Origin of the sequence: Paenibacillus antibioticophila, from assembly GCF_000455265.1 — a bacterium.
Lineage (GTDB): Bacteria > Bacillota > Bacilli > Paenibacillales > Paenibacillaceae > Fontibacillus > Fontibacillus antibioticophila.
Genome location: NZ_HG005142.1, coordinates 148,739 through 190,226, shown reverse-complemented (window position 1 = coordinate 190,226; position 41,488 = coordinate 148,739). Strand labels below are relative to the sequence as shown.

The 41,488-nt window shown below is 50.5% G+C and carries 38 protein-coding genes and 1 pseudogene; 30 read left to right on the top strand and 9 right to left on the bottom strand.

What is annotated here, in order from left to right:
• Positions 1 to 1,674, bottom strand: a 1,674-nt coding sequence (locus TX85_RS21265; RefSeq protein WP_071784236.1) for a CPBP family intramembrane glutamic endopeptidase, incomplete at its 3' end; no start/stop codon positions are given.
• Between the two features lie 320 nt (positions 1,675 to 1,994).
• On the opposite strand from TX85_RS21265, the gene TX85_RS21260 reads away from it, so the two are divergent.
• Complete coding sequence (locus TX85_RS21260) at positions 1,995 to 3,338, top strand: TrkH family potassium uptake protein (RefSeq protein ID WP_044481883.1); 1,344 nt, start codon at positions 1,995 to 1,997, stop codon at positions 3,336 to 3,338.
• A gap of 12 nt (positions 3,339 to 3,350) precedes the next feature.
• Positions 3,351 to 4,016: a potassium channel family protein gene (locus TX85_RS21255; protein WP_044481882.1), complete on the top strand. Its 666-nt coding sequence runs from the start codon at positions 3,351 to 3,353 to the stop codon at positions 4,014 to 4,016.
• Between the two features lie 67 nt (positions 4,017 to 4,083).
• Here the strand turns inward: TX85_RS21255 and TX85_RS21250 are convergent, their stop codons facing one another.
• The 4 genes from TX85_RS21250 to TX85_RS21235 all read right to left on the bottom strand — a co-directional run bounded on the left by TX85_RS21250 (position 4,084) and on the right by TX85_RS21235 (position 8,367).
• The gene (locus tag TX85_RS21250) at positions 4,084 to 4,770 is read right to left on the bottom strand and encodes a hypothetical protein (protein ID WP_044481881.1); all 687 of its coding nucleotides are present in this window, start codon (positions 4,768 to 4,770) and stop codon (positions 4,084 to 4,086) included.
• A 2-nt stretch (positions 4,771 to 4,772) separates the two neighbouring features.
• Positions 4,773 to 5,663, bottom strand: a complete 891-nt coding sequence (locus tag TX85_RS21245) for an ATP-binding cassette domain-containing protein (RefSeq protein WP_049895148.1) — start codon at positions 5,661 to 5,663, stop codon at positions 4,773 to 4,775.
• Between the two features lie 17 nt (positions 5,664 to 5,680).
• Positions 5,681 to 6,055 carry a GntR family transcriptional regulator gene (locus TX85_RS21240; RefSeq protein ID WP_044481880.1) on the bottom strand — a complete coding sequence of 125 codons (375 nt, stop codon included), beginning with the start codon at positions 6,053 to 6,055 and terminating at the stop codon, positions 5,681 to 5,683.
• Between the two features lie 1,412 nt (positions 6,056 to 7,467).
• Positions 7,468 to 8,367 (bottom strand): LysR family transcriptional regulator, encoded by a 900-nt coding sequence (locus TX85_RS21235; protein ID WP_044481879.1) that lies wholly within the window; start codon positions 8,365 to 8,367, stop codon positions 7,468 to 7,470.
• Positions 8,368 to 8,606: 239 nt separating this feature from the next.
• On the opposite strand from TX85_RS21235, the gene TX85_RS21230 reads away from it, so the two are divergent.
• The 11 genes from TX85_RS21230 (at position 8,607) to nagZ (ending at position 21,262) form a co-directional block, all read left to right on the top strand.
• Positions 8,607 to 9,281, top strand: coding sequence for a succinate dehydrogenase cytochrome b558 subunit (locus tag TX85_RS21230; protein ID WP_044482154.1), 675 nt, complete (start codon positions 8,607 to 8,609; stop codon positions 9,279 to 9,281).
• 91 nt (positions 9,282 to 9,372) lie between these two features.
• On the top strand, positions 9,373 to 11,118 hold the full coding sequence (gene sdhA / locus TX85_RS21225; protein ID WP_044481878.1) for a succinate dehydrogenase flavoprotein subunit: 1,746 nt from the start codon (positions 9,373 to 9,375) through the stop codon (positions 11,116 to 11,118).
• A 13-nt stretch (positions 11,119 to 11,131) separates the two neighbouring features.
• A complete protein-coding gene (sdhB, locus tag TX85_RS21220) occupies positions 11,132 to 11,899 on the top strand; it encodes a succinate dehydrogenase iron-sulfur subunit (protein WP_044481877.1) in 768 nt (255 codons plus the stop codon).
• A gap of 466 nt (positions 11,900 to 12,365) precedes the next feature.
• A complete protein-coding gene (locus tag TX85_RS21215) occupies positions 12,366 to 13,742 on the top strand; it encodes an ABC transporter substrate-binding protein (protein WP_044481876.1) in 1,377 nt (458 codons plus the stop codon).
• A 124-nt stretch (positions 13,743 to 13,866) separates the two neighbouring features.
• Positions 13,867 to 14,709 (top strand): carbohydrate ABC transporter permease, encoded by an 843-nt coding sequence (locus TX85_RS21210; RefSeq protein ID WP_044481875.1) that lies wholly within the window; start codon positions 13,867 to 13,869, stop codon positions 14,707 to 14,709.
• Positions 14,709 to 15,542: a carbohydrate ABC transporter permease gene (locus tag TX85_RS21205; protein ID WP_044481874.1), complete on the top strand. Its 834-nt coding sequence runs from the start codon at positions 14,709 to 14,711 to the stop codon at positions 15,540 to 15,542. The genes TX85_RS21210 and TX85_RS21205 overlap by 1 nt, the downstream gene beginning before the upstream one ends.
• An 86-nt stretch (positions 15,543 to 15,628) precedes the next feature.
• Positions 15,629 to 16,657, top strand: a complete 1,029-nt coding sequence (locus TX85_RS21200; protein ID WP_044481873.1) for a LacI family DNA-binding transcriptional regulator — start codon at positions 15,629 to 15,631, stop codon at positions 16,655 to 16,657.
• Between the two features lie 630 nt (positions 16,658 to 17,287).
• Positions 17,288 to 18,337 carry a selenide, water dikinase SelD gene (gene selD / locus TX85_RS21195; RefSeq protein WP_044481872.1) on the top strand — a complete coding sequence of 350 codons (1,050 nt, stop codon included), beginning with the start codon at positions 17,288 to 17,290 and terminating at the stop codon, positions 18,335 to 18,337.
• Positions 18,338 to 18,368: 31 nt separating this feature from the next.
• The gene (gene mnmH, locus TX85_RS21190) at positions 18,369 to 19,418 is read left to right on the top strand and encodes a tRNA 2-selenouridine(34) synthase MnmH (protein WP_044481871.1); all 1,050 of its coding nucleotides are present in this window, start codon (positions 18,369 to 18,371) and stop codon (positions 19,416 to 19,418) included.
• Positions 19,408 to 19,941 carry a hypothetical protein gene (locus TX85_RS21185; RefSeq protein ID WP_044481870.1) on the top strand — a complete coding sequence of 178 codons (534 nt, stop codon included), beginning with the start codon at positions 19,408 to 19,410 and terminating at the stop codon, positions 19,939 to 19,941. The genes mnmH and TX85_RS21185 overlap by 11 nt, the downstream gene beginning before the upstream one ends.
• Positions 19,942 to 19,960: 19 nt before the next feature.
• Positions 19,961 to 21,262: a beta-N-acetylhexosaminidase gene (nagZ, locus tag TX85_RS21180; protein WP_044481869.1), complete on the top strand. Its 1,302-nt coding sequence runs from the start codon at positions 19,961 to 19,963 to the stop codon at positions 21,260 to 21,262.
• Here the strand turns inward: nagZ and TX85_RS21175 are convergent.
• Positions 21,225 to 21,542 carry an MGMT family protein gene (locus tag TX85_RS21175; protein ID WP_044481868.1) on the bottom strand — a complete coding sequence of 106 codons (318 nt, stop codon included), beginning with the start codon at positions 21,540 to 21,542 and terminating at the stop codon, positions 21,225 to 21,227. The genes nagZ and TX85_RS21175 overlap by 38 nt on opposite strands.
• A gap of 75 nt (positions 21,543 to 21,617) precedes the next feature.
• Between TX85_RS21175 and TX85_RS21170 the strand changes: the two genes are divergently transcribed.
• The 3 genes from TX85_RS21170 (at position 21,618) to TX85_RS21160 (ending at position 23,538) form a co-directional block, all read left to right on the top strand.
• Positions 21,618 to 22,172: a GNAT family N-acetyltransferase gene (locus tag TX85_RS21170; protein ID WP_044481867.1), complete on the top strand. Its 555-nt coding sequence runs from the start codon at positions 21,618 to 21,620 to the stop codon at positions 22,170 to 22,172.
• A 75-nt stretch (positions 22,173 to 22,247) separates the two neighbouring features.
• Entirely contained in the window at positions 22,248 to 22,985 is a 738-nt protein-coding gene (locus tag TX85_RS21165; RefSeq protein WP_044481866.1) for a DUF1361 domain-containing protein, read from the top strand.
• Between the two features lie 4 nt (positions 22,986 to 22,989).
• Entirely contained in the window at positions 22,990 to 23,538 is a 549-nt protein-coding gene (locus TX85_RS21160; RefSeq protein WP_044481865.1) for a GNAT family N-acetyltransferase, read from the top strand.
• Between the two features lie 99 nt (positions 23,539 to 23,637).
• On the opposite strand, the gene TX85_RS21155 is transcribed toward TX85_RS21160, so the two are convergent.
• The gene (locus TX85_RS21155) at positions 23,638 to 24,447 is read right to left on the bottom strand and encodes a histidinol-phosphatase (protein WP_044481864.1); all 810 of its coding nucleotides are present in this window, start codon (positions 24,445 to 24,447) and stop codon (positions 23,638 to 23,640) included.
• Positions 24,448 to 24,490: 43 nt separating this feature from the next.
• Positions 24,491 to 25,393 (bottom strand): LysR family transcriptional regulator, encoded by a 903-nt coding sequence (locus tag TX85_RS21150; RefSeq protein WP_044481863.1) that lies wholly within the window; start codon positions 25,391 to 25,393, stop codon positions 24,491 to 24,493.
• A 244-nt stretch (positions 25,394 to 25,637) separates the two neighbouring features.
• On the opposite strand from TX85_RS21150, the gene TX85_RS21145 reads away from it, so the two are divergent.
• Together TX85_RS21145 and TX85_RS21140 are read left to right on the top strand one after the other, a co-directional pair.
• A complete protein-coding gene (locus tag TX85_RS21145) occupies positions 25,638 to 26,099 on the top strand; it encodes a chemotaxis protein CheX (RefSeq protein WP_044481862.1) in 462 nt (153 codons plus the stop codon).
• A gap of 29 nt (positions 26,100 to 26,128) precedes the next feature.
• The gene (locus TX85_RS21140) at positions 26,129 to 26,905 is read left to right on the top strand and encodes an SDR family NAD(P)-dependent oxidoreductase (RefSeq protein WP_044481861.1); all 777 of its coding nucleotides are present in this window, start codon (positions 26,129 to 26,131) and stop codon (positions 26,903 to 26,905) included.
• Between the two features lie 1,215 nt (positions 26,906 to 28,120).
• Here TX85_RS21140 and TX85_RS21135 read toward each other — a convergent pair.
• On the bottom strand, positions 28,121 to 29,044 hold the full coding sequence (locus tag TX85_RS21135; RefSeq protein WP_044481860.1) for a helix-turn-helix transcriptional regulator: 924 nt from the start codon (positions 29,042 to 29,044) through the stop codon (positions 28,121 to 28,123).
• 171 nt (positions 29,045 to 29,215) lie between these two features.
• On the opposite strand from TX85_RS21135, the gene TX85_RS21130 reads away from it, so the two are divergent.
• The 12 genes and pseudogenes from TX85_RS21130 to TX85_RS27760 all read left to right on the top strand — a co-directional run.
• On the top strand, positions 29,216 to 30,592 hold the full coding sequence (locus TX85_RS21130; RefSeq protein WP_044482153.1) for a DEAD/DEAH box helicase: 1,377 nt from the start codon (positions 29,216 to 29,218) through the stop codon (positions 30,590 to 30,592).
• A gap of 12 nt (positions 30,593 to 30,604) precedes the next feature.
• Positions 30,605 to 31,351: an ABC transporter ATP-binding protein gene (locus tag TX85_RS21125; RefSeq protein WP_044481859.1), complete on the top strand. Its 747-nt coding sequence runs from the start codon at positions 30,605 to 30,607 to the stop codon at positions 31,349 to 31,351.
• 3 nt (positions 31,352 to 31,354) lie between these two features.
• Positions 31,355 to 32,569, top strand: a complete 1,215-nt coding sequence (locus TX85_RS21120) for an ABC transporter permease (RefSeq protein ID WP_044481858.1) — start codon at positions 31,355 to 31,357, stop codon at positions 32,567 to 32,569.
• 218 nt (positions 32,570 to 32,787) lie between these two features.
• Positions 32,788 to 33,006: pseudogene (locus TX85_RS21115) on the top strand (glutaminase); the annotation flags it as partial.
• Positions 33,007 to 33,143: 137 nt separating this feature from the next.
• A complete protein-coding gene (locus TX85_RS21110; RefSeq protein WP_044481856.1) occupies positions 33,144 to 34,460 on the top strand; it encodes an ABC transporter substrate-binding protein in 1,317 nt (438 codons plus the stop codon).
• Between the two features lie 81 nt (positions 34,461 to 34,541).
• The gene (locus tag TX85_RS21105; RefSeq protein WP_044481855.1) at positions 34,542 to 35,336 is read left to right on the top strand and encodes a Nif3-like dinuclear metal center hexameric protein; all 795 of its coding nucleotides are present in this window, start codon (positions 34,542 to 34,544) and stop codon (positions 35,334 to 35,336) included.
• An 18-nt stretch (positions 35,337 to 35,354) separates the two neighbouring features.
• Complete coding sequence (locus tag TX85_RS21100; RefSeq protein ID WP_044481854.1) at positions 35,355 to 37,421, top strand: alpha-glucuronidase family glycosyl hydrolase; 2,067 nt, start codon at positions 35,355 to 35,357, stop codon at positions 37,419 to 37,421.
• Positions 37,422 to 37,672: 251 nt separating this feature from the next.
• Positions 37,673 to 38,224, top strand: a complete 552-nt coding sequence (locus tag TX85_RS21095) for a TetR/AcrR family transcriptional regulator (RefSeq protein WP_044481853.1) — start codon at positions 37,673 to 37,675, stop codon at positions 38,222 to 38,224.
• Positions 38,221 to 38,598 carry a DMT family transporter gene (locus TX85_RS21090; protein ID WP_392391858.1) on the top strand — a complete coding sequence of 126 codons (378 nt, stop codon included), beginning with the start codon at positions 38,221 to 38,223 and terminating at the stop codon, positions 38,596 to 38,598. Before TX85_RS21095 ends, TX85_RS21090 begins: the two co-directional genes overlap by 4 nt.
• Before the next feature lie 132 nt (positions 38,599 to 38,730).
• The gene (locus tag TX85_RS21085; protein WP_044481851.1) at positions 38,731 to 39,699 is read left to right on the top strand and encodes a carbohydrate ABC transporter permease; all 969 of its coding nucleotides are present in this window, start codon (positions 38,731 to 38,733) and stop codon (positions 39,697 to 39,699) included.
• A gap of 8 nt (positions 39,700 to 39,707) precedes the next feature.
• Positions 39,708 to 40,538 carry a carbohydrate ABC transporter permease gene (locus TX85_RS21080; RefSeq protein WP_044482151.1) on the top strand — a complete coding sequence of 277 codons (831 nt, stop codon included), beginning with the start codon at positions 39,708 to 39,710 and terminating at the stop codon, positions 40,536 to 40,538.
• 105 nt (positions 40,539 to 40,643) lie between these two features.
• On the top strand, positions 40,644 to 41,488 hold an 845-nt coding region (locus TX85_RS27760; protein WP_044481850.1), incomplete at its 3' end, for a cache domain-containing protein.

The following is a 41,488-nucleotide window of genomic DNA, read 5'->3' as shown; positions in this document are numbered from 1 at the left end:
CCCTCCGAGATGAGGAGTCGTAAACAGCGGCTCCTCTTCTTTTTTCTTCAGGACCGGCGGCCTTTCCTTGCCGGAAGGATTGAACAAGTAGATCAGGTAAGCGACAAGTAATGGCAGCACGATAAAGAACAGGCCTGATACAATATTAAGGGTTCCGCCCATGAATATAATGCTGATCGACATGAGCAGGCTGTCGAAGATCACGTGCGCGAATACAGCCGTAATGAAGCCATGTCTCAGGAAGATATAACTGAAGATCAAGCCGATAAACAGCAATTCAATGGGACGTGAAATGACAGGGTAGATCGGATAGAGCGTATGGCCAAAAGCCCAGATCAGCGTAGTAATGATGCTCGCTGCGATCGTGCTCTTGAACATCTTCTTCAGCATGGGAATCCCGAATAGCCGATACACGGCTTCTTCCCCGATTCCGGCTACCCATGCCAGTGCCGGCAGCAGTGCCGGATACAGCATATTGTAAGTCGATTGGGAAGCATCCGTCGTTGACCAGGTGTGAATCGTCTTCTCAAGAAGGAAGAAGAGGACGGATTGGACGCCCATAATGATCAACGCCCAAGCGTATCCCTCCGAAACGGAGCGAAGAACATGGCGCCCATATCCGGTTTCCCGGGAACGGGACCATAGAATCGTTCCTTGCTGGCGCCACAGGCCGTCTCCTCCTACCAGGGAGAAGTAGACCGAGGCAGCTAGCACGAGGGTGATTACGCCCTGGAATACGAGCGCGAAAACCAAGAGCTCACCGGTCATGCCTTCTTTTTCAAAGTAAGGAAGCATATTCAGCGCAGAGCCCATGGAAAGCACAAAATAAACGGAAGCCAATACGATGCCTCTCTTGAAGGAGGTATGCGCTTTTGTTAATGCGCTGTAGACGATGGCAAGAATACCGAGTACAAAGGTCAGAAGCGCATATCCGAGATAGGTCATCCAGTTAGCCAGGGTCTGTTGCTTCTTTACATAATTTGTAAAGCTGTCCGGAAGGGCGAATCCCTTGTGGATGCCGGTAACGATGTGTTGGTCCAGGGAAACCTCAATTTCAGGATAGGCCTCTCCAATTTGCTGCTGTGGATCAGAGAGCAGGAACCCTCCGGGAATCTCTTGTACTACCCATTGCTGGTCAGCGGAGTAGCCTACAGCCTCCAGCATCGGAGTAACCTGAGCCTTTACCCCCTCCCAGTCGGCTACATCCTCTTCTGCCGGCATCATACTAAACAGAGAGGATAGCAACTCAAAGCCAACAACCTTCCCTGATGTCATATGCACATCTACTGCTAGTGTTTCATAAGCTTCGGCGACCAGATCAAATCGAACCTGGAATTTGTCATAAGGGAACTGTGCCTCATATTCATTTAAGTAAGGCTCTAATAATGAATCACGGGTAAGATAGCCGTAAAGATTGGAATCCGTATCATAGACAACCAGACCTTGATCTGATTGGACCTGTAATCCCAATGCCGAGCCAGCAAATTCCGCCGCTGCTTCCGCTGCCTCCTGCTTGGTTATGATCTTGGCCGCCAGCTCGACTTGCTTGGCCTCCTCAGGCGAAGTAGGAAGAATTTGCAGAACCACGAATAATACCAGCCCGACCGCAGCCATGATCCAGAGTGTTTTAAGCCCAAGCCTTCGCGGTTGGACTTTACGGACTTCAGAATTCATGTGATAACTCCTTTTTCAGTATTTTGTAGTAAAACCGGTATTGATGCATGAGTTTCGGTTTAGAATGTCACAGTAAAGATAACATAAGGTTAGGAAGCCGCGCCAGATCAATTCATATATTAGCGAAAAGTGATCATAAACGAGGCAAATGACAGCCAGGCTTAGAACGGTGAAGAAATATCCCCTCATTTCACCTAATTCAAAGGATTTTCAGACTTTTCCGAAGATACAAATCATTGTGATGGAGGGGAATAAAGCTTATAATCCATTTGCATTGGATTTCCAGTGCTTTTTTCTTTTGGCAAAATGTAATGAGGTGAATGGGCTTGCGTATAAAGTGGGTTAACTTTTCTCCGCCACAGGTGATCGTGCTCGGCTTTGCTCTCATTATTTTATTCGGAGCCGTAGTGTTGATGCTTCCGGTATCCAATAATAATAGTGAGTTCCTGCCGTTCATAGATGCTTTCTTCACCTCGGTCTCGGCTACCACAGCGACCGGGCTTGAGGTCGTAGATACGGGAACCTCCTTCTCATGGTTTGGACAGGTAGTTATCATGCTGCTGATTCAAGTCGGAGGACTGGGCTTTATGACGATGGCGACCTTGATTGCCCTGGTATTCAAACGAAAAATCTCGCTCAAAGAACGGCTTCTGCTGCAAGAGGCGATGAATCAGGGCTCCATGGAGGGAATCGTCCGGCTGATCCGGCGGGTCCTATTCTATGCCTTGGCGATCGAAAGTGCTGCGGCTGTGCTGTATGCGATCCGTTTTGCCTTCGATATGCCCTTCCGGAGGGCATTGTACTTTGGAGTCTTCCATGCTGTGTCCTTGTTCAACAACTCGGGGTTTGACCTGTTCGGCAATTACCGCAGTATGATGATGTATACTACCGATCCGGCGGTCAACCTGATTACGATGTTTTTAATTGTTACGGGCGGTCTGGGCTTTATTGTGCTCTCAGACCTGGCAGATTATCGAAATCGGCGGAGACTCACACTGCACTCGAAAGTGGTTCTGACCATGTCAGGTCTTTTGATTATATCCGGGGCCTTGGTCATTCTGGTCTTTGAATTTACCAATAAGCATACACTAGGCTCGCTGGATTGGAGCGGCAAGCTGTGGAGCGCCTTCTTCCAATCGGTGGCTCCGAGAACAGCGGGTGCGCACACACTGGATATTAGTTCCCTTCGGCAGGCCACCCAATTCTTCATCCTGATCCTGATGTTTATTGGGGCCTCACCAAGCTCAACGGGCGGCGGGATCAAGACAACCACCTTTATGATCCTGCTTGGTGCGGTGGCCTCAATGATCCGGGGGCGCAGCGAACTGGTTCTGTTCCGATACCGGCTTGCTCAGGAGCGCATCTTCAAGGCGGTAACGATCACGATGCTGGCTTTGTTCCTGGTTATCAGTGTTGCGCTGATCCTGTCGACAACGGAGCGTGGCACCTCCTTTCTGAGCATTCTGTTCGAGACGACCTCCGCCTTCGGAACTGTGGGGCTGTCGATGGGGATTACAGGTGAACTGTCGACCGCCGGCAAGCTGATTCTCAGCTTTACAATGTTTACGGGACGGCTTGGTCTTCTGACGCTTGCCTATGCACTAGGCCCGAAAAAGGGTAAACAGTTGTACAGACATCCGGAAGGCAAGATGATTTTAGGATAAGGGGAAATTGAAATGAAACAGCAACAGTTTGTCGTTATCGGGCTGGGGCGGTTTGGAGCCAGTCTGGCGCTTGAGCTAATGGATCTTGGCTACGAGGTGCTTGGCATCGATCGCGATGAAGAGGTTGTGGATGAACTGAGCAGCCAACTGACCCATGCGGTAACGGCAGACGCCACAGATGAAGAAGTATTAAAATCGTTAGGCATCCGCAACTTCGATTGCGGGGTCGTAGCGATCGGCAACGATATCCAGATGAGTATTCTTTCGACGATTCTGTTGAAGGAGCTGGGGTTAAAGACGGTCGTATCCAAAGCGATTTCGGTTCTGCATGGACGTGCCTTGGAGAAGCTGGGTGTGGACCGGGTGATTTTTCCGGAGCGGGATATGGGAGTTCGTGTAGCTCATCAGCTGGTATCTCCAAACCTTCTGGATTATATTGAAATTTCCAAGGAATACAGCATTGTGGAGCTGAAGGCCCCCTCTTGCCTTGAAGGAAAGAGCCTCAGCGAGCTGAATCCTCGCGCCCGGTACGGATGCAGCATTGTGGCTTTGCAGCGGAAGCAGGGAATCATAATTGCACCTACAGCTATGGATCGTCTGGAACAGGGAGATATTATGGTTGTCATTGGGGCGAAGAAGAATCTGGAGGAATTTGAAGAAATGATCTCCGAAGAATAGAAGCGGGTGTCTCACCGGGCTTGCATACCCGGGAGACACCCTTAATTTTTTTGAACAACAATTTCAATTAATAAGTTCGTACTGCGGCTTTACGAATGATGAGCCAGAGCAGGGCGGCGACCAGCACGCAGAGCGCCAGTAGATAGTGTGCCGCCAGAAGAAAGCCCCAGCTGGAAACATCCTTATCCGTGTAGTCGGTTCCGCCGGGAGCATTAGCGGTGAAGAACAGAATGAATAGGAACCCTGCGATCGTGATCAATCCCGGCACGGTGCCATACCTGTAAAAAATGGTGCCCAGCAACGTGAACAAGAGGAAAATCAGCAGATAAATAGTGAATTGTGTGTACCAAAGCGTCAGGAAAGGTGTTGGCGCACTCTCACTCAGCTTTCCCCATAGTTCAAGAAGCGCCGTACCGCCATGTGCAACCAGGGTCTGGAACAGGGCCAATCCTGCGGAGGAGATGACTCCATAAGATAAGGCGCCTGCAATATAGTTCTTTCGGGTAGAGCCAAGGCTGAGCATCAGCGGAAAAGTGACCGTAGCAGTAAGCAGCCCGGTGACCAGCGTGAAAATCCCGATCGCTCCGTAATTGGAGGAATAGAAATTATTTGAATGATTGTCAACCAAATGGGGCCAATTCACCTGGAATACAAGCAGGCCGATGTCAACTAACAACAGCACAGCAAGAAAGATACGCAAGGCCTTGTAGGAGTCCTTCCACATAAATCGCATAGTGTTACGATAGGATGCCATGATTACATCACCTCCTCGTTGTTAAATCTTCCTTTGCGGGTTAAATATACAAACAGCTTTTGAAGAGGGAGGGGGCTGATTCGGATGCCTTGTTGTTCCAGCTCTGCCCGTTCCTTTGACAAATCTCCGTACCAAGCCAGTATTGTAGTTCCTGCGAGGGATTCGGCATGCAGCACACGAGGATCTCCCGAGAACTGTTCCAAAGTGACACTGTTTCCTTGCAGATAATAGGCATGCTCCAGAAAGGAATCGGTGTCCTGATGCTTTGTAATGACGCCCTCTTCAAGCAGTGCGATGTACTCAAACAGATTGGCTGATTCATCAATCAGATGGGTTGAGATGATGATTGTTCGGTCGCTTCCGCTGCATTCCTGAATGAGCAGCTCATAAAAGGCTTCACGCATGTCTGCGTCCAGGCCAAGCGTAGGCTCATCAAAAAGTGTTATGGGCGCCTGATTGGCCAAGCCCTTCACAATCCCTAGCTGCGACTGCATTCCTCGGGACAATTGTTTGTAGCGCTTGTTCGCAGGCAGGTTGAATCTTTGCAGCAGGGAAAGCGCCTTGCGTTCGTCCCACCCCGGCAAGAGCAAGGAGCAAAACTTCATGATATCCTTCACCTTGTAATCCGCCCAGGAGCGTTCATCGGATTTGACCAGACAAATGCTCGACATAGCCAGCGTGTTCTCATGCACTTGCTGACCGTCAAAGGTGACGACTCCCTGAGTAGGATAGATCATTCCGGACAGGATATGGAGCAATGTTGTCTTACCTGCTCCGTTTGCGCCAAGCAAGCCATGGACGGTTCCCGGCTCAAAGGATACAGTTGCATCCAGGATGGCATGGCTCTTGCCGAATCTCTTGCTAACTTGTCTGCATTCCAGTATCGAACTCAATGGTTTCATCTCCCTCACTAATCATTATTCTTGGTTGTAGCCGTGATCATCTCAGCGATCTGGCCAGTTGTAATGCCGAGCCGAGCTGCTTCCCGAAGCATGGTGACCACGTACTGCTCATAAAATTCATGTCTTCGTTTCTCTAACAGCATCTCTTTGGCTCCTTCCGCAACAAACATCCCGATCCCTCTCTTCTTGTACAAAATGTTTTGCTCCACCAGTAGATTGACCCCTTTAGCCGCCGTAGCAGGGTTGATCTTGTAAAAGGCTGCAAATTGATTGGTGGATGGAACCTGGCTCTCCTCAGACAGGCGTCCTTCGATAATGTCGTCTTCAATCTTCTCAGCGATTTGTTGAAAAATCGGCCGGGAATCCTCGTGAATCCCATTCATTTGCTCACCACCACTTTGGTTAATTACTTATGTAACTAACCATATAACTAACGAACGTAGAAGTCAAGTGCAGATTGCCTAAGCGCAGAAAAAAAGCCGCTCAATGAATGATTCTGCGTTCCGGGGGCAACGTGTGAAGGTTGCTTTCGATCGCTGTTGTTCGCGGATTTCTCTTATTGTAATAAGTTCTGACAAGGAAGAAATCCACTCGCAAAGGCGACCACTCCGTTTCTGCAGCAACCTTCACACTTATGCCCTTATTACGCAGGCTCTTCAGCTTTATAGGTGCCGAATGCATGACAGTAGCCCACATGCTCGAATCCCTCGATATGTACCTACAGGCTCGTTCGTCCGGCATTTGAGAGGCCGGATAACGCCGATGCCGATGCAATACAAACAGCAACTGCGCGTCATTGCACCTTCGGGGTAGATGGATGGACAACTACGCTACAGAACTATCCCCAGCATATTCTGCAAAAGCCGACGAAGTATGTATACGCACATGCACATCTCGCATTAGCATCATGCAGTTCTCGCACTGCGCGGACTCCGAACGCGCGGTGCTTCACAGAATGACGACGGACGGTTGAACGACCGCATGAAAATATGGATCGTACGCATGTAGTGAAAAAAGTTACTCTAAATTTAGGTAAAATGGTGGAAATACGGATATAGTGAAATTCTTTCGCTTAAAGTCGGGCACTACGTAAATTTGGCTAGTTTCTGGAGATCTAAGGTAAATTTTTTCACTAAAATTGGGTTCGAGCGTTAAATGAAGATTTTAAGGTAAGAAATTTCACTGGAGCGCGACCGTAATGAAGCTGATCAAGTAGGCGAGTAAAGTTTCAGAGCAAGACTGGAATACCTAGTCGAATAACGAAGTTCCGCGTTCTGTGTAAGGCCGAAGCAACGTGCGACTGGGCGCAACTCCAGGCGCTCAGTGTTCCATTTGGCTGTGCGTAAAGTCAATTGCGCAGGCTTCCTTCGTGATGCCTAACCTAAGGCGAGCCTGGCAGCAAGGGGAGGTTGGGAGGAGGCTTGCGCGGAATATCCTGCTTGCGTGCCACAGGTGACCTGCTTACTGTAATGAAACTGTGGCACAGCCATGGTGCAATAATGCATTTCAGTTGAACAGCAAAGTCGAAGTAGTTAGGGCATAAGTGTGAAGTGTGCTGAAGAAGCGTTAGCGTTCGCCTTTGTGAACGGATTTCTCCCCTGTTAGAACTTAGTCCAATCATAGAAATCCGCGAACAACAGCGATCGAAAGTACACTTCACACGTTGCCCCTCCAACTCGCCCTCCGAAGATGTTTCACTGTCTTCCCGCTACTGCACATTTTCCTGCTTGCATGCCGTAGGCGACAAGCTTAATGCAAAGTCCCTCAGTAAATGAACAGCTTCGGACACGGCTAATCAAGATAGCTCGCGAGGCAGGCTTTCCTTGATCTCCTTCATCCATTCTTTGAGCTCAGGGCTCAGGAGGGTGTGCTCCCCATAGATCAGACAGGTTTCCCGCCGGGTCTGTGCCAACTCCTTCATAGGCACGGTTACAAGGTCGTTGTCTCTTAACAGCTGGCTTCGTAGATAGGACTTGGGAAGAAGCGCTGCGGTCTTGCAGGTAGGGAGCAGTCTCACGATCGCCTCAAAGGAGTCGATTTCCATTCTAATGTCCGGCACCACGCCATATCTTCCGAACAGCTCGTCAATCAGCCGGCGATACCAGGTTCCTTTGGAGAAGACGATCATCGGCTGTCCCCGCAGCGAATCCATTTCCGCTCGGACCTGTCCTGCCAATTCATGATTCTTTGCAACGACCAGTTCTAGGTGATCATCAAACATGGGAATACAGATCAAGCCGGTTTCTTGAATAGACGAGGCAATGATGCCGACATCGACCCTTCGTTCCCTTACAGAGGCAACAATCTCATGGGTTTTCCCGGTAATCAGCTTCATCTCGATATCAGGATATTTGTGCATCAGAGCCGTGACAAGCGGAGGCAAGGTGGTCTGGATCGTGGTCAGACTTGCACCTATCGTCACCAGTCTGCGTTCTGTTCCTTTGAACCGGGATACGGATTGCAGAAATTTCTGATGGCGCTTGAGCTGAGCCAAGGCATAGACATAAGCCTCTTGTCCGACCTGGGTCAGCTCCAGCCGCTTTCCTTTACGCAAAAATAGAGAGACGCCCCATTCTTCCTCCAGCTTGGCGATTTTACGTGAAAGGGCCGGTTGTGATAAATTGAGCAGCTTGGAGGCTTTATTCAGACTGGATTGCTCCACGACAGTAGTGAAGACCAGTAATTCCTCGTTCATTGTTATCCTCCTGTCTCTTATGCATAAATGTAATAAGTATTAATAAATATATTGCAATTCCATTATAAGATAAAAAGGAGTAACATGAAAAGTGACACAAGTTGTTCACAAGTAACATTTTTTTAGTGGGGAACAGTCTTGTTTTTGTGTAATTTTTCATATACGTCAACGAATTGCAAATTTATTTAGGGCCTTGAAGAGTTGGAGTATCTATGACATGGAAAGGGGTTCATGAACTTATGAAAGGGTTTTATTCCAGGAAACTGCACTCGCTTCTGGGCGTCATTCCGCTTGGCTTCTTCCTGTTAGAGCATATGCTCACGAATTTTTCGGCGGTTGAAGGCGGGAGCGAAGGGTTTAAGGAAAGCGTCGCCTTCCTGAACAGCTTGCCGATGGTGCTGGCTCTGGAGATGTTCGGTATATGGCTGCCGTTGCTCTATCACGGTGTCTATGGCATGTACATTGCGTTCCAGGCAAAGCCGAACAATAATCGGTTCCGGAATGAGCGGAACTTGCGTTACTTGCTGCAGCGTATCTCGGGCGTGCTGGTATTCGCTTTCGTGATCTGGCATGTCTATGAGACCCGTGTGCAGGTAGCATTAGGCAATGTCACCCATGAGGAGCTGGGTGGAGTGATGCACGGGATAGTGACCCATCCGGTCTATTTCATATTGTATCTGATCGGGGTTATCTCGGCAGCATTTCACTTTGCGAATGGTTTGTGGTCCTTTCTGGTTAGCTGGGGGATTACGGTCGGTCCCCGCGCGCAGCGGGTTTCGTCGAACATTTGCATGGGGCTGTTTGTTATCGTGGCTATTTTATTCACCTGGTCCCTGTTTGCTTTCAGAGGGGCAGAGTTTCAGGCCGAAGGAACGGCTTGGCTGGAGATGACATTCCGGACATTAGCCGGATAGAGGCGGATGAAGCGAAAGCTTACGAAGCAAGTTTTGTACGAAGTAACTCAAGAAGCTTATGCTATACAAAACTTTTAGGAGATGAGCTTACATGGCAAAACAAAGCATCATCATCGTCGGCGGAGGCTTGGCCGGGCTCATGGCAACGATCAAGGCCGCAGAGACGGGAGTTCCGGTACAGCTATTCTCGCTGGTTCCGGTCAAGCGCTCGCATTCCGTGTGTGCCCAGGGCGGGATAAACGGCGCAGTGAATACGAAAGGGGAAGGCGATTCTCCTTGGGAGCATTTTGATGACACCGTTTACGGCGGGGACTTTCTTGCTAATCAGCCGCCTGCCAAGGCGATGTGTGAGGCAGCCCCGGGAATTATTCACTTAATGGACCGGATGGGCGTTATGTTCAACCGCACCCCGGAAGGCTTGCTGGATTTCCGCCGCTTCGGCGGCACCAAGCACCACCGGACTGCATTTGCGGGGGCGACAACCGGCCAACAGCTTCTATATGCGCTGGATGAACAGGTGCGCAGATATGAAGCGGAAGGGCTTGTGACCAAATACGAGAATTGGGAGTTTCTCTCCGCGGTGATCGACGATGAGGGAGTGTGCCGGGGAATTTGCGCGCAGAATCTTCGATCCATGGAGATTGTTACATTTGCGGCAGATGCAGTCATTTTGGCGACCGGCGGGCCGGGGATTATTTTCGGAAAAACAACGAATTCAGTTATTAACACGGGGGCCGCTGCAGGGGCGGTATATCAGCAAGGGGTTCACTATGCAAACGGAGAGTTTATCCAGATTCATCCTACCGCAATTCCGGGTGACGACAAGCTGCGGTTGATGTCCGAATCCGCCCGCGGGGAAGGGGGAAGAATCTGGACCTATAAGGATGGCAAGCCATGGTACTTCCTGGAGGAGAAATATCCGGCTTACGGGAACCTGGTGCCTCGGGATATCGCGACTCGGGAGATTTTCCACGTCTGTGTAGATCTGAAGCTGGGCGTAAATGGAGAGAACATGGTCTATCTGGACCTGTCTCATAAGGACCCGAAGGTGCTTGACGTGAAGCTGGGCGGAATTATTGAGATTTATGAGAAATTCATGGGCGATGATCCCCGGAAGATTCCGATGAAGATTTTCCCGGCGGTTCACTACTCCATGGGCGGGATGTGGGTCGATTATAATCAGATGACCAATATTCCGGGGCTATTCGCTGCCGGGGAATGTGAATATCAGTATCATGGTGCGAATCGCCTCGGTGCGAATTCGCTTGTCTCGGCCATCTATGGCGGGATGGTTGCCGGGCCGAAGGCGGTGGAGTACATTCGCGGGCTCAAGACCTCGGCCGAGGACATCAGTCCGGCTGTATTCGAGCGTTATACGAAGCAGCAAGAGGCGAAGTTTGATCGCTTGCTCTCCATGGATGGCACGGAAAATCCGTATGTGCTGCACAAGGAGCTGGGCGAGTGGATGACCGACAATATGACGGTTGTGCGTTACAATGATCGGCTGGAGGCGACGATCGGCAAGATCAAGGAGCTGAAGCAGCGGTACCAGAATATCAATATTAACGACACCTCACGCTGGAATAATGCCAGTGCCGCATTTACCAGACAGCTGTGGAATATGCTGGAGCTTGCGGAAGCAATGACACTCGGGGCGCTCCTTCGCAATGAGAGCCGCGGCGCACATTACAAGCCGGACTTCCCGGACCGCAACGATGAAGAGTTCCTGAAGACAACCAAGGCGACGTGGACGCCTGACGGGCCGCAAATCTCTTATGATCCGGTCGACGTCTCTCTGATCCCGCCGCGGATTCGCGACTATTCCAAGGATAAATAGGAGGGAGAGAATCATGACTACGGATACGAAGCTCGCTGTTAAAAAAGTGAAGTTCATTATTACTCGTCAGGATGATCCCGAGTCCAAGCCATATATCGAGCAATTCGAGCTGGATTACCGTCCAGGCATGAATGTGATCAGCGCCTTGATGGAAATTCAGCGGAACCCGGTCAAGCAGGATGGAGCTCAGACCACAGCTGTATGCTGGGAATCCAATTGTCTTGAGGAGGTGTGCGGCGCTTGCTCGATGGTGATCAATGGCAAGCCCCGGCAGGCATGTGCGGCGCTGATCGACCAATTGGAGCAGCCGATTCGGATCGAGCCCATGCGTACTTTTCCGGTGGTCAGGGATCTGGTCATTGACCGGGCCCGGATGTTCAATGCCCTGAAAAAGGTTAAAGCATGGATCCCGATCGATGGTACGTATGATCTTGGTCCGGGCCCAAGAATGCCGGAGAAGAAGCGGCAGTGGGCCTATGAGCTTTCTAAATGTATGACCTGTGGGGTGTGCCTTGAGGCTTGCCCGAATGTGAACGAGAAAACCGACTTCATGGGGCCGGCGGCAATCTCCCAGGTTCGCTTGTTCAATGCGCATCCAACGGGAGAGATGTACGAGGATGAACGCTTGGATGCCTTGATGGAGGATGGCGGGATTGAGGGCTGCGGAAATTCCCAAAACTGTGTACGGGCTTGTCCGAAGGGAATTCCACTGACGACCTCCATTGCCGAAATGAACAAAGCCACCACAAAGCATATGTTCAAGCGTTGGTTGAATGTATAGCCATATTTTATATATTAGTTGAACTACTGAATATTACGTTCTGGGGCAACGTGTGAAGTGTTCTTACGATCGCTGTTGTTCGCAGATTTCTCTAATTGGACTAAGTTATTATAAGGTAGAAATCCACTCACAAAGGCGAACGCTTACGCTTCTTCAGCACACTTCACACTTATGCCCTTTCTACGTAGCTTTGTAGTTCAACTTATATAGCAACATACTCATAGCAACGTCTCAAGCAGATTCTCTGACAGGTGCAGGGAGTCTGCTTTTTTATATTTTTTGAAAGCGCAAACAAATTTTATATTGATCTAAAAAATGGAATGTGATACGATGTTTGGGAAATCGAAAACGTTACCGAAAAGGATGCCGATAAGGTTTTCGGAAACGATACCGAGTTGATTCGACATTTTATTTGGAAACGGATTCATTATGGTTTATAAAAAAAATTCAGGAGGGTTATTAGAGAATGAAGCGTACAAAATGGTTGGGTTTGATCCTTGCATTAACTTTGTTTGCAGGAATTGCTGCGGGCTGCGGCAAGGACAACAGCGGGGCTTCTGGTTCGAATGGCGCAAGCGGCAAGGCCGGAGATATTTACTTCCTGAATTTCAAGCCGGAGATTGCAGAGGTGTACGAGAAGATTGCCAAGGATTATGAGGCGGAGACTGGCGTTAAGGTGAAGGTAGTTACAGCTGCTGCGGGTACCTATGAGACCACACTGAAGTCGGAAATTGCCAAGTCCGAGGCTCCGACGATTTTTCAAATTAACGGACCTGTAGGGTATCAGAACTGGAAGGATTACACATTGGATCTCAAGGACACTAAGCTGTACAGCTACTTGTCCGATCAAAGCCTGGCAGTAACGAGCGAAGGCGGCGTTTACGGGATCCCTTATGTTGTAGAAGGGTATGGCATTATTTATAACGATGCGTTAATGAAGCAATATTTTGGGCTATCGGATAAGGCGGTATCGGTATCCTCGATGGAAGAAGTCAATAACTTTGACACCCTGAAGGCCGTAGTCGAGGATATGACAGCGAAGAGTGAGCAGTTGGGCATCAAGGGAGTGTTCGCTTCCACCTCGCTGGCTGCGGGCGAGCAGTGGAGATGGCAGACTCACTTGGCAAACATGCCGCTGTATTATGAGTTCAAGGACAATAAGGATTATGACAATACCGTGCTAGCCGGTCTTGCAACAAACGAGGCAGAGTTCAAGTATGATGCGAACTTCAAAAATATTTTTGACCTCTATATCCATAATTCGGTCACGAAGCCTACGCTGCTTGGCAGCAAGTCCGTATCGGATTCCATGGCCGAGTTTGCTTTGGGTCAAGCGGCAATGGTGCAGAACGGCAACTGGGCATGGTCGCAAATTAATGAAGTGGACGGCAACGTAGTGAAATCCGGGGACATCAAGTTCCTGCCAATATACACTGGCGTAGACGGAGAAGAAAGCCAAGGGCTGGCGATCGGAACCGAGAACTACCTGGCGATCAACAGCAAGGTATCTGCCGAGAAGCAGGAAGCCTCCATCGCGTTCTTGGAGTGGCTGTTCTCCAGTGACAAGGGTAAATCCTATGTGGCGAACGACCTGGGCTTCATCGCTCCTTTCAATACCTTCAATGATGATGAGAAGCCTGCTGACCCGCTTGCAAAAGAAGTAACGAACTGGATGGAAAAGGACGGCATCGTCTCGGTTCCGTGGACCTTCGCAGCATTTCCGAGTGAGGAATTCAAGAATCAGTTCGGGGATGGCCTGCTGCAATATGCCCAAGGCAATAAGTCGTGGGATGAAGTGGTGAAAATCTTCAAGGACAGCTGGAAAGCGGAAAAGGCAAAGTAAGCCTCAGTACTCGAATTTGTTTAAAGCCACGGTGTACCGGCCGGTATGCCGTGGTCTTCCTTTTATGCAATTTGGCATACCAAGCTGATCTATCATGTCAGGTAAGGTGAGGAGCAGAAATCTCATGCAAAAATCGATAAGAAGATATTTCGCCCTATTTGCATTGCCGACGATCCTGGTGTTCGCCGTCATTTTTATTATCCCGTTTATTCTGGGCGTCTACTTGTCCTTCACGGAATTCAGGACGGTGACCGATGCTTCTTGGATTGGGCTGGGCAACTATATCAAGGCATTCTCGAATCAGGATTTCATAAATGCACTGTGGTTTACGGTAAAATTCACAGTGGTTTCTGTAATTACTATCAATGTATTGGCATTTCTTCTGGCGGTACTGCTGACCCGGGGCGCCCGGGGAACCGATGTGTTCCGGACCGTATTCTTCATGCCGAATCTGATCGGCGGTATTGTACTGGGTTATATCTGGCTGCTCATCCTCAACGGAATCCTGATGAAGTTCGATGTAACGCTAACCTTCAGCGCTACCTATGGATTCTGGGGCCTAGTTATTCTGATGAACTGGCAATTGATCGGATATATGATGATTATCTACATTGCAGGCATTCAGAACGTATCCAAGGAAGTTATCGAAGCTGCGCAAATTGACGGAAGCACCCGTTTTGGCATATTACGCAATGTTACGATTCCGCTGGTCATGCCCTCCATTACAATCTGCTTGTTCCTGACCCTGTCGAATTCGTTCAAGCTGTTTGATCAGAATCTGGCGCTAACCGCGGGCGCACCCTCCAAGGAGACCTCGATGCTGGCGCTCGATATCTATAATACGTTCTATGGAAGTGTAGGCTGGGAAGGGGTTGGCCAAGCAAAAGCCGTGGTATTCTTCGTGCTGGTTGCCCTGATTGCTTTGATTCAGCTGGCAGCTACACGAAGCAAGGAGGTAGAGAGCTGATGAAAAAGACCACAATCCGCGATACAACTCTGTCTATTCTGCTGTTCCTGCTGGCCTGTCTGTTCCTGGCCCCTGTGCTGATCGTATTGATGAACTCGTTCAAAGGGAAGTTTTATATCAGTGATACCCCGTTTCGGTTTCCGGATCAGACGACGTTCATTGGGTTGAAAAACTACACAGAAGGTGTGGCAAAGACCGGTTTTTTCAACGCCTTTGGGATGTCACTCTTTATTACCGTTGGTTCGGTTCTCATTATCGTACTGCTGACAGCGATGACGGCCTGGTATATTACCCGCGTGAAAAGCGGTTTTACGAAGATGATCTACTATGTTTTCGTATTCTCAATGATTGTTCCGTTCCAGATGGTAATGTTCACCATGACCAAGACCGTTAATATGCTGCACCTGGATAATCCGGTTGGCATTCTGCTGATCTATCTTGGGTTCGGCGCGGGATTGTCTGTGTTTCTGTATAGCGGCTTTGTCAAATCTATCCCGCTTGAGATCGAGGAAGCGGACCTTATCGATGGCTGCACCCCGGTTCAGTCCTTCTTCCTGGTCGTCCTGCCGATCCTGAAGCCGATTGCTATTACAGTGGCTATTCTGAACGTAATGTGGGTATGGAACGACTATCTGCTTCCGCTGCTGGTCATCGGGTCCGAATACAGAACGATCCCGATTGCGATCCAGTATTTGAAGGGCGGGTACGGTTCTATTGATATGGGCGCGATGATGGCGATGCTAGTGCTAGCGATAATCCCGATTATCATTTTCTATCTATTCTGCCAAAAGTACATCATCGAGGGAGTGGTGGCGGGCGCTGTTAAAGGGTAGAGCCTCAGGTCTTGTATTCCATAAATTTAATTGCTATATTCAACATGAGAATGACGAGACCAAGAATATGAGGGAAGATCGTAAAAATGGCATCGATTACAATTATAGATATTGCAAAAATGTGCGGTGTTGGGGTAACGACGGTATCCCGTGCCATCAATAATCATCCGGATATCAGTGAAGAGACAAAAGCGATGATTATGAAGGTCATCAAGGAGAACCATTATGTTCCGAACAACAGCGCCAGAAATTTGAAGCGCTCCGCGTCCAAGACGATTGCTGTGCTGATCAAGGGGATTACGAATCCGTTCTTCAACCGGATGATCCAGGTGTTCGAGAAGGAAATCAAGCGCAAAAAATATTCCTTCATCCTGCAAAGGGTGGATGAGCATCAGGACGAGATCGAGGTGGCCATTGAGCTTGAAAAGGAGAAGCGGCTGAAGGGGATTGTATTCCTCGGCGGATACTTCTCTCATTCCAAGGAGAAGCTTGAGCAGTTAACCGTGCCATTTGTCCTCAGCACGATCGGGATGGCGCCAGAATTCGATCCGACAGAGTTCTCCTCCGTCTCAGTGGATGATTTTAAGGAAAGCTATAAAATCGTCGATTTTCTGTGCAGCCTCGGGCATCGCAAAATTGCGATCATCACGGCTCCTATGGACGACGTCAGTATCGGGAAGCTGAGATACGAAGGATACAAGAAGGCGCTAGAGGACCACGGCCTGCAGGTTGACAGCAGGCTGGTCTGCAGTATGAAGGACCATCTGGAGAGCTACTCCATGGAGAATGGCTATGTGGTCACCAAGGACTTGCTGGAGTCAGGCGAACCGTTCACGGCGCTGTTTGCTGTCTCGGACAGCTTGGCTGTGGGAGCGTGCAAGGCCATTTTTGAAAGCGGTAAACATGTGCCGGGCGATTACTCGGTTGCGGGCTTTGATGGCCTGGATATCGCTTATTACTATAATCCTTCGATTACTACGATCCGGCAGCCTGTCGAGGAAATTGCGGAGGAGACGCTGCGGATTCTGTTTGATTTGATCAATAAGAAGCAGTCCCATTCCCACAAAATTTTCCCCGGTGAGCTGATGATCCGTGAATCCACTGCCCGGATATGAAAGAACCCGGCTGCGCAGAGCAATCTGCATGGTCGGGTTCTTTTTGTTATGAACTGAAGCTATAGCAGAATTGAACCTGCGAGTCCGCCGACAATACCGATCAGTACGACCGAGCCAAAGACAAAGAGCAGGGTACAACCACTTTGACGGCAGAAGCACCTGAACGAGAGAGCCGAGCAGAATACCCAGCAGGGCTGCCTTCCATACGGACTTGAAATAGGCGGTGGCATATCCGGCAGCCAGTTCCCAGGAAGGAGAGGCCGCGGTATCGGAATTCAGAATAGAAGCTCCGATGGAGCGGGTCAATGCGGCATTGATTGCTTTGTTGTAATAGGGCCACCATTTGACATAGGTTAGGCCTGCAATGGCAATGATGAGGAATATTGCTATAAGCGCAGCGGTCCTGAAATTATGCTTGCCAGAGGGCTGAGGTGATTGGACATGATGTTTGACTGCCATGTTAAGACGCTCCTTGAATGGTTTAAATAAAACACACGAATTATAGTATAACATACGCTGATATTCATTTGCTTAAGGAAGGCGGATTGGAGTACGATTTGGATTGAAGGTTGATTCTGGGCAGGATGAAGGATTGAACGAAAATCCATATTGATGAAAGGACGATTATATATGTCAGCTTCTGAAAAGGTTAAATTAACATCTCTATCCAGCAAAGGGGGGTGCGGCTGCAAGATCGGGCCGGCCGATCTGATGCAGGTGATCCGCAGTCTTCCTGCGGCAGTTCCGAACCCGGATTTGCTTGTCGGGCTGGATACGAGTGATGATGCCGGCGTCTACCGCCTTACGGACGATTTGGCACTGGTTCAGACGGTTGATTTCTTCACACCGATTGTCGATGATCCGTATTCATTCGGACAAATAGCCGCTGCAAATGCAATCAGTGATATTTACGCTATGGGCGGCAAGCCGTTGACAGTGCTTAATATTGTAGCATTTCCTATCTCGACGCTGGATAAAAGCATTTTGGCCGATATTTTGCGGGGAGCTGCGGATAAAGTGCGTGAGGCCGGTGCCACACTGGTGGGAGGACACTCTATCGATGACAAAGAGCCGAAATTCGGTATGGCGGTAACAGGCCTTATTCATCCGGACAAAGTGAGAACCAATGCCGGCGCCCGGGCGGGGGACAGGCTGATTTTGACCAAGCCGATTGGGGTGGGCATCATGACCACTTCTATAAAAAAAGAGGCTTTGTCCTCACAGGAGATCGAACGAGTGACGACGGTGATGGCGACGCTCAACAAGACTGCTGCTGAGACCATGGCGGATTATGCCGTGCATGCCGTGACAGATGTGACAGGCTTTGGCTTGATGGGGCATGCGCTTGAGATGGCCAAAGGCAGCAATATGGGAATCCGGATTGTTGAAAGGGATGTACCGGTGCTGCCAAGAGTACGCGAACTGGCTGAACAAGGCTTTGTGCCGGGCGGAACTAAAAACAATTTTGCCCATGTCGAGGCGGATATTGATTTTCCGGCAGAGCTGGATCAGATCGGGCGCTGGATACTCTGTGATGCTGTAACCTCGGGAGGCTTGCTTATCTCGGTGGAAGCGGAGCAAGGTGAAGCCTTGCTTAAGGCATTGCTGGAAGCAGGAGTCGAGGCCTCAATCATCGGCGAGGTGACTGAAGATCATCCAGGCCGCATTGCAGTTATGTAACAACCTAGTTAGCAGAGGAGCCGAATGAAGGATGTTTACAGATATCACCATCGAGGAACTGACAGACAGAAGCAAGGAAAGACCGGTAGTGATCGATGTCCGGTCACCTTCCGAGTATGCGGAAGCAACAATTCCGGGGAGCCGGAATGTCCCTATATTTAATGATGAGGAGCGCGCCGAGATTGGCACGCTGTACAAGCAGGTCAGCGAGCAGGCGGCGCGAGATCGGGCGCTTGAGGTTGTGTCGGCCAAGCTCCCGGCCTTTATCCGGGAAATTGCCGGAATATCCGGTAAAAAGGTCGTGTTCTGCTGGCGTGGAGGCATGCGCAGCAGAACGACCGCTACCTTGCTGTCCCTGATGAATGTGCATGTATCCCGGCTGGAGGGCGGTTATCGGGCCTACCGGCAATGGGTTGTGCACATGCTTGAGAACATGACCTTTGATCCCCGGGCCGTCATGATCCATGGATTGACCGGCAGCGGGAAGACGGCCTTGCTGCACAGACTCAGGCAAACAGGCTATCCGGTTATTGATCTGGAAGGGATGGCCGGGCATCGAGGCTCAGTATTCGGCGAAATCGGAATGAGTCCCAGCAATCAGAAGACCTTTGATTCGCTATTGCTGGAGGATTTGCTGAGATTCCAGCAGTCCCCCTATGTGATTATGGAGGCGGAGAGCAAGCGGATCGGAAGGATCGTGGTTCCTGAGGTGCTCATGACGAAGAGGGACGAAGCCATTCATTTGCGAATCGAGCTGCCCTTAGAGGCGCGCGTGGAGACGATTCTTGAGGATTACCGGCCCTGGGAGCACCACGAAGCTTGCACAGCCGCATTTCGCAAAATTGCTTCCCGTATCCATCGTCCTATTGCTGAAGAGATTTCCGGGTCCCTCCTGGACGGCCAATATGACCGTGCTGTTGAACTGCTGCTGATTCATTATTACGACCCGAGGTATATTTTCACTGAAGAACAATATGCTTCCTCGGATATTCAACGGGTTCAGGCTGCTACGGTGGACGAGGCTGCATGTAAAGTAAAGGAACTGTTAAGTCACAAATTCGGAGGACAATATGCGGAATAATATACAAGTCCCCTTCGGATATGAACCGCCCGCAGAGCGGGAAAAAGGGACATTGTTGTTCTACGATTCATTTGAAGAGATCACGGAGGAGGAGCTGGATCAGGCATTGGCTCTGCTGGAGCGGCGCTCTTTCGCCCAGCTGGTCCTGTATCCCCTGCACGAAGAGACTGTGCGCAGAATGAGCCGCAAGCCGGTAACTCCGTACTACAAGCGGGAGGATGCTCTTCATGACTGGAGACGCAGCAGGGGCAGCAGCCAGGTTACCGTAGAGGGCTGGGATGGCAAAAGGAAGAAATACACACCGATGGATTCCGCCTTGCGATTCTTGGCCGAGAAATATCCTGCTCCTTATTTCTTATATCTCACCCCGGAGATGGCGAATGCCTTCGCCTCCTTCTCCTCCTTTGAGGAATGGATTACCCGGGTTCGTCTGATTTTGACGGAGGAGCCGGTCCAGCCTCATTCGAGGCTGACCCAATTCAGTCATCGCTGGGAAACCGCGGCGGCCGAAGGCAGCCGCTAGAGAGGAGGTTGATGAATCGATGAATCGAGCAAAGCGTCATTACTTCGCTTTATGGATTGTGATGCTGGCAGCATTTCTCGTGCTGTCGGGCTGCCGATCCGGGACAATCGCTCAACCGTCAGAGTCGGATCATAATACACCGAATCAGGTTGAGACCGGGCCGGATTCTGCGTTGCCGGATGAGCATGGAAAGCAGGAGGAGTCCGAGCCGCCGGCTGATCTCATTGCGAGCCAATTAGAGCAGCTAACAACGGCAGAGAAGATCGGCCAGCTCGTCCTCGTTGGAATGGATGGAACCAAGCCTGACAAGTATACCCGGCAATTGCTGGACGATTATCAGGTAGGCGGATTTATTTTTTACAAGGACAATATTTCCGATAGCGGCCAAGCGCTGAGCTTGTTCAATCAATTAAAAGAGGATAATGCCTCCAATCCGGTGCCGCTATTCTTAAGTGTGGATGAAGAGGGAGGCCGGGTATCCCGATTGCCAGGCGAATTCAGCAAGATGCCGACCGCAGCCAAAATAGGCGGGACCGGCGAGGGGGAGGCCGCAGCGGAGGCTTACCGGATCATCGGACAGGCCCTTTTCGGCTTCGGATTGAACCTGGATTTCGCTCCGGTGCTCGACGTTCATAGCAACCCGGATAATCCGGTCATTGGAGACCGAGCTTTTGGCACGACTCCTGAAGAGGTTAGTCTGATGGGATTAGCGGCGATGAAGGGCTTGTCGGATACCGGCGTCATTCCGGTTGTAAAGCACTTCCCTGGCCATGGCGATACCTCGGTCGATTCCCATCTGGGACTTCCAGTAGTCGAGCATGATCTCGACCGGCTGCGGGAATTCGAGTTGAAGCCATTCGCCGATGCGATAGAAGCCGGAGCAGACATGGTTATGATCGCCCATATTTTGCTGCCCAAATTGGACGCCGAGCATCCTGCCTCGTTCTCCCCTGCGGTCATTAATGACTTGTTACGGCAGGAAATGGGGTATGAAGGAGTCATTATTTCTGACGATATGACGATGGGGGCAATTACTGAAAATTACAAAATTGAACAAGCGGCGGTTGATTTCATTACGGCAGGCGGGAACATCGTGCTTGTCGGTCATAACTATGATCAGGAGATCGCAGTGATCGAGGCGCTAACCCTTGCTGTTGAGGAAGGAAAGATTAGCGGAGATATGCTCGATCAGCGGGTCTACCAGATCCTTAAGCTGAAGCAGAAGTATGCCCTGACCAACGCGCCTGCCGAAGGAGCGGATGCAAAGGCAATCAATGCGGAGATTAGCCGGTATGTGATGGAATATATTGGTACACTTTAAGATCAATATGACCGTCTTCATGTACCTGGACGCCTTCGTGCTCCAGGTACATTTTTTGCAAAAAGCGAGACTCATCATCTTGAAGCGCGATTTCTCCCCGGACATTGACGACTCTGTGCCAGGGAAGTCCGTGCTTTTCACTTGAGGAGTGCAGAATCCGGACGACCTGTCTCGCGGCTCTCGGGCTGCCTGCTTCGCGGGCAACTTGTCCATATGTCATCACCTTTCCGGGAGGAATGGAGTGAATGATAGAAATGACCATTGCGGTAAAGGGCTGCATGTGCGTGCTCCTTTCTGGAAAGTAATCTCGCCATAAAATTCATTAGTTCAACTTGTACAGAAAGGCGGAGGAATGATGAAATCTATTTTACACTCGGAGCGGCTGATTTTGAAGCGGCTGGATGAAATTGATGCGGAGCTGGTGCTTACCTATTTGCTGCGGAACAAGGAGTTCCTGCAGCCCTGGGAGCCTGAGCGATTTGACGAATTTTACAGGCTTGATACTCAGAAAAGGTTATTGGCCACAGAGGCTGAGCAGCACCGTTCCGGTGAGCTTCACAAGCTATGGATCTTTCGGAAGGAGCAGCCTGAAGTCGTCATCGGCTCGGTAACGCTCAGCAACATTGTGTATGGCGTGTTCCAGTCTTGCCACCTGGGGTATCGGCTGGATGCGGAGCAAGTCAACCGCGGATACATGACAGAAGCCGTTCGATCAATGATCGACTACGCCTTCAACGGGCTGGGCCTGCATCGAGTTGAGGCTAACATTATGCCAAGAAATGAGGCATCCCTGCAGGTGGTCCGGAAGCTGGGCTTCTACGAAGAAGGCAAGGCCATAAAGTATCTGAAAATCAACGGGATCTGGGAAGATCACCTTCACATGGTGATTCGAAATTCGGCGATGGAATAATACCCTCCGTTAGCTGCAGCGTAACCTATTCCGATCCTCATTCGTAAAATTAGCGGAAGCGGAAGGAGGACGACGATGGGCAAGCAATTGAAGCAACTGGGATATCCGGAGAAAATATATCTTTATATCGTAATATTTGTGGGGTCGTTAGTAGCCATGCTGTTCGTCACAGGCACGCAGCTGCCTGAAGGGGGAAGACCGCCCTACCTGTTCCTGGTTTGGAACACCTTTCTGGCATGGGTGCCGGCGGGACTCGCTCTGGTGTTGGACGGGATAAGCCTGCTCCGGACGAAGAGCTTGAGATGGATGCTCTATTTGATCGCCGGCGGACTGTGGCTCTTTTTTTATCCCAATGCGGCTTACTTGATTACCGATCTGTTGCATCCATTTGCGCGGTTAACTATTGAGGACAGCTACTTGTTTTGGCAGGATATGCTGTTTTGGAATCATTTATTTACCGTATTGCTGACGGCATTGTTAGGTCTTGTGCTCGGGGCAATCTCCCTTGCCTCTGTACATCGGCTGGTAGAGCGTGCACTTGGAAGAATTATCGGAATCATCTTTGCGGCGGCAGTTCTTCTGCTGAGCAGCTTTGGTGTGTATCTGGGCCGGTTTTTCCGGTTTAACAGCTGGGATGTGCTGCATCAGCCTGTCGGATTACTGAGACAAATCCTGTCCTATTTTACAAACATGGAACATGTGCTTCATGCATATGCGTATTGTAAGTGGATTTTCTTGATCACCGGCTTCGGATACATGGTATTCTGTCTGTTCGGAGCGATGAATCGCAGGATGACACAAGGAGGTGACTAGGTGATTGGATCATAAAGAAAGACTTCGGTTGCAGTTTCCTGTCTTGGAAAGTGAGCGCCTCAGATTGCGGAGATTGGAGCATAAGGATTCAGAAATATTATATGCTTGCATTATGGCCCCTCAGGTTCGAGTGTATACCGCTTTTAAGCCGCACACCCTGTTGTTTCCTGATCGGCTGATGCGTTATCTTATGGACAGCTACCGGCATTTGCGGGATGTGCATTTTGCGGTGGAATGGAAGGAGACAGGAGATTGCATCGGGCTATGCTCGCTCCAGCGCTGGGATCCCGGGAGCGGGAGCGCCAGACTGGGCTATTTGCTGGCCCCTGAGTGGTGGAATCGAGGAATTGCCACAGAGGCGGTAAAGCTGATTACCGGCTTCGGGTTTGAACAATTGGAGCTTCGGCAGATTGAAGCCTTTTGCGGAGAAGCGAATCTCGCTTCGCGCCGTGTCCTTGAAAAATGCGGATATTCAGAGCAAGGAAGTGTCGGTGCTGCATTTGTTACACAACTGAAATATACTTGTGACAGAACCCTAACAGTAAGGGGGTAAACTTAGTGCATGACCCCCTTTTGAATATATTTGTTATTTGGAATCCGGCGAGGAAACGTACGGGTTCCCTTTTTTTTGTCTTGATGAAAATCGGTAAGACTACAGAGGGACTGCTATACGAGTCTTATTCTTGTAGTAGACCCATTCGTTATATCCGATTTCCTTCAGTTTCCGGGCAACCTCGTCCCATTCATCCGCAACACGGCTAGGGATATGAGCGTCGGAGCCGAAGGTAATATCTACGCCGAAGTAACGGGCGCGCTCCAGAATGGCATCGGACGGATACCAGCCTCCGGAGAGCTTCGTCTTTCCCGACGTATTTACTTCGATAGCCACCCGAGCCCCGGCAATGATCCGCAGCGTCTCATCGACGGCCTCTGTGGCAGGAATATCCGAGAAGGCTGGATAATTTCCCTTCATCGCGTCTATATGCCCAAGAATTTGAAACAGCCCGCTGCGGGCGGAGTCCTGTATTAATGCGTAATAGGCGGTCTTGTCCGCAATTCGTCTCTGCTCGTCCAGTCCCTTCCAGCGCCGTTTGTTGAAGATGCTTACCTCATTTACACTATGTACGGAGCCGATAATGTAATCGAAGGGATATTGAGACAGCACCTTCCTGTATTGCTCGATATGATCTGGAAAATAGTCGGACTCAATGCCGAGCAGCACGTCGATACGGCCGGCGTACTCCTGTTTTAACTGCAGGACCTCATCGACATAGCCGGCAAAATCACGCTGGGCCATGGCGATATGCGGGAATGGATGCTCCTCGTCATGCCCGAAGTAAGGCGTATGATCGCTAATGCCGATGACAGACAAGCCGGCTGCAATTCCGGCTTCGATATAGTCGCGGATGGTTCCGTCGGCATGACCGCAGCGAAAATGATGAGTATGAAGATCAAATTTCATATGGATGCTCCTTTCCGGGTTATTTTTCGATAGATTGAGGAATTTATTCTGAGCTGATAAAACTTGTTTCAGGCATCCCCTTTAGATCGCCTAGAAATTGCTGCATTGCAGAATTGATGTATCTGCTGGACTTATAGATCACGCCCACGGGATGGGTGACTTCCAGTTCCGGGATCGGTACAACGACAAGGGAGCCTTGCTTGAGCTCGCGGAGAATGGATTGTCTGGAGATGATCGCGGCCCCAAGGTTGATTTCCACCATTCGCTTTACTTCCTCGCTGCTGGGCAGCTCCATGACAATATGCGGTTCGATATCATGGGATTTGAACAAATCGTCGGCGAATCTTCGGCCTACCGTATCCGGGGACAGCATAATGAGCGGAACGTCGCGCAGCATATCCATACGGGGGATTTTCTCACTGGCGAGCGGGTGATGCGGAGATACCGCCAACCCGAAGGTATCATAGTACAGCACAGATGAATGCACCTGGGGATTGTTCTCGATCAGGTAACCGATCCCGATATCGACCAAACCTTGCTCGACACTTTGATAAATGAGGGAAGAGGGCATGGACTGAATGGTGGTCTTGATCAGCGGGAATTGATCCTGGAAATAGGACAAGATCCGCGGCAGGATCTGGATGGCGATAGAGGTTGTCGTCCCCAGCACAATATGTCCTTGCGGTGTGTGCTCAAGATCGGTGAGCTTTTGCTTGAGTTCTTCCACCACGTCCAGAATTTGCTCTGCCTTATCCAAGAATACTTGTCCTCTGTCTGTAAGGGCTACAGGCTGGTTTCGGTCGACGAGGACAACTCCGAATTCATCCTCCAGGCTTTTGATCTGGGCAGATACTGCAGGCTGTGTCAAATTCAGCAGTTCGCCCGCCTTGCGGAAGCTCTTAGTCTTGGAAATGGTGATCAGTGTCTCCAATTGACTGATATTCATGGCGATCCCCCTCTCTGATTCATTTGATATCTAATAATTATAGAAGATTTTTCTGGGCTAAATCAATGACACGTATTTGACAAGAGGAGTTAGAGGGATTGCGAAAATTTTCTCTAATATTACAGATTTCGATTTTTAATGACTTATAGATGGGAATAAAGTATAATATCAACATAAAAAAGCAGGACTTTTGTAGCGGTATTTTAGTAAGATAACTACTTCATATGTGAAAAGGGGCGTAATAGTGAAAGCAGAAGTGATCAATCCTTTTCTGGAATCTGCGCGTTCGGTCATAGAACAGGTGGTACAAGTCTCTCCTTCAACCGGCAATCCGGGTCTAAAGGATGTCGCTTTAATTCAGGATCATATCTGGATTCAAATCGGTATGACCGGGTATTTCAGCGGAATGGTCGTGTTTGGTCTGGAGGAGACAGTTGCTTTAAGACTTGTCTCGGCGATGATGGGCGGTTTTGTTATCACGGAAATGGATGAGATGGGCCAAAGTGCTATTTCTGAGCTGGGCAATATGATTAGCGGAAATGCAAGCATGATTCTGGCCAATCAAGGTTACAGCGTTGATATTACCCCTCCGCAAGTGATTAAGTCTAGCGTAGGCGGTAGTGAGCAGGCGCCGCGCAAGGCCTTGTGCATTCCACTCGTCATGGATGGAATCGGGGAGTTGGACATTCAGGTGATGGTTTCTTAAGGGAAATGAGTTGAACCGGAGGAATACGGATGCAGCTTAACGATAAAGTGATTGTCATTACCGGAGCCTCAAGTGGAATTGGGGCTCTTGCTGCGCAGATGCTGTCCCGGGAAGGAGCTACGGTTGTACTTGCCGCTAGGTCGGCCGATAAGCTCCAAGCCGTTGGCAGAGGCATGATGGGGCCTTATCATGTGGTCGAGATGGACGTGGCAAGCGATGCATCGGTAGCCGCAGGCTTTGCTGAGATTTACAAGCGGTACGGCAGGGTGGATGTGCTTGTGAACAATGCGGGCTATGGAAAATTCACAGCCCTGGACGAGACGCCGTTGCAGGACTATTCCGAAATGATGAATGTGAACTACATGGGGATCGTTCGCTGTACAAAGGAAGTCCTTCCGGCGATGAAAGCGGCAGGAAGAGGAAGGATCGTCAATGTTGCTTCGATTGCGGGAAAGATCGGCACAGCGAAGTCCACGGCTTATACAGCTACCAAGCATGCCGTTATTGGCTTCAGCAGCGCATTGAGACAAGAACTGTCGGGCAGCGGGATTACGGTATCGACGATCAATCCCGGGCCGATCGATACGCCATTTTTCCAGATCGCTGATCCGGACGGTCATTATGTAAACAATGTAAAGTGGTTTATGATGAAGCCCGAACGGGTGGCCGGCGCGGTCGTGAAGGCGGTCCGGACAGGCAAGACGGAGATGAATCTTCCCTGGGTAGCAGGGGCGGGCGCAAAGCTTTATCAGCTATTTCCCGCTGCGGTAGGCCGCATAACGTCCGGAATGCTGAATAAAAAATAATCGTTATAACCTGCTTGCTGTGCCGTGATAAATGAATAGCAAAGACGCCAAAAGGCCGCATAAACACATTATGTTTATATGCGGTCTTGTTGAAGTTGAGTAGCTGCACAATGATGCGATGCGGGCATATTAGCGGGAAATGTGTATTAGTGGCAAAATCTGCAATAGCAGGAAGACAGTTAAACATCGGAGGGTGAGTTGGAGGGGCAACGTGTGAAGGGTTACTACGATCGCTGTTGTTTGCGGATTTCTTGGACTAAGTTCTAGCAAAGGGGAAATCCGCTCACAAAGGCGACTGCTTCGAGCATATGCCTCCCGAAGTAGCTTTCTTACAGAAAGCTTTTACTACAGTACACTTCACACTTATGCCCTAACTACTTCGCCTTTGCAGTTTAACTGCAATGCAGTTTGCACATAGCTATCCTAAGCTGCATAGCAATAACTTCACTGCTATTAACTTACCTCCCTGCGGCATGCAAGCAGGAGACTATGCATAGCCTTGGGCTAAGCGCGAATGGCTGCTTGCGCGATAGCTTATGCACGACGTCAATGACCTGCCGCGCCTAAAGTTGCACCTCCGCCTCACGATGCTCCGGTCTTGCACCGAAGCTTTGCATGTCCTACCAATACGGAAGTTTTTCTCCGAAATTAACTTGCCCCATCGGAATTCCACGCTTGCTCTGAAATTTACTGGCCCTATTTGATCAACTTCTTGACGCCACCTGATCAGCCTCATCTGGTCGCTCTCCAGTGAAATTTCTTACCTTAAATTCTTCATTTGACGCTCGAACCCACTTTTAGTGAAAAAAATTACCTTAGATCGCCAGTATCTAGTTAAACCCACGGTATAGCCAACTTTAAGCGAAAGAATTTCACTATATCCGTATTTCCACCATCTCATCTAAATTTAGAGTAACTTTTTTCACTACATGCGTGTGACCAGTATTTGCATGGGGCCGATCAATCATCGTCATGCTGTGGAGCACCGTGCGTTGGGAGTTTCGCGCAGTGTGAGATCTGCATGATGCTGATGCAAGGTGTGCGTATACGTACTTCGTCGGCATTTTGCAGAATCTGCTGGGGATAGTCCCTGTGTGGGTAGTTGTCCATGCATCTACCCCGCTGAAGGTGCAATGATGCGCAGTAGCACGTTACATGAATACCTGAGCGCCTCTGCCGGCCCCATCATAACAGACCTAATATGACAATGGCGTGTCATACTACTGGAGGATGATTTTGATACTTTTCGGCAATCCGTCTTGCACGGTCAGCGACCTCCCGGCGAAGATGATCAGGCTCGATGACCTCAACAGCACTTCCGAAGGACAGAATATGGCTAATTACCCAATCGTCATAAGGGTAAGTGGCCGTTGCGGTAATGGACCCGTCCTCATGGGCTTCAATACCGCTGTCGTCGTACATGTCGTATACTCGAAAGGCGATTTCCGGTGCAAATCTGAGCTTGAGGGTAACGGTATGCTCGGGATTCAGCCGGTCCACGTCAAATCCGAGATTGTCCGGCAGGTTTCGGTCAAAGCTTATGTCGCACATCTTCAGATTTCGGATGCGGGAAATTTTGTAGATGCGGTAATCCTGCTTTTGTCTGCAGAAGGCTTGCAAGTACCAGGAATGCCCCTTGAATACCACTCTCAGCGGCTCCACCTGCCTGTGCGTCCGCTGCCCGTAGGAGTTGAGATAATCAAATTCCAAGATTTGCCGCGATATTACGGCTTGTTTGATGCGAGCAAACTTTTCCTTCTCCGAAGCGGGGCTTCCCCAATTGGAAAAGTCAATTTCAATCCAATCGGTTCGGCTCTTTTTGAAGAGCAATTGAAGCCTTGTGAGCGTATCGGCTGTGTCGATCGTATTCACTGCGGCCATGCTTTTAAGCCCAAATAGAATCTGGTTCTGCTCTTCCTCGGAGATCAAGGTTTTATTCAGAACGAAATGTTCGAGAATAGAAATGCCGCCGCCTTTGCCCCTTGAAGTATAAATAGGAATACCGGCTGTAGTGAGTGCCTCTATATCGCGGAGGATTGTTCGCGTAGACACCTCAAAATGCTCCGCCAGTTCTTTTGCGGTGGTGCTCTTTTTATCCAGGAGGAGATATACGATTTCAAAGAGTCTGGCAATTTGCATGGGAACCTGAACCCCTTCGTATAAGGATCAATTTGTACTTAAGTGTACCACAGTAACATGACAAGCATATGTCATATTTGGATCAAGACAGCGTTGTATTTGGTCAAGCCTGCATTTTCGCATATAATGGAAATAATGAACCTTGTAAAGGATGAAATCACTTTGAAAAGTATGACTTTTACGGGCCTTGGCGTGTCTGAGGCTCTTGCGGCAAAGCTTGCCGATTATGGAATTCTGGAGCCGACTGCCGTTCAGGCAGAGTGTATTCCGGCTGCGCTGGAGGGCAAGGATATCCTGGCCGAATCGCAGACAGGTACAGGGAAGACGCTGGCTTATTTGCTTCCGCTGCTGCAAAGAATCGAGCCCGAGGATAAGACGCTGCAGGCGCTGGTGCTTGCTCCAACGCAGGAGCTGGCCATGCAGATCGTTCGGGAAGCGGAAAAATACGGAGAATCACTAGGAATATCCGCGCAGGCACTGATCGGCGGGGCCGCCATCAAGCGGCAGCTAGAGAGGCTCCGTCTGCATCCGCAGCTCGTTGTCGGCACACCGGGCCGGATTCGGGAAGTGCTGGCACTGCGTAAGCTGAAGCTGCACACGGTACGGACGGTGGTTGTAGACGAGGTGGATCAAATGTTCCAGCTTGGCGGCACCGCCGATTTGGAGCAAATTTTGCGTGGAACTCTGCGAGACCGCCAGTTGATGTTCTTGTCAGCGACATTAAATCCGGAGATTCGCGCACTCGCTGCGCGTGAGATGAAGGATCCGCAGTGGGTGGGAATTACGCCGGAGCAGCGCACCTCGCAATCGCTGGAGCATGTCTTTTTCGAATGCGAGCAGCGCGACAAGATGGATAATCTGCGGCGGATATTGCGCCATTATAATCCTGCAAGATCTATTGTATTTATTAATAATACGCAGGATATCGCCGAGGTGGAGGGCAAGCTGAATTTCCTGGGCTTCCGTGCAGGGGCTTTATATGGAGATGCTGACAAATCCGTTCGCAGCCATACCTTGCGCAAATTTAGAGAAGGCAAAATCCAGGTGCTGGTTGCCACGGACATTGCCGCCCGCGGGTTGGATATTGAAGAGCTGTCATTGGTTGTTAATCTGGATCCTCCGATCGATTCGGAGCACTATGTGCACCGTGCTGGCCGGACAGGACGGATGGGGCGCCACGGTCTTGCGGTATCCATCATTAACCCGAAGGAACGCTTTATTATTCGGAAATTTGCCCGGGAGCTGAGCATTGAGATATCCGAGCAACGCCTTTTTGGCGGAAGGGTCATCGAAGCGGGTGTGGAGACGGAAAGAGCTGGGTCAACTGGTCATCGCAAGACTTCAGCAGGTTCAATTTTGCAGGCTGAGCAGCGAAAGTCTTCAAGTGAACTGAAGCAACATCCGCCTGCCAAGGCTAAGGCACGACAGGATCAGGCTAAGGAGATCAAACCGGCTCCGAATGTGCGTAAACCATCCTCGAAGGAGGATCGCAAGAATAAAGGGGCGCCGAAGTGGTTGAAGGAAAAACAGTCCGAGACCCGAAAGTAAGGGGGAAATGAAATGAATGACACGCCTGTCCTGCAAATTGAGCGGTTAACCGGAGGCTACAGTCTGGGCCGGCCGGTCCTGCACAACATCGAGTTTCAGGTCAGCCCGGGCGAAATGGTCGGTCTGATTGGATTGAACGGAGCGGGAAAAAGCACGACAATGAAGCATATTCTTGGTCTCATGACCCCGCATCAAGGAGGGGTTAGCCTGCTCGGTCATACCCGGGACGAGGACCCCGAAGCATATCAGGCTGCTTTGGCGTTTGTACCGGAATCACCGCTTCTTTACGATGAACTGACCGTTCGGGAGCATATGGAATTTGCGGCACGAGCGTATAATGTTGCATCAGAGGTATATGAAGAGCGTGCGGCAGCCTTGCTGAAGCTCTTTCGCATGGAGGAGAAGGCGGACAGCTTGTCTCTTCACCTATCGAAGGGCATGAAGCAGAAGGTCATGATTATGTGTGCATTTATCGCCAGACCTTCCCTGTATGTCATCGATGAACCGTTTCTTGGTCTGGATCCGCTAGGCATTCGTTCCTTGCTGGATTTCATGATGGATCTGAAGCGGAGCGGAGCTTCTATCCTGCTAAGTTCCCATATTTTGTCCACCATTGAGAACTACTGTGACCGGTTTGTGGTTCTGCACCAAGGAAGCGTCATCGCCCAGGGCATGCTGGAGGAGATTGCTCAGGCCGCGGGGATGCCGGGAGCAACGCTGGAGGACATCTTCTATAATCTGGTCAAAGGCGGAGATTAAGACATGGATCTTGTGGAACTGCGCAAACGGCGCAAAGCGCTGCATTGGAGCAAGATTCTTCCTTACTTGCCTTATGTGTTTCAGAGTGGAGTAGCGGTCTTGCTGCTGATTTTGATGATCGCATTTTCGGCCTGGTATACCCGTTTTCTTCAGCATATTCCGGAAGGCTTGCCTATCGGCTGGATTATACTTCTATTGCTGGGACCTGCGGTGATTTACTCGGGATTCCGGACTTACATTCATCCGGCGGATTCCGTCTTTTTATTGCCTCAGGAAGCTTCGATGTCCAAGTTTTTCAGGCCGGCCTTTTGGAACGGGATCCTGTATAAGCTGCTAGGCACTTATTTTATTCTTCTAGTGCTATGGCCTCTGTATCAACGAAGCGACGGTATCCGGCATCCGTTCTGGTTCTGGCTAATCGTACTTCTTTTACTTAAGCTGGCGGGAGCCTATGGTGCCTGGCAGGAGTTGAAAATTGCATCCCATCGCGCAAGGACAGGCTTCCGCCTGCTGCGGTGGTCCGTGCTCCTGTTGCTGCTGGCAGCCTGGATCTGGCAGCCTGCCTGGAAAAGTCTGTTATTTCTGATTTTGGTTATGGTGAATTATGTGCTGGCTTTGCGATTCCCCATGAAGCATCGGGTTCCTTGGGAGAATCTGATTGCTGCGGAGAAGGCGAGTGCGGCTAAAAATATGCTGGTGCTGGGATGGTTTGTAGACGTCCCTGCCGAAGGACAAGGGGTATCGCCGCGGCGCTGGCTGGACTGGATCGGCAAGCGGATTTCCTGGTCCAGAGAAGGGGCATACCGCTACCTGCTGACGAAAACATTAGTTCGCGGCGAGCTGCTGGGAATCGGAGCGAGACTTACGATTCTCGGTGCCATCCTGGTCGGCTGGTGCGGCAGAACATGGTTGGGGCTGGGGCTCTATCTGTTCTTTGTCTTCCTGATCGGAGCCCAACTGAGTGTGCTCCGCCATGCTCACAGGGACTCCTCGGCAGCACTGTATTACCCGCTTCCGTCCGGAGCGAGAAAAAGGGAGGCTGTTAGCCTGGGAAGCCGGACCCTGGCAGGAGCTGCTGTGATGATGTGGCTCCCGCTATTGCCGCAGGGAGACGGTCCGTTGATATATCTCGGAGGATCGTTGGCGGCCGGTCTTATCCTGGTATACGCTATGAGAAGCAACTGGAATCGCAAATGGCGCGAGGAAGAAGAGGATTGAACAGCAAAAAAACCGCCGGAGCAATAACCACTCCGGCGGTTTTTTCATGGTGCGCCCGGCATGGGCGATAACTAGGCGGTGCAAGTCCGCTACAGGCTTGTTTGTAGCAGTTCGTACGAATCCCGGGTTAGGGTCGTAATAACTGTAGTTTTCAATCGTTATTTCCAAGGCGTTCCATGCGGTGGATCACTTCGACTTCACGAAGACCCGTACATTTCGCTGATTTGACGCGTATGGCCCTGGTGCTGACTGCGGATGGCACGAACCCGATCACAGGCAAGGAGTTGATCCCACGGCCTTACGTACAAATCGCCAAAACGTTCATGGTTACGTGCGGAATGTACAACGGGGCGGGCGAGTTCGCCATCGGAGTGGCAGGGGTTGATTTGATCGAGCGTTTGTCGCGGGAATTTGACTGGAGCCTTTTCAGAGAGTGAGTTTAGTCATAAGCATTTTGATCATTTTTCGAGGAATTTTATAACAAATCGTGCATTGCTCTTATATAAACCTCCTCTTCGAATCGGTACTATAGGAGATGAAAACAGATTTTTGCTATTCAAAAGGAGGTTTCACAATGTTTGGTTGGAAGCGTTTACTTAAAGTGGCGGTAACAGCTTCACTGGTAGGTTCGTTGGCCGCCTGCGGCGGCGGGGGAGGAAATTCTGCCGATAATTCACAAGCGGGAAATTCCGGAAACGCGGCGGCGAACACGAGCAACAAGCAAGTTAAGCTTCGGATTATGTGGTGGGGATCACAGGATCGGCATCAGGCTACATTAGCCGCACTTGATTTGTACACGAAAAATCATCCTAACATCACTTTTGAACCGGAGTATTCCGGTATGGACGGTTATCTGGATAAGCTCTCCACGCAAGCGGCGGCTAAAAATGCTCCGGATATCGTTCAATTGGATCCGGGCTGGATGCCGGACTGGATGAGCCGGAATCAATTGGCTCCATTGACCGATGTGGATGTATCCAAATTCGATCCGAAGCTGCTCGCGGGCGGCTCGCTTGACGGCCAACAATACGCTGTACCGCTTGGATCGGTTGCGTTCGGCATGATTTACGATAAAGCCGCCCTCGACAAACTGGGCATTCAAACTCCGGCCAACGGCTGGACATGGGACGATTTCTTTGCGTTAGCCGAATCGTCCAAATCCAAACTGCCGGAAGGGCAGTACTTCGTTAAAGATTATGCCGCCAACTACTTCGTGTATTCTGCCTATCAATATGCTAAAGGCAAGGGCCCGGTCACTACGGACGATGGCCATTTCAACATCGACCGTGATACCTTCATCGACTGGGCGAATCACTTTGACAAGCTCCGGAAGGAAGGACTGGTACCTCCGGCAGACGTAAACACGGCGGACAAGGAGCTTGATCCGCAAATGGATCTGATGGTATCGGGCAAAATTTTATTCCGTTACAGCTTCTCCAATGGGCTCACTTCTTGGGATAGCTTGAAAAAAGGCGCCTACTCCCTTGTGACGATGCCTCGTGCGGAGCAAGCGGGAGGATGGGTGAAGCCCTCCATGTATTTGGCGGTTACCAATGACTCCAAAAATCAAAAAGAAGCAATCGAATTTGTGAACTGGTTCGTTAATGATCCGGAAGCAGCTAAGACTCTGGGCACTCTGCGCGGTATCCCGGCAAATAGCGACAGCGCGAAAACTCTGGAATCCAGCATGAGCGAAACGGATAAAGGCGGTCTGGACATGTATAACGCTTCCGCACCTGACGCGCAAATCTGGACGGCAGGCGCTGGCGGTTGGACGAACTTTATCGATAAAGACTTCCCTTATGTCCATGACCAACTCAGTTTCGGCAAAATTACTCCGGAACAAGCTTTTGATCAATTGAAGGAAGCTTCAGCATCTTACGAAAACTAAATCAAGGGGTCGTGAGAAAAAGCCCGGAACAATGTTCCGGGTATTCTACTATTCATTAAAGAGGGAGAGGGGGGAGAAACCATGCTGCTTCGAATCGAGGATGTTATTCAAGAACTCATCAGGCCCGTGGGGCAGCTCGAAACAACGGTGGATGTGCTTGAATTCGGAGACCCGTCGGCGGAAGTCAAGGGGATCGCCACGGCGTTTGTGGCCTCATCTGACGTTATTCGTCAGGCTGCAAAGGCAGGGGCAAATCTGCTAATCAGCCACGAGGGAATATTTTTCAGCCATCATAATAATAGAGAAGCCATTAGAAATGATCCTGTAGCCGTGGAGAAACGAAAGCTGATCGAGGAAACCGGAATGGCGATTTTCAGGTTCCATGATTATTGGCATCGTTATCAGCCCGACGGTATCATGGCCGGTCTTATCGAGCAGTTGGACTGGCAGAAGCACCTTGCGGAATATCATCCGGCATCGGCCATCATCCAAATTCCGGAGGCGAGCGTCCGTGAAATTGCCGGCCACCTCAAGAGCAAGCTTGGCGTTCCGTATGTACGCGTCGTTGGCGACCTGTCCATGATATGTTCGCGAATTGGCCTGCTCGCGGGATACAGGGGCGGCGGCCTTATGGCGATTCCGCTTTTTGAGCAGGAAAACTTGGATTTGATGATATTGGGCGAAGGACCGGAGTGGGAAACGCCCGAATATGTAAGAGATGCCGTGCAGCAAGGAAAACGCAAGGCCATCATCGTCTTGGGCCACGCGCAAAGCGAGGAGCCCGGCATGAATTATTTGGCGGGTGTGCTCAGGACGCGATACCCCGGTCTTCCCGTTTATTTTGTTGCTGAAAACCCGCTTTTCCAAATTATTTGACAGGAGCGTAGTGGACGCATGAGCCATACATTTTTCGCAAAAAACACGGGCTATCAGGCCTGGCTTGGGTATAACCGGTTAGCAGGCAAAAGACTTGAACAGTATGCTGATTATCGCCGCATTGTCGTTGCGGAGCAGGATGAAATCATCGCTTCCGCCGTGGCCGAACTCATCCGCGGACTGGAAGGGATGTTCGGGCAAACGCCCGAAATTTCACATATCTGGGATGGCGGTTCAGGCATTGTGATTGGAACCATCGGCGGCAACACGCTGCTTCAGGAATTCATTGACGAAGAAACGCGCGCAGGCATCGGGGCGGAAGGCTTCGCGATCCAAAGCGATCCGTCCGCCGGACGTATCGCCATTGGCGCGGTTTCTTCCGCAGGCGTGCTGTACGGCGTTTTCCATCTGCTGAGACTGATTGGTATTGGCAGCCCCATCGACGCTATTCATATCGTGGAAAATCCGGTCAACCAACTCCGGATGATCAACCAATGGGACAATATCGACGGGTCGATCGAACGCGGTTATGCCGGGAACTCGATTTTTTACGCGGACGGCAAAATCACCTCCGATTTGCAGCGAATTCACGATTATGCCAGGCTTCTGGCATCTACCGGGATGAATGCCCTATCGATCAACAATGTAAATGTGCATCGCCTGGAAACAATGCTGATCACGGAGGCGTATTTGCCGGAGGTGGCCGGGCTTGCCGGGATTTTCCGCAATTACGGGATCAAGTTGTTCCTCAGTATCAATTACGCGGCGCCGCTGGAGATCGGCGGTTTGCTTACGGCCGACCCGCTGGACCCGGAGGTTCGACGGTGGTGGCGTGAGCGGGCAGCGGACATATACCGATATATCCCCGATTTCGGCGGTTTTCTCGTCAAGGCCGATTCGGAGAACCGGCCTGGGCCGTTCACCTACGGCCGCGACCACGCGGACGGCGCCAATATGCTGGCCGAAGCGCTCGACCCGCACGGCGGCGTCGTGATCTGGCGCTGCTTCGTATACAACTGCAAGCAGGATTGGCGCGACCGGAAGACGGACCGGGCCAGAGCGGCATACGATCACTTTGTCCCGCTGGACGGCCGCTTCCATGATAACGTCATCCTGCAGGTGAAAAACGGGCCGATCGATTTTCAGGTGCGGGAGCCTGTGTCGCCGCTTCTCGGCGCAATGCCTGCCACGAACCAGATGATCGAGTTTCAGATTACCCAGGAGTATACCGGACAGCAGCGGCATGTGTGTTATCTGGTGCCGCAATGGAAGGAAGTGCTGGAATTCGATACGTATTTGCAGGGGGAGGGCACTCTAATCAAACGCATCGTCGACGGTTCGGTGCATAGGAGCCGGTACAGTGGCTTCGCTGCCGTTTCCAACATCGGGAACGATGCTAACTGGACCGGGCATTTGCTGGCTCAGGCCAATCTGTACGGGTACGGCCGGCTCGCCTGGAATCCGGAACTGACCGCGGAGGAAATCGCGGAGGAGTGGATTCGCCTGACGTTCGGGGACGACGAGCGGGTGGTCCGGACGATCCGCGGCATTTTGCTCGATTCTCTAAGTATTTACGAATCCTATACGGCACCGCTTGGCATCGGGTTTATGGTCAATCCCAATCATCATTACGGGCCTAACGTCGACGGTTATGAGTATTCGATGTGGGGGACGTACCATTTTGCCGATTGCCGCGGGATCGGTGTGGACCGGACCAAAGCGACGGGAACGGGATACACGGCCCAATACGCCGAGCCCAATTTCAGGCTGTATGAATCTTTGGATAGCTGCCCGGATGAACTGTTGCTGTTTTTCCATCATGTCCCGTACACCCATGTCCTTCATTCCGGGATAACGGTCATCCAGCACATCTACGACACGCATTTCGAAGGCGCGGAGCGCGCCGCCCGGTTGGTAGAATCCTGGGGCAGCCTGGCCGGCCTGATCCCCGAATCGCTGCACAAGCAGGTCGCGGTCCGGCTGGCGGAGCAAGCGGAACACGCCAAAGAATGGCGGGACCAGATCAACACGTATTTCTTCCGCAAAAGCGGCATCCCCGACGAACGGGGCAGACGGATTTATTAATCGGGATGACGGATTGCCGCCGGCGGTCTCATGAATTTCATTTGCGGACTTATTTCAGAGGAATGGGTAACCATTCCTCTTTTTGCGTTGGAATTATCCAATAGAATTTCAGAATGGTGACGTCCGCTGTTGGTTAGATTGGATTTTTCCAACGTGGGGAACACGGGTTCAGCCGCCGAAGGAGCAAGCAGATAAAATAAAAATTGAAAACAAAACCGTCCAGACGGTATACTAAACTCGGAGGTGATTTCATGGAAGGTTCCAAAAAAGCGTCCAAGCGAAACATGATTTTACAGGCTGCCGCAAAAGTGGCGAGAGTAAGCGGCGTTGAGCGTCTAACCCTGGATGCCGTTGCTCAAGAGGCCGGGGTCAGCAAAGGCGGCCTGCTTTATCATTTTCCGAACAAGGAAGAATTGATTTCGGGCATGGTAAAGCAATATTCCGATGACTTCGTCGGTAGCCTCAGGACCAGAGCGGACAAGGACCCGAGCGAAAAAGGAACGTGGATTAAAGCTTACATAGAGACCACTTATGATTCGGTGCAAAACGAAAACGACATGACGATCGCGCTTTCCACCGCGCTTTTCACCAATCCGCATCTGTTACGGGAAATGCAGGACGAATACCGTGATCTTCAAAAAAACATCGAAAATGACGGATTGGATCCCGTGGTTTCGTCGTTGTTCAGGCTGGCCGCCGACGGTCTATGGTTTGCCGAAATGTTCGGTTTTGCCCCGCCGGATCAAGCGTTAAAACAAAAGGTAATCCGCTACATTTTAAATGAGATTGAGGAGAGAAAATAATGGCTTATTTGTTACTGTTGATATCTATTGCCAGCGAGCTGATCGGGACTTCGATGCTGAAAGCTTCCCAAGGATTTACCAAGTTAACGCCTTCTTTAATTAGTATCGCCGCCTTCGTATGCTCCTTTTATTTTTTGTCATTGTCGCTTAAAACGATTCCCCTGAACGCCGCGTACGCCATTTGGTCCGGACTCGGTTCCGTATTGACGGTCATCATCTCCGTGCTCATCTGGAAAGAAAAGATCAATGCCGGCAGCATCATCGGAATCGGCTTGATTATCATCGGCGTGGTGATCCTGAATTTGCTCGGCCCCGGACACGGTTCGTCAAGCGAGGAAACAAAACAGGAAGCGGCTATTGTCCGAAAAGTATAAACGAAAAGGTGGCGCCGAGTCCGTTAGGATTTTTCGTGATATTTTAAAAGAAATCGAGGATTACCCTCATTTAACCGCCTAGGAGACCCGTCTATACTTAAGCTATCAGACAAACAACAGAGGTGATCGCATATGGGTCGTTCCGCACCCGTATCCGCAAATCAGGAGAGGATCGTGAAGAAAAGACGACGTTCTTCTTTGAAAAGATGGGATGCTCCCATTGCCGGCTATTTATTTATTTCGCCTTGGCTGATCGGCTTTATCGGGCTCACGGCGTATCCGCTTTTATTATCGCTGTATTATTCGTTTACGAACTACACCCTGCTCAGACCGATCGAACGGGTAGGAACCAAAAACTATGTCAACATCTTTACCTCGGATCCTAAATTTGAAGAATCTCTGCGCGCTACGTTCCAATACGTGATCGCCTCCGTCCCTTTAAAGCTGATCGCGGCTTTGTTGATCGCCATGCTGCTGAACAAAGCCGTTCGTGGAATCGGCATATACCGAACAGCGATCTATTTTCCATCGCTGATCGGCGGAAGTATCGCCGTATCCATGCTGTGGCGGAACATCTTTGGCGTAGAGGGAATTTTCAACAAAATCATCGCCACCTTTGGGTTCGAAGGCAAGGGGTGGATCACCAGCCCGGATACCGCGATGAGTACGCTCGTTCTGCTTGCGGTTTGGCAGTTTGGTTCCGCGATGGTGATCTTCTTGGCGGGGCTAAAGCAAATTCCGAGCGACTTGTACGAGGCTTCCTCCGTAGACGGTGCGAACCAATTTGTTCAGTTTTTCCGCATTACGCTTCCGATGCTGTCGCCGATTATTTACTTCAATCTGATCATGGGCGTGATCAACGCGTTCCAAATGTTCACCTCCGCGTTTGTCATCACCAACGGAGGCCCGATGAACTCGACCTACGTATACGCCCTCTATCTTTACGAACGTGCGTTTAGCCGTTATCAGCTCGGATACTCCTCGGCGCTCGCCTGGATCATGCTGGTCATCATTGTGATCGCATCGCTGATCATCGCCGGAACATCAAGATACTGGGTGTTCTATGAAACGGAGACGGAAGGGAGAAAGAGACGCAGATGATGATCAAAATGAAACCGTTCATCCGGCATATTTTCATGATTCTGTTTAGCTTTGTGATGGTCTACCCGGTGCTTTGGTGGATCGGCGCATCGCTTAAAAGCAATACCGAGCTGGGTTCACCGAATATTTTCCCTAAGGTTCCGCAATGGAGCAACTTCGTGAAAGGCTGGAATTCCGTTCCCGGACACACGTTTACGGATTTTTATCTTAATACCTTCGGCCTGGAGATCGCCGTGTTGGCTGCCACCTTGATCTCCAGCTCGCTGGTAGCCTTCGGGTTTGGCAGACTGAACTTTCCGCTGAAGAACTTTTGGTTCTCCATTTTCATGTTAACCTTGATGATGCCGGGACAAGTGTTGATCATTCCGCAATACTCTTTGTTCCACCAGTTGGGTTGGGTCAATACGTATTTGCCGTTTATTGTTCCCCACTTGGTAGCGGCAGGCGCCGGCGGTACGTTTTTCGTCTTCCTGCTTATTCAGTTCATCCGGGGGATTCCGAAGGAGCTGGACGAATCGGCCAAAATCGACGGTTGTTCCTGGTTCGGCATTTTCTGGCGGATCATGCTGCCGTTGACCAAACCGGCTATCGTCACCGTCATGATCTTCTGCTTCCTTTGGAACTGGGATGATTTCCTCGGCCACTTGCTGTATATCAACTCGGTTGACAAATATACGGTCAGCCTGGCGCTGCGGATGATCAACGATTCCCAGTCCGCTCAGGAATGGGGCCAGCTTCTGGCGATGTCGCTCGTATCCATTTTGCCGGCCACTTTCGTATTCATGTTTCTGCAAAAGTATTTTGTTGAAGGCATTGCCACAACCGGAATAAAGGGATAAGGCTGGTGGGGCGCCAATAATATAACGGTAGAGCTTTGGCGAAACGATTCGTTTCGCGGCTTTGCCGTTTTTTCTCCTTATGTCCCGGAAAGGAGCACCCGAGAGATGATCAGCCCATTTAAAAAATTCCGCGTCGACACCCTTTTTTTTCGCAGCTTTGCCGTAGTCATCGTGATCGTGGTCGCATGCATCGCGTGGGCCAGCTACATTATTTCCTCCAACGAGCTAGTTAAAACCAGCTCGCTGTATCAGCAGCGGCTGCTAGATGAGTTAAACAACGAGATTGCGACGCGTCTTACGATGATCGAACAAATTTCGCTGTCCACCTCCCGCGATAATGAGATTATCTCTTTTCTTAAGGATCGGCGGGACCAATACGACACATATCGGCGTTCCGTCAACGTTGTAAATGCATTGGCCAATCTGACCTATTCGATTCCGTTGATCCAAGGCATCGATTTATATATGGAACACCCTTTTCAGCGGGAACAGGACAATTACATCCAGTTCCGGGACCTGAACAAGCTAAACCAAGAGCCTTGGGCCGGCGCTTTTGTGAACAATGATTTCGCCTGGTCCACTGAACATGACGTTAAAAGTTTCCAGGGAGAAGTCCCGGTGCTTAGCTTTGGCCGCAAAATCGTGTACGATGACAAGTACCTGGGGGTACTGGTGATTCATATCAAGTATAAAGAGATTGTCAAGATACTGGATGGCCATACCTCCAATGCCAACCGGCTTATGGTGGACTCCCAGGGCAGAGAATTGGTCAGAGCCGGACAAGTTTTAGACCATACGGAGCTGTCCGAATGGATCAATGTCAAAGACGAGGAATCGGGGTATGTCCGGATCCGGGGAAATGCCAAAATCGGTGATTCGCTGCTCGTGTATTCCAAATTGCAGGATTCCAACTGGACGCTGGTGGAGATTTCCTCGTGGAAGCAAATCAC

Bases quoted from the DNA above. Each gene is read 5' to 3' on its own strand.
- TX85_RS21260 (WP_044481883.1), top strand. From the start codon at position 1,995: ATGGGCTTGCGTATAAAGTGGGTTAACTTTTCTCCGCCACAGGTGATC.
- TX85_RS21255 (WP_044481882.1), top strand. From the start codon at position 3,351: ATGAAACAGCAACAGTTTGTCGTTATCGGGCTGGGGCGGTTTGGAGCC.
- TX85_RS21250 (WP_044481881.1), bottom strand. From the start codon at position 4,770: ATGGCATCCTATCGTAACACTATGCGATTTATGTGGAAGGACTCCTAC.
- TX85_RS21240 (WP_044481880.1), bottom strand. From the start codon at position 6,055: ATGAATGGGATTCACGAGGATTCCCGGCCGATTTTTCAACAAATCGCT.
- TX85_RS21235 (WP_044481879.1), bottom strand. From the start codon at position 8,367: ATGAACGAGGAATTACTGGTCTTCACTACTGTCGTGGAGCAATCCAGT.
- TX85_RS21230 (WP_044482154.1), top strand. From the start codon at position 8,607: ATGAAAGGGTTTTATTCCAGGAAACTGCACTCGCTTCTGGGCGTCATT.
- sdhA (WP_044481878.1), top strand. From the start codon at position 9,373: ATGGCAAAACAAAGCATCATCATCGTCGGCGGAGGCTTGGCCGGGCTC.
- sdhB (WP_044481877.1), top strand. From the start codon at position 11,132: ATGACTACGGATACGAAGCTCGCTGTTAAAAAAGTGAAGTTCATTATT.
- TX85_RS21215 (WP_044481876.1), top strand. From the start codon at position 12,366: ATGAAGCGTACAAAATGGTTGGGTTTGATCCTTGCATTAACTTTGTTT.
- TX85_RS21210 (WP_044481875.1), top strand. From the start codon at position 13,867: ATGCAAAAATCGATAAGAAGATATTTCGCCCTATTTGCATTGCCGACG.
- TX85_RS21205 (WP_044481874.1), top strand. From the start codon at position 14,709: ATGAAAAAGACCACAATCCGCGATACAACTCTGTCTATTCTGCTGTTC.
- TX85_RS21200 (WP_044481873.1), top strand. From the start codon at position 15,629: ATGGCATCGATTACAATTATAGATATTGCAAAAATGTGCGGTGTTGGG.
- selD (WP_044481872.1), top strand. From the start codon at position 17,288: ATGTCAGCTTCTGAAAAGGTTAAATTAACATCTCTATCCAGCAAAGGG.
- mnmH (WP_044481871.1), top strand. From the start codon at position 18,369: ATGTTTACAGATATCACCATCGAGGAACTGACAGACAGAAGCAAGGAA.
- TX85_RS21185 (WP_044481870.1), top strand. From the start codon at position 19,408: ATGCGGAATAATATACAAGTCCCCTTCGGATATGAACCGCCCGCAGAG.
- nagZ (WP_044481869.1), top strand. From the start codon at position 19,961: ATGAATCGAGCAAAGCGTCATTACTTCGCTTTATGGATTGTGATGCTG.
- TX85_RS21175 (WP_044481868.1), bottom strand. From the start codon at position 21,542: ATGCAGCCCTTTACCGCAATGGTCATTTCTATCATTCACTCCATTCCT.
- TX85_RS21170 (WP_044481867.1), top strand. From the start codon at position 21,618: ATGAAATCTATTTTACACTCGGAGCGGCTGATTTTGAAGCGGCTGGAT.
- TX85_RS21165 (WP_044481866.1), top strand. From the start codon at position 22,248: ATGGGCAAGCAATTGAAGCAACTGGGATATCCGGAGAAAATATATCTT.
- TX85_RS21155 (WP_044481864.1), bottom strand. From the start codon at position 24,447: ATGAAATTTGATCTTCATACTCATCATTTTCGCTGCGGTCATGCCGAC.
- TX85_RS21150 (WP_044481863.1), bottom strand. From the start codon at position 25,393: ATGAATATCAGTCAATTGGAGACACTGATCACCATTTCCAAGACTAAG.
- TX85_RS21140 (WP_044481861.1), top strand. From the start codon at position 26,129: ATGCAGCTTAACGATAAAGTGATTGTCATTACCGGAGCCTCAAGTGGA.
- TX85_RS21135 (WP_044481860.1), bottom strand. From the start codon at position 29,044: ATGCAAATTGCCAGACTCTTTGAAATCGTATATCTCCTCCTGGATAAA.
- TX85_RS21130 (WP_044482153.1), top strand. From the start codon at position 29,216: ATGACTTTTACGGGCCTTGGCGTGTCTGAGGCTCTTGCGGCAAAGCTT.
- TX85_RS21125 (WP_044481859.1), top strand. From the start codon at position 30,605: ATGAATGACACGCCTGTCCTGCAAATTGAGCGGTTAACCGGAGGCTAC.
- TX85_RS21120 (WP_044481858.1), top strand. From the start codon at position 31,355: ATGGATCTTGTGGAACTGCGCAAACGGCGCAAAGCGCTGCATTGGAGC.
- TX85_RS21110 (WP_044481856.1), top strand. From the start codon at position 33,144: ATGTTTGGTTGGAAGCGTTTACTTAAAGTGGCGGTAACAGCTTCACTG.
- TX85_RS21105 (WP_044481855.1), top strand. From the start codon at position 34,542: ATGCTGCTTCGAATCGAGGATGTTATTCAAGAACTCATCAGGCCCGTG.
- TX85_RS21100 (WP_044481854.1), top strand. From the start codon at position 35,355: ATGAGCCATACATTTTTCGCAAAAAACACGGGCTATCAGGCCTGGCTT.
- TX85_RS21095 (WP_044481853.1), top strand. From the start codon at position 37,673: ATGGAAGGTTCCAAAAAAGCGTCCAAGCGAAACATGATTTTACAGGCT.
- TX85_RS21085 (WP_044481851.1), top strand. From the start codon at position 38,731: ATGGGTCGTTCCGCACCCGTATCCGCAAATCAGGAGAGGATCGTGAAG.
- TX85_RS21080 (WP_044482151.1), top strand. From the start codon at position 39,708: ATGAAACCGTTCATCCGGCATATTTTCATGATTCTGTTTAGCTTTGTG.